This is a genomic window from Streptomyces sp. NPDC014727 (assembly GCF_043083485.1).
Lineage (GTDB): Bacteria > Actinomycetota > Actinomycetes > Streptomycetales > Streptomycetaceae > Streptomyces.
Genome location: NZ_JBIBYR010000043.1, coordinates 1 through 47522 on the forward strand (window position 1 = coordinate 1; position 47522 = coordinate 47522).

Sequence of the window (47522 nt, forward strand, 5' to 3'; positions counted from 1 at the left end):
TCGGTGCTACCGGCCCGGGCGGCACGGCCCGCCCCCCCGCAGCCCCGGCCCGCCTGACACACCCCCCCGTCACCCCCCGGGGCCGGGCCCGCCGTCGGCGGCCAGGACCCGGGTCGTATTGCTGCGCACCGGCCGTCCGGGAATCGACTCGGCGCCGCGTGGCGGAGGGATCTGCGCTCCCCTGCGGGCCTGCCCTCAGCGTCGCCTCACCTTCCCTCGGCCGTCGCCCGCGAGTGGCGTCGACGCTGGTGCGGGCCGCTGTCTCCGCGCTCGGCGAACTGCGGGCCGCCCGCACAGCGTCCGCCGCCGCGCTCCTCCGGGACCCGGTCGGGGCTGCCCCCGGCCGAGACGGGCTGCGGGCTGCGGAACCAGGCGACTGCGGCCCCGGCGGTGTGCCGGGGCCGCAGTCGGCTCGGATTCGGTGCGGCGGGAGCGTCAGTCGCGGGCGGTGAAGGCGTAGAGGTTGCCGTCCCAGGCGCCGATCAGCAGCGTGTTACCGGTGACGGTCGGGGTGGACAGGATGGGAGCGCCGACGTTGAGGTCCTGGAGCTTGGCGCCGGTGGTCTTGTCCAGGCCGTACAGGTGGCCGTCGGTGCCGCCGATCCACAACGTGTCACCGCTGATGGTCGGCGAGCCGACGAAGGCCCTGCCGCTCTGGAAGTCCCAGAGCTTGGTGCCGGTGGCGGCGTCGAAAGCGGCCACGCGGCCGTTGGTGAAGGCGGCGTAGACGGTGTGGCCGTCGACCGCCACGGAGGCACCGGGCTGGGCAGCGTCATCCTTGGAGACACCGTCGCTCTGGTAGCGCCACAGCTCCTTGCCGGTGGTGGCGTCCCGGGCCAGGAGGTTGTTACTCATGTCCGTGGTGAACACGCGTGCGTCGGCCACCACGGGAGTGGAATGGTGGACGCCGCCGACGCCTCCGGCGGAGACGAACTGCTTACCGGTGGCGGCGTCGTAGATGCGCAGACCACCGCGGCTGTCGTGGACGTAGACCTTGCCGTCGACCACGGTGGGGGTGCTGCTGTCCCACCAGCCGCTGTCCACCGGGGAGTTCCACAGCTGCTTGCCGGTGGCGGTGTCCACGGCGACGAGATGGCTGCCCGTGGTCGTGTAGCCGAAGTAATAGACGGTGGAGCTGGAGACCGTCGCGCCACCGTAGGCATAGCCGTCGTAGCGGCCGGTCTCCGAGGATCCGGGGAGGGTGTAGTTCCACTTCTTCGCGCCGGTCGCCGCGTCCAGCGCGGTCAGGGTGCCGCGCATTTCGGTGACGTAGACGGTCCCGTCGTGCACCGCGGGCGTGGACTGGACCAGGCTGTCGGTGGCGAAGTGCCACTTGGTCCGGCCGGTGGCGACGTCGACGGCGTCCACGCCGTTGCCCTTGGACCCGTCGGTGTCCCAGGTGCCGATGTACGCGGTTCCGTTCGCGACCACCGGGGAGGACATGCCGATGGTGGCGCCGGTGCGGTGGGTCCAGGCGTTGGTGAGGCTGCCGGAGCTCAGGCTCCCGGGCTGCACTCCGGTGTGGAGGCCGTCGCCGTGGAACTCGGGCACGTCTGCGCCCGGGCGCACCTGCTCGGCCTTCGGTACGACGGTGAAGCGACTCGTGGTGGACCAGCTCTTGCCCGCGTCGTCGAATGCGGTGACCTTGGCGGTGTGGTCGCCGAGTGCCAGGTGGCGGGTGTCCCACGGTGCCGACCACGAGAACTTGCCGGTGGGGCGCAGATTCGGGATCTTGTGGTCGTCGATGCGCACCTCGACCCGCACCACATGGCTGGAGGTGTTGTAGGCGTCCACCTGGAACTCGGTACGGCCCTGGCCGACCTGGGAGGCGGGCGCAGGCGAGGTGGCCGCGATCGTGTGGTCCTGGTTGTACATCCGGAACTCGGCCTTCAGCTCACCGTCGTGCATGGTGACCTCGCGGAAGCCGATGGGCGAATGGTCGTCGTTGTAGGTTGACGAGGCCGTGTTGTACTCCACCGCACCATCCATCAGGTGGGAGTCGGTGAAGTTGGTGTGCATGTGGCCGTTGAAGAAGGCCTTGACGTCGTACCCCTTGAGAAGTCCGAGCAGGGCGTTGATCTGCCCGGTGGAGCCGCCGGGGTCGGGGGTGTCCAGCGGCTCGTGGAGGCTGACCACGATCTGCTTGCCGGTGCCGTCGGCGTTCTTGCCGTTCAGCTCCAGGTCCTTCTTCAACCAGGCCAACTGCACCGGATCGCCGAGGCCGCCGTTGTTCTCGAGCTGGATGAAGTGGGTGTTGCCGTAGTCGAAGGAGTACCAGGCAGGCCCGAGCAGCGAGCGGTAGTTGCCGACGCCGTCGGTGTCTCCGCCGCCGTGGTCGTGGTTGCCCGTCACCGGCCAGATCGGGAGCTTGGAGTTCGCTGTGCCCTTGAGCCATGCCTGCCAGTGGGAGGGCGCGCCGTCGCCGCTGAGGTCTCCGGTGGCCAGGACGAAGGCCGGCTTGGTCGGCAGTGCGGCGATGTCGTCCAGCTGCTTGGTGAGCTTCCCCGGGGTGACGCCATCAGCGTCCGCGGGCGACTCCGGACCGTCGGGGCTGGTGACGTGGGTGTCGGTGATTTGGGCGAAGGTGAAGTCAGGCCGCTCGCTCGACTTGTCGCGCCGCAGTTCGAAGTTCTGGGTGGGGGTGGCGTCGGCCTGCGGCGAGCCGAGGTCGCGGTAGAAGCGCTGAACCCGGTTGCTGCCGAGGGTGGCCGAGTAGCCGCGCGGCATGGTGATGTCGACGATGGTGTGGTTCCACTGGTTGAGGTCAGCGGAGAGCGTGTAGTGGCCGTTGCTGTCGGTGCGGACGATGGTCGCGCCGTCCGAGACGGACACACCGGCCAGCCCCTCCTCGCCCTTGTCCTGGGTGCCGTCGCCGTTCTTGTCCTCGAAGACGGTGCCCTGGACGGTGGCATGGCGCGGCGGGCGGGGGGTGATGTCGAAGTTCACCGGCGCGGCGAGTGCCTGGTACCCGTCGTTGGCCAACAGGTACGCGGAGTAGGAGCCGGCCGACAGGCCGGAGGTGTCCAGGGTCACGGTGCCGCTGGCGTCCGGGACGTAGACCCAGGTGAGCGAGGCCCCGTCGCCGGGCTTGCGGTTCGCCGGGTAGATGCCGATCCAGTTCGTGGCGCTGGGAGCGTCGGTGGCGTAGCTGAAGCTCAGCTTCTGACCCACCTGAGGCTGCTGGGTGTTCAGGGTGAGAGTGGATGCGCTCACGGCCGACTGGGCACTGCTGGTCGGTGCGGCGAATGAGACCGGCGAGCCGACCACAGCGAGGACAACGGCACAGGATCCGGCCACTACTGCAGACCGGATGCGGGAAGAGGGCACGCTGCACTCCTTGCGATAGGGAGAGTTGTTCGGACAACCCTGCTCACCACAGGAGATCCGCGGCAGGTGTCCGGTAGGTGTTGCAGCGGCGTACCACGCGCGATGATTGCGTGTCTCCGCAAGACGGCTTTTCGAGCTGTGCGCAGCGAGCGGCAGAGTCGGCACGTCCGAACCCGTCCAGCCGGTACACACGATTCCGGGACTGACCTCCCCGCGCTGCTGCCGCACCCTCGACCCGGGTCGCGGCCTCACCCGTCCTCGCATGAATTCCCCGGGACCGTTCGATGAAGATCACCCTTTCTGGGATCCGAAACTTGTCCAGTCAAGCTAGCTTCCTTGCCCATGAGATTCCTACGCAGAGCAGCAGGGCTTGGCCTTGCGCTGCTCTATTCCATCCTGGGCTTCTGTGTGCAGCCCGCCGCGGCGCATGTGTCGCCGCAGCACGGCGAAATCGTCATCTCCACCAAGAACGACGTCACCAGCGGGCGGCTGATCGTCCACCGTGACGTGGTGTCACCGCAGAACGCGGGCGCCTGGGCCTCGCGCCTGCTGAGCACATCGAGCTGCCCTGCAACCGGCTCCGGCATCGCCGGAGACTCCGGCGGCGTACCTGGCGGCGTCGTGGTCGAGCTCGCGTGGAACTGCCACGTCGACAAGCTCGACCTGAGCGCCATGCTCAAGCAGGGCGGGCTGACCCAGGTCGTCGCCGAGTTCGACGGCACCACGGCCAACGCCAACGCGCAGACCCCCGTTGTCGACGCATCGGGTGCCCACGCGCTCCCCACCTTCCCGTGGGCAGTGGTGGCGCTCGGCATCGCGCTGGCCGCCGCGCTGCTGCTCGCGGTGTGGAAGATCCGCACCGGGCGGCTCCAGCTCGCCCAGCTGGCCGCCAAGGTCGGCGCCAACCGCAAGCGGGTCAAGCTGGCCACCATCGGCGCGGTGGCGCTGTCCTGCCTGGCTCCCCAGGTGGCCGCGGCGGCGCCGCTCCTCGAGGGGGCAGCGGCAACCGCGAACACCGTCGCCGTCACCGGCACGGTCTTTGAGGACACCAACGGCAACGGCAAGCGCGACGCGGGCGAGACTCCGATGCCCGGGGTCGATGTCACGGACGGCTCCGCCTGGACGACGACCGGCCCTGACGGCTCGTACAGCCTGCAGATGGACCCGACCCGCCGGGAGACCGACCTCATCAGCATCGTCTCCCCGAACGGCTACACCCCCGCACTGCGTGACGACTACATCCCGCAGTTCTTCCACAAGGTCCCGGAGGAGGGCGGCTCCGGCATCGACTTCGCCCTCGTCAAGGACAAGAACGCTGCAAACCCCACCGAAAAGTGGGTGATGAACTCCGACATCGAGGTCAGCAACACCACGGACGGCGCCGCCGAGAGCGCGTCGAAGTGGTGGCCCAAGCAGGTCGAGGCGATGTCCGAGGTCGACGGCGCCACCATGACGATCACGACCGGTGACAACACCGTGACCGACTACGCAGAGGAGCCGCGGCGTCAGCGCGGCTACGACATCCTGCGCAAGGGCCTGACCGAGGGCAAGCTCGGCATGCCCTTCTACCCCGTGGTCGGCAACCACGACGTCGGCGGCACCGCCACCTCCAAGGGCTATGGCGGCAGCATGGAGTACTACCGCCGCAACCTCGGCCCGGAGTGGTACAGCTTCGACCGCAACGGCCGTCACATCGTCGTCCTTGAGGACAACTACGACTCCAGTGGCCTGAAGCCGCAGTTGGAGTGGCTGCGCGAGGACCTCAAGCGCCACGCCGTCGGCAAGCAGGTGCTGGTCTTCGCACACCGCTCGCTGTTCACCCAGTGGGGTCCGGGGGCCGGCATGCAGCCGACCGTCGACGAACTGTCGAAGTACGACGTGCGGATGTTCGCCGCAGGCCACAACCAGCAGGCCGAGTACCGCCGTGGTGCCTTCGACCGCTCGGTTGAGATCAACAACCAGGGCGAGTACGGCATCGACGGTGCCCGCGCGGACTTCAAGATCCTCGACTTCAAGGGCATCTACGATGACCCGAGCACGAAGCGCAACGAGGACACCGGCTATGTGATGGGCACCCACCGCCAGTTCGACGTCCGCAACGCGGTCGGGCTGGTCAGCCCCGCCCAGGGCAGTGTGCACGGCAACAGCGCCGGAATCCCGATCGAGCTGTACACCGAGGACGCCGGGCGCACCCCGGCCACGGCCTCGTTGACCATTCGCGACTCTCGCGGCCAGATCCGCTGGCACAAGGACCGGATGGAGTTCGGCACCAAGGTCGGCAAGACCGGTATCGAGAACTGCTACACAGCTCCTGGTGGCACCCCCGAGCCCTGCCCGGCCGCCCGGACCTCCGGGACCCGGATCAGCGACAAGCTCCCCGGCATGCAGCCGGACACCTACACGGCCGAGATGACCGCGGTTGACACGCGGGGCAAGGCGTGGCCCACCGTCACCAACACCTTCACGGTGGTGCCCGAGGGCAAGATCGCCGAGCCGAAGGCCGGTCAGGACTGGCTGCGTCAGGGTCGCGACGAGGCGGGTCGCTCCGACAGCGCCGACGACCCGGGCACCGAGCTCGACCTGCAGTGGGCGGCCAACACCGGCGAGCAGTTCAACCTCAACGGTTCGGTCGTCGTGGACGGCAAGGTGATCGTCTCCTCCAGGGCGTTCGACTCGCCGCACCACATGATGCTGGCCTACGACATCAAGTCCGGCCGCGAGATCTGGCGCACCTACCTGGACGGTGACGCCGAGTCGGCGCCGACCTACCACGACGGCAAGGTCTATCTGACCACCGCGGTCGGCCGGATCTATGCTCTGGACGCCGAGGACGGCCATGTCGTCTGGCAGAAGATCGAGGACGAGCAGCAGCACGGCGACACCGTCCGCCGGTACGGCCGGGCCGGTGGTCCGGTCACCGTCTTCGATCTCAACGCCGAGCAGCGCACCGTCGCCGTCTACCAGAACTGGAGCAAGGTCGAGTGCCGTGACGCCAAGACCGGCGACCTGCTGGGCGGCTTTAACGGCGCGACGAGCTGGGGCCAGTTCCACAGCACGGCGGTTCGCCAGGCCGGCTCCGACATCGCCTACCTGCACACCGCTTCCAGTAACACGGTGGTCGCCATGGACCTCGTCGGCTGCCGCCAGCTGTGGGCGAAGGACACCAACGGCGACATCGCCAGCCACTCCTCCCCGGCCCTGACCGACCCGGCCACCGGGGACCCGCAGCTGGTGACGATGACGAACAGCGGCGTCCGCGGCCACAACCTCGGCACCGGTGCGGTGCAGTGGCAGTCCCCGCTGGGCGGCGGCAGCGGCTGCGGCGAGAGCGGCCCCGCCCCGCTGACCAGCCCCGCGATCTGGGGCACCACCGCCTACGTCGCCAGCCGCGACGGCGCCATCCGCGCCTACGACACCACCGCGGCCGACCCGTCCAAGCCGATCTGGGAGACCACGGTCGGCTACCAGCCCGGCAGGAGCCCCGTGGGGTGCACCGGGAACCTCAACTCGCCCGCGATGCACGCCCTGGTCACCAAGGACCTGGTGTACGCGGGCACCCGCGACGGCCGCCTGGTCGTCCTGGACCGCGCCACCGGCAAGCTGCTGACCGAGTACAACCTCGGAGCCGCCGTGACCTCGGCGCTCTCCGTCAGCGGTGACTACGTCTTCGCACTCACCGACGACGGCACGCTCCACGCACTGGCCGCCCGCCACCTGCGCGGTAACGACCACTGATCAACCGTCCGCGAGTTGCCTCCCCCTGCCAGGGGGGAGGCAACTCGCGGCGCTCCACCCCCGACGGGACCACCACTGTGCACACCCTCCGCACCATCCGCACCCACGCCGCCCGTCTCCTGCTGATCGGCCTGGCCGCCGCACTGGCACTGCTCGGCGCCGCAGGCACGGTCGAGGCGCACCCCTTCGGTACACCGCCGGTCGCCCAGGTCAAGGCAGAGGGCCGCACCGTCGAGATCATCTGGTCGGCCCAGCGCAACGACGTGGACGTCCTGCACCAGGCGGCCAGGGGCGACGACGCGGCCTATCTCGGCTCACACATCACTGTGCACCAGGATGGGCGCGAGTGCCGGCTGGGCGCAGTGGACACCCTGCAACTAGCAAGCAAAGGCGCCCTGATCCACTACACCTGCCCCGAACCCGTGGACACGGTCACCCTGACCATCACCGCGCTGACCGACACCGACTCGGCCTATCGCACGATCTCGGTGACGAAGACGGGCGGCGGCGGCCTGCACACGGCGAGCGACCCCACCCGTACCCTCGCCCTCGGCGGAGCCAGCAGCTCCGCCGCCACTGCGACCACAGCGCCGACGACGGTGTGGACCACGGACCTTGCGGCACTGCTGGACCACGGTGTCGTACTGCCACTGGCCCTTCTCGTCGCGGCAGCGGTGGGCGCCTTCCACGCCTGCGCCCCCGGTCACGGGAAGTCGCTCGCGGCCGGGTACCTCGTGGGCGGCCAGGGCAGAGCACGGGACGCGGCGTGGCTCGGCGCCATCGTGGCCATCATGCACACGGCATCGGTCGCCGTACTCGCCGTGGGCTGGTGGCTCGCCGCCCAGCACGCACCGGACGTCGCAGCAGTCACGAACTGGCTGCAGTTGATCGCAGCCCTGGTCGTGGTCGCCGTGGGCATCGGCCTGCTCCGGCGCCACCTGATCAACCGGAAGCACGGCCACAGCCATGGTCACCACCACGGGCATGACCATGATCACCACCACGACCACAGCCACCACATACCGACGTCCACGTCTCTGCTCACCTGGCGCGGCATCCTGCTGCTCGGCACATCCGGCGGCCTGCTCCCCTCCCCATCGGCGTTCCTTGTCCTTCTCAGCGGACTGCTGACCGGCCGGGTCGGCGCGGCATTCGCGATGGTGGCGGCGTTCGGGGCCGGCATGGCGCTGACCCTGACAGGCGTCGGCCTTGCGGTACTTCGTGGTCGCGACGCGTTCCTCGCCCGAGCGACGAACTCGCCCGCGCTGCGCATCTGGAGCACTCGCGTCCCGGTCGTCGCTGCCTGGGCCGTCGTCATCGGCGGCACCGTGGCATCAGCCGTCGCCGCCGGCCGCGTCCTCGCATCGTGACCCAGGACAAGGGTCGCGGCGCTCGCCGACCTGCCCGCATTACCTCCTGCCCGGCACCGCAACGGGCTCCCGGCTGAGCTGTTCCGAGTTGCGTAGCGGCCGGTTTGTGTGGTTTCAGGCGGCGTTCGTGGTCGCCTGAGAGGGCGTTAAGTCCGTTTCTGGTAGCGGCCGCGTCCGGGCTGGGCGAGGAATCCCTGGCGAGCGAGTCGTCCCAGGCGGGAACGGGTGACGTTGATCGAGGGCTCGTCGGTGGGCAGGCCGAGCTGTTTGTGCAGGTCGTGGACGTGGAACACCCCCCCGTTCAGGGACGGCGTCGATGCGGCGCTTGCGCCGCCCGGCAGCGAGCCGTTCGGCCTGGTCGGTGGGCAGGGCCAGGCCGCTCAGGGTGAAGAAGTCCTCCAGCGCGCGGGCGAAGGAGCCCATCGAGCGTCCGGGTCTGCGGGCTCGCTCCAGCAGGGCCTGGGGCGAGTTGGAGTGCTCGTCGTTCAGGAGCCGACCCAGGTCGGTGACGAGGCCGCAGGCCCGGGCGACGCAGAAGCGGGCCGCGACATGCGCGACGAAGTCTTCGAGCCAGGCGGGCGGATCGGCGAGTTGGCCGCGGAGGTGTTCGCCGCGGATGAAGGGGCGGCCTGGGTGCCGTTGCCAGCAGGCCGAGCACAGGCCCAGTCCGGCATGCCGCCGCAGCTGACCGCACTCGCGGCAGATCCGGGGCGGCTTCTTCGCCGGACCCGGACGCGAGCAGGACCCGCACCAGCCAGTGTCCTCCCGCAGATAGCCTGGCTTGCCGCAGCGAGGGCAGGGCTGCTGGGCGGCGAGCCGCTCGGCTTTACTGCGGCAGTCCCGGCAGAGCCGGTTACCAGCCGACCGAACGGGATGGCCGCACTGGTCGCAGACGCGCGAGCAGCTGATGCACCAGCCGGTGTCTTCTTGGAGGACCCGGTCTTTGCCGCAGGACGGACATGTCGCCTTCGTGGCCTGCTCCTGCATTCGGCGCCAGCATCGGCAGCAGTGCTGGCGGTGGCGATAGCCGACGGGTCCGCCGCAGGCGATGCAGTCCCGTTGTCTTTTGCCCACGGTGGTCGCCGCCGGTCACAGGGGAGGCATCGACCGGCCCCGGGCGGAGGCGGCCTGCGGCACCTCCGCGACGGGCCGGGGCGGTGTGATGGGCCGTTCAACGGGTGTGGTGTGGTCGTTGGGGGGTGCACTCCAGCGCCGTGCACAACGCGGCCAGCGTGGTCATCTTCCAGGCCGGCCTTCTCGGCCAGCAGCCGCCGCAGCTCGGTCCCGGTCCACACCTCACTCTGGGCGGCCGCCATCCGCAGCCGCCATTGGATCTTCATGCCGTGGTGTCCTTCCCGGTCAGCTCGGCCAGGGTGCTGGCGACGGCCCGCTGATAGGCATCCTCGATGAACGTTGCGGAGGGCCGGACGTAGCGCATGGTTGAGCTGACCGTCCAGTGACCGAGCATCTGCTGGATCGCCACAAGGTCGACGCCGCGTTCGTAGTTGTGAGTCGCGCATGCCCTGCGCAGGGCATGCGGGCTGAACCTCTCTGCGGGCGGGCGCCCTTCGAGCTCCATGAGATAGCGAAGCCGGTTGCGGATCGTTCCGCGATGCAGGGCGCCGCCGGACTCGTCGGCGAACAGCACAGGAGAATCAGGGAACTTGGACCGCACGTCCTCCAGGAACCACCGCAGCATCAGGTCCAGGCCGTCGAGCATGGGCACCCAGCGCAGCCGCGGCCTGGAGGTGTGGGCACCCTTGCCGAAGCGGACGTGCAGCTTGCCGAACGGGCCGCGGCTGAAGTGCACGTCCGGCTTGTCCAGCAGCGATGCCTCCTCTGAGCGGAGCCCGGCGTGATACTGGGTCCGGAACATCGCATAGTCCCTTGCAGCCGGCCCGTACTTCCGGGCGGTGGCGATCCGCTGCTTCATGAGTCGAAAAACTCCGCCACCCTCTCGGGCGTCGGTGGCGGCACCAGGGCCGGGGAGTCATCGCCGACATGCCGTGAGGCATTGAACTCGTCGACCGGGCAGACCAGCCGGACGCCGAACGCAGCCTCGATCTCGGCCGCCTTGCGGGCCTGCAGGAACCGGTGGAACCCCTTGAAGATCTGCACGTACTCGCGCCGGGTCGACGTCGCACGGCCCTTCACTGCCAGGTCACCCACCACGCGGTCGATGTCCTCCGGAGTCACCTCCCACGCTGGCCGCCCCAGAGCCGTCAGCGTCCGCTCCAGCAGGCCAATGTCGTTGTCGATGGTCACCGGGCTGAACCCGCGGGCTCGCCACGAGGCGACGAACGCGTCAACGCACTCGGTCTGAAACTGCCACGGGTCCGTCGCCCGGGGCTCTCGCGGGACGGCCCCGCCCGCGATGACCTGGAATCTCGCCTCGGCCACCGGCACACCTTCCTCGCACCTGAACGGTCAAGGCAGCACCTGGAAAACCGGGGTGCCACCGCGAGAACCAACGAGGACCGCAGGAACGGGATACGGCCAGGTGGCAGCGGCAACCCTTGTGAGGGAACAAGTGCCAGCCCCAGATGAATGGGGCCAGGTCTTCGGGGACGAAGTCCTCGCCACTGCGATCCTCGAGCGCCTCCTGCACCACTGCGAAGTCGTCGCCACCAATGGTCCCAGCTACCGGCTGAGGAACCGTCTCAAGGCCATCGAACGCGAGACGGAAGTCGCCTGATCCAGGGGCTCAAGCCTGGCCCAGTTCCTCGCCCGGCGGGATGAAAGCATCGGCGCTATCGGCATCGTCAACATGCCCGTGAGCGTCCATCGTGATGGCCGTTGCCCGTCCCTGCGAGGTGATCAGCCACGCGAGCACCTGTTCCGTCAGCGGGGTCTTCCCCGGGCCCTCGTCCTTCCAGCGGGCCCGCCACCCGCCACCCGGCACTGCGGCTGCCACCTGGTCGGCCCTCTCAAGGTGGGAGAAGTCCTCATAGTCCGTGACGGGGCGCATGGCGCCTCGCTTGGGGTCGACGATAAGCGCCGTTCCGGTTGCCGGGTCCCATGCCTCCACTCGCACCATGCGGCCGATCTCAGTTTCGGTGCCGTTGAAGATGGCAGTCCAGCCGGTCTGATTGAAGTAGCGGAGATCCACCGCTCCATCATCTCGCATGGCCATGAGCGCCCTTCGGCGGATGCTTGCTCTGCACGTTCATCCGTACCTACCTCTGCACATACGCGAGTACGCCGACACCATTCATACCGCCATCACGTTCTTCGAGCACGGGCTCGCGAACCGCTCGCGGAAGTAAACGCAGCGGTGTTGCTGACACGCTTGTCCGACGCTCAGCGGCCGTTTGCGAAGAACTGCAATTCGCAGGGATGGATGACGTTTTCGGCACCCGCAGCGTCCATGCGTTGCTCAAGTCTGCCTTGATGGTGGGTGCTTCGTGCACGCGGACTTGCCGACGCCTTGTGATGATTACGTTCCAACCTGCGGCGATGTTCGCGATCGCAAGTGTCTGATGGCCTGGTGGGCTCTGCGATCCGGCCATCGAAAAGGTGCCGGTCGACATATCGAAGGCTGTCGGCGGGGCATCGGCGCGACGGATGCCGGTCGTCTCCCGTTCCGTGATCGTTCAACCAGCTGTTCCTGCCCGCGTTGTGTGCCGTCCCTAAGGTCCTTGAAGGTTTAGGAAGAAGGGGCTCATGGACACACTCCACGCAGTCCGGGCTCGCGGGATCACCAAGCGTTTCGGTGACGTCGTCGCACTCGACGGCATCGATCTGGATGTGACGCAGGGACAGATCCACGGCTTGGTCGGACCGAACGGCGCCGGCAAGACGACATTGCTCGGCCTCCTGCTGGGCCTGGCCGTCGCCGACAGCGGGCGCCTCGAGATCCTCGGTACGCCGGTCGGGCGGGCGCTCGTCGCTCCCGACGGTGTCGCCGGCTTCGTGGATGGGCCTGGTCTCTACCCCTCGCTCACCGCCAGGCAGAACCTCGCCGCGCTGGCCGCTCTCCGCGGCCGCGACGCGCGGACAACGGGGATCGATGACGTGCTCGACCAGGTCGGACTCACCGATGTCGCCGACGACCGCGCCCGCGGCTTTTCCCTGGGCATGCGTCAGCGGCTCGGCCTCGCCGCGGCCCTGCTCACCAAGCCCCGGCTGCTCGTGCTCGACGAACCTTCCAACGGCCTCGACCCGGCCGGCAAGAAACACGTACACGGTGTCCTCGCCCGGCTCGCGAGGGACGGAACCGGCGTCGTGCTCTCGAGCCACCGCATGGATGACCTCGAGGCGCTGTGCTCCGAGGTCACCATCGTCGCCACCGGACGGGTCGCCTTCTCCGGGCCGTTGAGCAAGCTGGCTGCCGAGAACCGTGAACTCGACTACCGGTTGCTCACCTCCGACCCGCAGGCCGCCCGCCGGCTGACTGTCGACACGGCTGGGATCCGCGTGGTCGACGGCGCCGGAGCACGGCACGAGGCCGAGGTGCTCGTCCTGCGCGCGCTGGTGCCCGCCCTCGACGAACTGGTGGTGCGGCTCGTGCACGCGGGCATCGCGGTGCGCGAGCTCGCCCCCGTGGTGTCGCCGCTCGAAGCCGCGTTCCTCGCCCTCACCGAGCAGCAGCAGGAGGCCGGCCGATGACCGCGACCATCGCCGACAACAACGTCGGCAGTGCCCGCCGCGTCTCGGTGGCGCGCGGCTACCGCTTCGAGGTGGTCAAACTGGTCTCGCAATGGCGGATTCGCTTGCTGGTCCTCGCCTGTTGGATCGCGCCGGCGCTCTTCGTCGTCGCGGTGAGCCAGCAGAGCACGCTCCCCGTCGACACCCTTTACGGTCGCTGGATGCACGCCACAGGGTGGGCCGGACCGCTGGTGATGCTCGGTTTCGCGGGCACCTGGGCGCTCCCGCTGCTGACCTCGGTGGTCGCCGGCGACGTGTTCGCCTCCGAGGACCGGCTCGGCACCTGGCGCCACCTGCTCGTGGCGGTCAGGTCGCCTCGACGGATCTTCGCAGCGAAGGCACTGGCCAGCCTCACCGTCATCCTGCTGCTCGTGGCCGGGCTGGCCTGTTCCAGCGCGGCCGGCGGGGTCGTGGCGGTCGGCAACCAGCCGCTGGTCGGCCTCGACGGCCACCTGCTGGCGCAGGTGGACGCCGCCGGCAGGGTCCTGCTCGCCTGGGTCTGCGTACTCGCCCCCACCCTGGCCCTCGCCGGGATCGGACTGCTCGGGTCCGTCGCGCTGGGGCGGTCCCCGATGGGACTGCTGCTGCCCGCGCTCGTCGCGCTCGCGATGCAGGTCGCCCAGATGCTGCCGCTGCCCGTCGCCGTGCGCCTTGCCCTGCCCGGATACGCCTTCATCTCGTGGAACGGTCTGTTCACCAGCCCGGCACAGGCCGGCCCGCTCCTGATAGCCATCGTGGTCAGCCTGGTGTGGGCCGTGCTCGCGACAGCGCTGGCGTACCTGCTTTTCCTCCGGCGCGACTTCACCAACCCGGCCCACGACGGTTCCGGGCGCCGCGCGATCACCACCGGACTCCTGCCGCTCGCCGGACTGGCCGCCCTCACCGTCGCGGTGGTCGCCGTGGCGACCCCGTCGATGGGCTCCGGAATCGAGCAGGACAAGGTCCAGCGGTCGGTCGCCACAGCATTCGCCCACCTCTACCGCATGCAGACCCAGCAGCTCAACCGCCCCGCCGTCACCGAGGCGCAACTGCGGGTCACGGCCGCGTGCAACAAGAGCGGTGGCCAGGTCGCCCCCCAAGGGGCGGGCAACGACTGGCGTTGCGTCGTCACCTGGCATCTCCCCGGCGTCGCGGCCGCAGGGACGGCCATCTACCAGCTTGACGTCGCCTCAGACGGGCGGTTCGTGGCCGATGGCGACGGACCGAAGGAAGTGAACGGCTACTTCCTGGTGCGGACCCCGACCGGAGACGCACCGAACCCTCTTTGGCAGTTCGACGGCAACGTCGAACTGCTCGACACCACCCCGAAGGGATAATTCCATGCAGGTAACACGGCAGCGTCGGATTACCGAGAAGGAACAGATCAGTCTTTTCGGTAGGCGCGTCGGCCGCCGGACCACTCTGGTAACGGCGGGCATCGCTGTCGCCCTCGCCGTCACGGGCACCGCTGTTGCCCAGACGCACCAGTTCGGCACCCAGCAGGTCGGCCAGGTCACCGCTGACGGCCAGGTCGTCTCCGCCGACCAGTACATCGCCCCGTACGGCAGCCGCACCGTCATCAACGACGGCAAGATCATGTCGTCCTCGGCCAGCCCGGACGGCACCCACCTCGCGGCATCGGTCGCCGACGGTGGGCTGGCGCTGGTCGTCATGGACCTCAAGACCGGGCAGGTGAAGCAGCGCGTCGGTACCCCGGCGTCGGCGGACCTGCGCATCAAGAGCAACGCCGTCGGCCAGGAGGGCCCGACGTATTCGCCCGACGGTTCGCAGCTGTGGTTGGGCCAGAGCGACGGCTACACCAAGTTCACCGTGAACCCGGACGGCACCCTCTCCAACCCGACGACCATCTCGATCCCGGCCGACGGCTCCAAGCACGCACTGGTGGGTGCGGCGGTGTTCTCGGCCGACGGCTCCACTGTGTACTCCGCGGTTAACGGCCAGAACCGGGCGGTCGCCATCGACGCGGGGACCGGGACCATCAAGCAGAGCTGGACCGTGGGCAACGCCCCCCGTGGCATGGCCATGGTCGGCAACAAGCTCTACGTCAGCAACGAGGGCGGGCGTCCGGCCAAGGCCGGTGACACCACGATGAACTCCTACGGCACTCAGGTGCCGGCCAACCCGGACACCGGTGCCACCACCACCGGCACGGTCAGCGTCATCGACCTGGCGGACCCGTCCGCCGCCGTCGGGAGCGTCGACGTCGGTCTGCACCCGACCGCGGTGTATGCAAAGAACGGGGCGGTGTTCGTCACCAACACCGCCGACAACAACGTGTCGGTCATCAACACCGCCAACGACAAGGTCGTGCAGACCATCGCCACCCAGCCGTGGCCGAAGGCGTCGATCGGCTACGAGCCCAACGCGGTGACGCTCACCGACGACGGTCGCCTACTGGTGACGCTCGGCCGTGCCAACGCGGTCGCCGTCTACCGGTACACCTCCCCCCAGGAGCCGGCCGGCTACGTCGGCCTGCTCCCGACGGACTACTTCCCCGCGGAGATCACCACCGTCGGCAAGAACGTGGTCGTCTCCAACACCCGTGGTATCGACGCCCGCCGCCCCACCAACAAGGCCGGGCACGGCACCCACGACACAACGTCGAGCCTGACGCAGTTCACGCTTCCGGACGACAGCGTCATCAAGTCCGAGACCGGCAAGGTGTTCACCCAGAACGGCTGGCACGGCGGCTCGGTCACCCAGGGCAAGGGCGACGCGAAGCCGGTGCCGGTCCCGGTGAAGCTCGGCGACCCCTCGACGATCAAGCACGTCTTCCTGCTCGTCAAGGAGAACCGGACCTACGACCAGGTCTTCGGTGACATGCCGCAGGGCAACGGCGACCCGTCGCTTACGCAGTTCGGCGAGAACGTGACGCCAAACCAGCACGCGCTGGCTCGGCAGTTCGGGCTGTACGACAACACGTACGACGTCGGCACGAACTCCGCCGAGGGTCACAACTGGCTGATGCAGGCCGACAACCCGGAGTACACCGAGTCCTCGGCCGGTGAGTACACGCGCAGCTACGACACGGAGGACGACGCTCTCGGCCACCAGAAGTCCGGCTTCATCTGGACCGGTGCGCAGGCGGCTGGGAAGTCCGTCAAGAACTACGGCGAGTTCCAGTCGTTCGAGAGCAAGCCGTCCGGCGCGACGTGGCAGAACCTGTACTGCGACACCAAGAACATGGACGCGACCGGGCAGAAGACCGCCTACCCCATACAAACGGGCTCGGCGATCCCGTCGCTCAACAAGGTGTCGGTGCCCGGCTTCCCGATGTTCGACCTCGACGTCCCGGACGTCTACAAGTACGAGATCTGGAAGCAGGACTTCGAGAAGAACGGTCCGGCGAACCTGAACATGTTCTGGTTCTCCAACGACCACACCGGTGGTCCGACGAACTCGGCCGCCGCGGTCGCGGACAACGACCTCGCGGTGGGCAAGATGGTTGACAAGATCTCGCACAGCAAGTACTGGAAGGACTCGGCGATCTTCGTCGTCGAGGACGACTCCCAGGCCGGCCTCGACCACGTCGACGGCCACCGTGCACCGGTCCAGATCATCAGCCCCTGGGCCAAGCACGGCACCGTCGACAGCCACTACTACTCGCAGATCACGATGATGCGCACCATCGAGCAGATCCTCGGGATCCACCCGATGAACCAGAAGGACAGCGCGGCCACCCCGATGTTCGGGGCGTTCACCCGGAAAGCGGACAACACGCCGTTCACGGCGGTGCCCAACCGGACCTCGCTGACCCTCGGCCTGAGCACCCAGCCCTCCTGCGGCGCGGACACCCCGGCGCCGCAGGATGCCGAGGCGGCGCCCGCGCCGACGTCGGCGAGGGTGCCGGCGGACAAGCAGACGGTCGCGGCGCAGTGGCAGAACTGGAAGTCGCACCAGCGGCTGACCGGGCCCAACGCCGTGCCCGACTTCGCGAACCCCGCGCAGATGAACCACTTCACGTGGTACGAGACGCACCAGTGGACGAAGCCGTACCCCGGCGAGAACAAGATCTTCGCGCCGAAGGACGTGCCGGGCGCCTACATCCCGTCGTCGGAGTCCGACGGCTGACGTAGGCTGATCGCATGAAGGGGCCTCTGGCCGGCGTCACCGCTGGCCAGAGGCCCCTTCTGTCCCCGGTGTGGCACATACAGGATTTGGGCCATCGATGTCTGCCCGAGCGGAGGACTGCCCACCTGAAGCTTCCCCTTGATCGTGGACACCTGGAGACTGGGACGTGTGAGCCCAGAGGTCCGATGAGCAGTTCGTGCAGGTACTCACTCTGACCGGTGACACCCTCAACGCGCTCGCCCAGCATGCCGAATCACAGCATCAGGCCAGCGGGTAGACGGCCTACCACATCCACATCAAGGCAGAAGGCACACCGCAGAGGGTGTGTCAACGCTTGACTCTGTCGGGGAGTGTGTCCTGAACACGATGAGGAGCTCTATTGATCCGAGACGCTTTGGGTTCAGACTTGTTGACGGTGTGTGAATGATCTGGTGGGGATGCGCGGACCTGGTCGCCGGATGCGCAGGAGGCTGTGCGGTTGTTTGCGGTGTCCGCGCTGGTGGAGGGCCGGGACCGTGTAGAGGTCGCCGCTCTGTTCAAGGTGTCGGCCAGGGCAGTGGACAACTGGTGGGCCAAGTGGCCAGCCGGTGGACGGGCCGCTCTGCTGTCCCGCACCCGAGGTCGTCGCGCGGGGGAACACCAGGTCCTGTCCGAGGCCGAGCAGGCCGCCATTCGGCAGGCCGTGCTCGATCACACCCCCTGCGAACTGGGGCTTTCCGGTCAGCTGTGGACACGCGGGCAGGTAGGCGAGCTGATCTTCAAGTTGTACCGGGTCCGCTTCACCGAGCCCGGCGTGGGTAAGTACCTCAAACGCTGGGGCCTGACCTTCCAACGTCCTGACAAACGGGCCGTCGAGCAGGATCCGGAAGCGGTCCGCCTCTGGCACGAGGAGACCTGGCCGGCCATCCGGGCCAGGGCGAGGGCAGAGAACGGTGAAGTCCTCTTCGCCGACCAGGTCGGCATTCGCTCGGACCAGGTCACCGGCCGCACCTGGGGTGCGCAGGGGCGGACGCCGGTCGTCCGCCGCACCGGGAACCGGTTCTCCGTCAACGCGATGTCCGCGATCAGCACCCGCGGCCGGATGCACTTCATGGTCTTCACCGAGTCGTTCGACGCGAAGGTCATGTGCCGCTTCCTCGCCCGGCTCGTCGGACACTTCGACCACAAGGTCCACCTGATCGTCGACCGGCACTCGGCCCACCGCTCGAAAACCGTCCGGGCCTGGCTCGCCGACCACCAGGACGAGATCGAGCTGCACTTCCTGCCCTCGTACTCGCCCGAGCTGAACCCGGACGAGCTGGTCAACGCCGACCTCAAACGCAGCCTGCCCCACACCCACCGGGTCAGGAACCGGGCCGAACTCGCCGCTGAAACCCGCAGGTTCTTCCACCGCCGACAGCGCCAGCCCCACATCGTCACTGGCTACTTCAAAGCCCCGCACGTCCGATACGTCCTCGACGAGTGAGCCCAATGAGTTTCGGGTCTGTACAGCGGACAAGACGTCCTCCGGCCGCTGGCCCGCGCGCCGCTACCGGCGGCGGCCGAACAGGCCGCGGTTCTTCTTCGCCTCCGCTTCGGCCGCCTCCCGGGCTGCGGCTTCCTCCGCCTGGAGCCGCGCGGCCTTCTCCGCCCTCACCTGTTCATGCTGTGCGTTCAGGCACGGCCCGCACAGCTCGTCTCCCTCATGCCAGCGGGACGGCCGGATCGACTGCCAACGCTCATCGGTGAACTTCTCCCCGCAGCGGGCGCACACCGGCCGCTGGGCCTCCCGCTCGGCGGCCTCACGCTCTTGCTGCCGTCGGCGGGCCTCCCTCAACTGCACCGCGTACAGCCGGTCGCCGTCGGGGTTGTCCAGGGCCTCGGACAGGATCTGCCACTCATCGCGCCCGAGCCTGCGCCACACCGGGCCCGCGGCCCCGGCCGGGCCGGCGGTGATGCGCTCCAGCTCGGTGACGACCACGGGCACCGCCTGGTGGTAGTCGACCGCCGTGTAGCTCTCTCCCCGGTGCGGGGTGCCCGCGAAGTAGGCGCGGGCGGCCTGCTCCAGACGCTGCATCCGGCTCTCGCGCTGCGCGGCGGTCTTCCCGGTGAACACGAACGCCACCGGCACGTACCCCTCGCGGCCCGTCGCCGGGTAGATCCGCGACCGCAGCCGGAAGTCGTGCACCGCCGCACCCTGCCGACGGGCTGCCTTCTCCTTGTTCGCGTCGGCCTTCGGCGCCAGGAGCTCGAACCAGTCGGTGTAGCGGCGCAGCTTGTCCACCAGTTCGTCGACGGGCTCGTTGACGCGGTCGACCTCCAGCAGCATCGCGGGGACTCCGGCATCCGGGGCGCGCATCGTCAGGTCGGCGCCCCGTTCTTTACTTGCACCAGCACGCATGGACCGAGGCCCATGTCGCTGCCTTCCGCTACTTCGGGGGCGTCCCGCGCCGGCTGGTCCCGGACAACCTGCGGACCGGGGTCGACAAGCCCGATCTCTATGACCCGAAGATCAACAAGGCGTATGCCGAACTCGCCACCCACTACGGGGCACTGGTGGATCCGGCCCGAGCGGCCAGGCCCAAGGACAAGCCACGGGTCGAGCGGCCGATGCCCTACATCCGGGACTCGTTCTGGCGGGGGCGGGAGTTCACCTCTATCGAGCATATGCAGGCCGAGGCCATCACCTGGAGTCAGAAGGTGGCGGGCCGACGGCAGTGCCGGCCGTTGCAGGGCGCCGCGCCGATGGCGGGATTCGAGGCCGTCGAAGCCGAGACCCTGCTGCCTCTACCGCCCACTCCGTTCGTCCTGGCCCGCTGGTCAACGGCGGTGGTCGGGCCGGACATCCACATCAAGGTCGGCCGCACCCTCTACTCGGTGCCCTGGAAACTGATCGGCCAACGGGTCGACGTCCGCTCCACCGCCACGATGGTGCAGGTCTTCCTCGACGGCGACCTGGTCAAGACCCACGCCGCCCTTGCCCAGGGCAAACGCACCGACAGGAGCGACTACCCGCCGGAGAAGATCGCCTTCCAGATGCGCACGCCGATCTGGTGCCGGACCCAGGCATCCGAGGTCGGGAACGCCTGCCGGACCGTGGTCGACCAACTGCTGGAGGTCAACGCGCTCTACCGGCTCCGCGCCGCCCAGGGGATCGTCGGGCTGAGGAGGAAGTCGCAATCCCCCGCAGCACCTGCCAAGAACCGCCGGACACACTCCGCACGCCCAGACGGCTCCGTGAAAACCAGGACGGCAAAGGAGATACGGCGAACACGACACCGGCCGATACGGCTTCACGGCACTGCAATATTCGAGGAGCTGTCACCATGATCGACCGATCCAACCGCCCTCGAGCAGCGCGAATACACCTACACGACAGTGACACACAACGCCGAACATCCCAGTGACATCACGGCCGAACCTCACACCAGGGCTGACGTACGGGTGACTTTCGTGTTGGGGCTGCTGCGTTTTGGTGGCAGTACTGCCACGGATCTCCGCTATGGTTCTGACGTCACGACGATCAAGGAGGCAGCGACCCCATGAGCTCAGGGCCCCTGGACGGCGGCGCAGCGCCGAAGCTGCCCGATGCGCCGTCCCGTCGCCGGCGTCGCCCGAAGCCGCCGCCCACCGCGTACAACCGGTCCGCCGGCCCCACCCTTGAGCTGCCCGTTGGTCATGCTGCCCAGGTCTTCCCGGTCGGTTCCAGCACGGGTTTCATCGGCCAGGCGTTCTCCATGGACAGCCTGGAGTTCATGCGCTGGGCTGCTGTCCGCTACGACGGCGACCGGTTCGTGCTCGTGGTCCTGTTCCACCTGATGGGCTCCCAGAAGCCCGGCGGGCTGATCGAGGCCACCCACGAGGACGTGTCCGCCGATCTCGGGTACAGCCGGCCTCATATCAGCCGCGTCTTCAACGTCTTGGAGGCCGACGGGGCGCTGCGGAAGGTCCAGCGGGGCGTCTACCAGCTCAATCCGGCCGCCTCGCTGCGGGGCGGGCTCAGGGAGCCGCGCAAGCGCGAGAAGAAGCGCGCCAAGGCGGGTACGGGCGACAGGGTGGAACAGTTGGACCTGCTGCGCGAGATCATGGAGGACCCGGACGCACCCGAAGCGTTCCGGGCAATGGCCGCTCCCGGCGCGAAACTGGAAGTGCGCAAGGAGTCGGATGGGGAAGGGAAGGCCACGTCATGACGTCCGCTGCCGCAGAGGAATGGATGCCGCGCCGCAACGTGCTCTGGGGCAGCTTCAACGGTCTCGCGTATGTGCCGCGCCTGCCTCCCACCGCGTACACGCTGCTGCTGCACATGATGAGCGAGCAGGAGCCGGGCGGCCTGGTCGTCGCCACTCACGACGAATTGGCCACCGGACTCGCGATGGAGCGCGGCGTGATCAGCCGGGCCATGCAGCACCTGGTCGCCGCCCGGCTCGTCACCGTGGTCCGCCGCGGACGCTTCCAGCTCCACCCGGTGATCGCCGCCTTCAACGACCCTCGCGAGCAGCAGCGCGCCGTCAAGGCCCTGCCCCGGGACATGCGACTGGACGTCGGCGACTTCGAGGACGAGTACGAACGCCGCTTCCAGCTCCACCTGGACGAGAAGGCCCGCAAGGCCGAAGCCAGAGCCAAGGGGAACGTCACTTCCATCACCAAGCCGACCCGCCTCAAGCGCGTCCGCTGACCACCGCCAGCCTCGGCGACACGGCGCCACACCCTCGGGTGTGGCGCCCTTCTTGTGCCCGCGGCGGTACCACCAGGTGTTGCGACATCCCGTGAGTACCTGTTTCTGAACTCCCTCTCCGGTGTGGGCCTGTTGGGCTGGCTCTATTCGCGAGCTGGAGGCTCTGGCGCTGATCTTGGGGAGCGGTCGAGGAGGGTAAACGAAGCCGGTCGTCGCATGAAGCGGCGTCGTCGGGTTGTGGACCAAGATGCACCCTGCAAGCCCCGGACAGGGCATGCCACGATGAGCCCATGAGTGATGAGAGCCGCGGTTTTGCTTGGCGTCGCACGTCCATCTTGGTTCGTTCCCAAGACGGCAGGGCAGCCTAGGCGGAGGCTGCGGGAAGAACATCGGCGCAGTGGTGTCGCGCACCCAAATCCGCCGCACGAGAACTGACCACACGTGATGGCCAGGAGATGAGAGACGATGACGAGTTCAACGGCGATGCTGCAGGGCGGCCCGACCCGGAACGGGGTCTACCCCGAGGGGACACTCCCCCAGGATTTCCGACCCTGGCAGTTCCGGGCCGGAAGACACAAGGCCCTTCTGTCGCCGACCGTCTGTGACGGCACGGTGTACGTCTGCTCCCAGGACGGCGTCTGCTACGCACTGTCCGCTGTGACGGGAACCGTGCGCTGGAGCACCGCGACCGGAGAGCGGATGGGCTACACCTCTCCCGTGGTCAGTGACGGCGTTGTCTGTGTCACCGACGAAATAGGGACGCTGTACGCGCTCGGTGCCGAGGACGGTCAGGAGCACTGGCGCTACCGCCGTGGCAGTCCGGTACGACTCGTGGCTGACAACGGTGTGGTGTACGGGGTGGACTCCGCCTGGTTGTACAACCGCGGTGCCAACCCTTCGACTTTGTTCGCGTTGGACCTCGGCAGCGGTGAATTGCTCTGGAGAACCGACGTCTTCGACCGTTCCTTGACCCATCCTGCCCTCGCCGACGGACGGATCTTCCGCACCAGTGAAGTCGGCGACCTGACCGCATTCGACGCCGCCACGGGCGACCGCCTGTGGCGGGTAAAGAGCGGCGGCGATTTGGTGTATGCGTCCAATACCCCGTGCGTCGGGGACGGGGTTGTCTACGCCGCCGTCCAGTCGACGCTGTTCGCGTATGCCGCGGAAGACGGCGAGGTCTTGTGGGCCCGGGCATACGAGGGACTCATTGAGGAAAGTGTCTCGGTTCTGGGCGACACTGTGTACTTCGGCACGAAAAGGCCACCGTACTCCCGGACGCGCAGGGCGTCCTCCTACGCCGTCGACGCGGCCAGCGGCGAAATCCGCTGGCAGTCGACCAACCCCAATGGCGCCTCGGCTGTCGCCCTCAGCGGCACCTCGGGCTGGGTTATCTCCGGCCGGGACATGAATTACCTGTATGCCATCGATCTAGCCACCGGCATCCGGCGTTGGAAGCGACACTTGGGCTCCAGGAGCGGCACCGTCCCCGTCCTTTGGAACGGCATCGCCTTTTTCTCGACCCACCTGGACAGGCTGAACGCCATCGACGCGCGGACCGGACAGATACCGTCCCGGTTCGCACCCTTTTCTCATGTCGTGGGTGGTCGGTGACTGGGGCCGTGACGGCGCCGGATCGAATCCGGCCCGGGGCACTCCCTGCGCCGGTGTACTGACTCCCGCACGATGAATGTCCGTCGCTGGGACCGCATCGTCGAGGCCTGGGCGGCCGACGACCGCCAGGGCCTGGACGACGTCTGGGAGGACGTCATCATCGACCTGGGGTCGCAGTGGGGGCAGTACGAGTACGTCACCAGCATCGGCTTTGCCGCGTAGAGCTGCCCTGTACGGCTCTCTGAGTTCCCCTGAGCCCTGCGGAGCCCTTGTCCCTGTGAACCGGAACGGTCGGTGTCGACAGGGTCGGCGTGGCCGGGGCCCATCACCGTACGGCCGGATCCGTCGCTCACCAAAAGGCTGCTCGGTGTGGGCGTCACGTCCGCGGCCCGGGGACAGCGAAATCAGGCCCTCGCCCAGGGGGCGTCGGGTGCTGCCTTCGACGGATGCGTTTGCCGCCGCACTTTGCCACTGCGCCTCGGTGATGTCCAGGAGCTCGATGCGGGCCCCGGGCCCTGTGAGTGCGATTCCGTCGTTCGTCACGGCAGCAGAGGGCGGCGGCGAGGCCGAGGAAGGCCAGGTAGTTGCGGGGGTGGCGTTCGTAGCGGTGGTTGAGTCTGCGGTAGCCGGTCAGCCACGACATGGTCCGCTCGATGACCCGCCTTCGGCGCCCGAGCCGTTCGCTGGATTCGATGCCTTTGCGGGCGATGCGGACGCCGATACGTTTTCCGCGGAGCCATTTCCGCAGTTCAGGTATGTCGTAGGCCTTGTCGGCGTGGAGTTTGCGGGGCTTGTAGTTTTCGCCGCGGTGGGGTCGTGTCTCGATTGGAGACCGGCCGTCATGGGCTTCAGGCCGTGGCTGTCGTGGGTGTTGGCGGCGGAGACGCCGCCGACGAGGGGCAGTCCGGCCGCGTCCGACAGGACGTGCATCTTGGAACCGGGCTTGCCCCGGTCCACGGGGCTCGGGCCTGTGAGTTCGCCCCTTTCTTTGCCCGTACGTGGGCGGAGTCGAGGACCACGCGTGACAGTTCGAGCAGCCCGCACTCGTGGATGCGATCGATGACGGCCTCGTGCAGCCGGCCCCACAGGCGTCATCCACTCCATCTTGGATGCCCACAACGCGCGCAGACGCACCGGGCACAGCTGCTCGCGAGGCCACCTCCGCTGCCACCATGACGCGGTCACCGCCTGAGCCTGTGCCGTTCGGATACTCATCGTTGCTGGTCAGGATGCGTATCTGTACTCATTGATGACGCCGAGTACTCGGGTCCGTCGGACTCGGTGCACGGTCAGATCGCTCGCGGGCCCCGGGCGCTCCTGGACGAGGGGCGGGAGCTGTCGCCGAGCCTGATGTGGGCGATGCCGGTTGTAGTGCCGGGCATAGGTGTCCAGGATCTGCCGGGCATGGGTCTCGTTCCAGATCAGTAGTGATCGAGGACTTCGCGCCGCAGGGTTCCAATGACTCGTTCGCAGTGCGCATTCATCCGAGGAACCCGCGGAGCGGTCCTCACGACGTCGATGCCGTCGGCCGCGAAGACCGCGTCGAAGGACTCGGTGTACTTTGCGTCCCGGTCGCGAAGGAGGAAGCGAAGCGAGTTGACCCGCACGCCCAGCTCGACGGCGAGGTTTCTCGCCTCCGTCCAGGCCCCGGTCGGATGCGCAGTCACCTCGGCGACATGCAGGCGGCGCGTGCCGTGCTCGAGGAACACCAGCGCGTACACCCGGCGCAGGTCAACCAGGTCGATGTGCACGAAGTCGCAGGCGGTCACGCCCTTGGCCTGCGCGGTCAGGAACTCGCGCCACGTCGGCCCACTGCGGCGCGGGGCCGGCTCGATTCCGGCCGCCGTCAGGATCTCCCAGACCGTCGTGGCGCCGATCGAATGCCCCAGACGAGCGAGTTCACCTTGGATCCGACGACAGCCCCACCGCGGATTCTCTTCGGCCAGCCGCAGCACCAGCGCCTTCACCGCGCCCGCGGTCGGCGGCCTGCCCGGCCGGCGCTTGCTGTAGTTCCACTTGCGGGCGATCAGTCTGCGGTGCCAAGCGAGAAGGGTCGCGGGCGTCACTGGGAACACGTGCGCCCACCGGCATCGCGGGATCAGCGAGGACAGTGCAGCGAACCACAGCCGGTCCGCCGGTTCGTACCGCACCGTTCCCGAGAGCTGCCTGCGCAGCACGTTCTCATGCTGCAGCACCAGCAATTCGGCATCCTTTGCCGCGCGTCGGCGTAGCAGCACCGTCGGGACCGACAGCAGCTTCCGTGCCACCCGATACACCAGTGAGACGAACATCCGGACAGGGTTCCAGACGCCCGCCATCGTGCACCAGACCCACTCTGAGCAGCGGCGATGAGTTTCCGAACGGCACACGGCGACCAAGCCTGCGACGAACTCGTCCGCCGACACCCCGACCTGTATCACCGCATCCGCACTGCCCTCATTCCGTACGAAACCCGATACGGACGCCTCGTACGCCACATCCCACGTGCGGAACTCCGGCGCGAAGTCTTCATCGCCCTCGGCGGCACCCCAGGCTGATCAGCCCACCCCGGGACGTGCCTCTGACGCTGTGCTCCTGCCGACAGGAGCACCGGCCGTGTGGGAAGACGGCCAACCCCTTGTACATTCGGCTTGGTTGGCTGGCTCAGCGGACTGCGGTGCGAGTGTCCGAACCGTGGTGCAGGATGAAGGCACTGTGCTCCACACACCCAGCACCCACAGGGGAGCCAGGGCCGGGGTCTGCTGCATCAATGGGGGCGTTCGTGTTCCAGCGTCATCTTCACCGTCACGATGACGTCAACCTGGTGATGTCCGCGCTGAGGGACGATCCGCAGCGCCTGCCGGTCCTGATCGCATGGGGTGCGGCCCTGCGCCGGGACGTGGCCTCGGCGTTGCGGGAGGTCATCGCGACCGGAGCGTGGCAAGGCGACGTGCGTGTCCGCAGCGCGGCGGCTCACTGGCGTGAGGAGCCCCGCTTCCATGTCTTCCTCGAGCACGGGCTTGAGAAGCGCCGTAACCGTGGCCCCAAGTACGAGCACCTGGATGCCGCTCTGCTGACGTTCCCCGAGACCCGTGCCGCCCTGTACCGGGTGAGTGCGGCGGAATGCCCGCAGCACTGCCGTACGCAGACCGGCACCTTCGCCGAGGACGGGCATGTGGACGACTACCGGCAGGCGCTGTTCGGCTGGTACGCAGCCATCCAGCACGCGCACGCCTGCGTCGTGAGATCGGCACGCTGGTTCGCCGACGCACAACCCTCCGATCCCCGCCAGCCTGAAACCTTCACCGACTGGATGGCCGGAACCCGGCGCCGGCACAGCAACAGTGCCGTTCCCGAGACGGAGCTGGCAATCCAGGAGGCTTTGCGGGAGATCATCCTGATGATGCATGCGTGGAGCCCGCACACCTTCGAAGCCATGGACGTGGCTTTCCAGAAGGCGGAGGGCGAAGACGCATCCTATGCCTGGGGCGCCGGCTTCGAGCCCGCCGGCCGGCACGAAGCCCAAGCGGCCGCGGAGGCACTCGCGCGCGTCCTGTCCCCACAGGAACGCCGCCAGGTCCGGGAAGTGATCGACGGGATCGAGAGCGACGACAAGGACCGCGACATGGACCTCGCAGAGGACAGCACGCTGGCCTGCACCAGCGACCGGCACCGCACCTACGGCACCGACCCCGCCGAGCGCGAGGAATGCGCCACGGCCCGAGGCCGCGTGTTCGAGGAAGCCTCCCGGCCCTGGAGCGAAGGCGCCGACCGCAAGGCCGATGCTGCCCGGCTGGCCCGGTTCCTGCTCGGACCCCGTAACGATCGAATCCAGGCAGCCCTTGCCACGGCCCGGGCCGGTGTCGCCCGGGAGAGCAGCGAGCCGGCGCCGCAGGTCTGGCACGACAACGCCGAACCTCTCCTGGAAGCCCGCGAAGCCGCAGGGCTCGATCTCCACGACGCCGCCGGCCACCTGGGCATCAAGCCCGCCACATTGCAACGCTTCGAACAGGCAACGGGCAAGCTCCCTGGACGGCCGGTCTCCCTCGGCTACCTCCAACTCCTCACCCTGACCTGCACCCAAGCAGGCCGCACCACTCCCGCCTGCATCCCGCAGGCCATTTCCCAGCCGGTGATCTCACTGGCGACCACCCTGCCGTAAGTCACCGCTACACACCTGCCGCCGCTCCACCACTCTGTGAGGAATCTCCGTGTTCGACGAGGTACATCACCGGCCCTGCGGGCGCCCCACCAAGTCCGGCGCTCCCTGCCGCGCGCAGTTCTCCGGTCCGGGATTCGCCTGCAAACTCCACACCACCGACCACGAGAAGGCCCTCGTGGAGGCATACCGGCAGGGCATGGACACCGGCCGGGCGAAGGAAAGAGCGTGGAGACAACGCACAGAGGCCGCCCAGATCGAACACCTTGAGCGTCAGATACGAACCCTGCGGGAAGAACTCGACGCCAAGAACCGCCGCTTCGACGTCGACGGCGACCAGGCCGTCACCGTCGACGGCTACGGATACCGCTGGCGCGGTCCCGGCACGCTCGACGTCGGCGACCGGGTGCTCCTGCCGGAAAACCATGTCAGTGCCCTGCGGCACGGCTCGGGCCCCTTCCCCGGGACCGTGACCGAACTGGGCACCACCTACACCGGGGCCCTCAGCAGGATCATCTCCCGAGTCCCCGCCACCCCACGGCAGACCGGCTGAAACCACCTGTCCACGCCACCGGCATCCGAACCGACCAGCGGAGGTCTTCGCGTGAAACGCGAGCGCGCCACCACGCTCCTGAACGACATGCTCGACCGGCTGGAAAAGGGAGCCTGGCCGCTGGACCTCGTCGACAAGATCCTCGTCTTCGGCTCCTACGCACGCGGCGCACTGAACCCCTCGGACGTCGACCTGGTCGTGGAACACCGCAGGGACGACCGTCTCACCTCCGAGTTCCTTCACGCCCTGTCCTACGGCCGCGACCCCTCCGCCTCGATGAAGCGCGCCCTCAAGGGCAACAGCAGCGGCCTGCAGATCCACTTCGGCGAACGAAAGACCCTCGAAGCGGAAGGATTCGAACTGACGCCGCTGTGGAACCGCGGCGAACCCATCGGCGCCGCCCGCGCCCGGCTCGCCGCAGCGCGCGCCCGCGGCGCGCCCGGCTGATCGCGCCGCGCACTCAGGACACGCCGGCCCCCAGGGCACAACCTTCTCCGCAGTGTGATGAAACTGCGCTGCTGGACCTGCGGCGAACCGCTTTCGAGGCTCCTCCTGCGCCCAGGCAGGCAGCGCCCACCGCAGATGACGCTCCGGAACTCGGCACAGCTGGGACACCCGATCCCGGGCCTGCCGGTTCAGATACACCTCGCTGTCCAGCCGCGTCTGACCGGTGATGTTCGACAGCCCGCCCACCTCAGCGATTGCCGCCAGAAGATCCCTGAGCCCTACGCCATAGCGTGCAGCCACCCGGCTCAGGAACGACTGCGTCATCTCACCTTGCAGCGGTGCCACCCGCCACACCCCACCTGCCAGGAGCATCGGCCCCGCCCCTAACGGCGCCAGCTTCCGATTCCTGCCGCCCGTGCCCTGCCCGGTTCGTTGATCTGCAACTCCGATAACCGCTAGTCGGCCTCACTCGTTATGGGTCACCAGCCACGGCTTGGCGGGGGAGCAAACTCGGGGCTCCTACGCCCACTCCAGGCCCAGCTCCCGCAGTGCGTCCTTCTGACGGTCGACCGTGGAGCCTCAACCATCACTTACGCCATCCGTACGCGTTTGGTACGCGAAACGTGCGCTTCACGCTAGGGTTGCGGGACAGGAGGTTCTGTATGTCCGAGCTGTTCGACGCGGTCGACGCGCTCATCGCGTCCCGCTCCCCGTTGCCGCCCCCGGCGGAACGCAGGCGGCTGCGCCAGGCGCACGGCCTGACGCTGGACGAGGTGGCCGCCGCGCTGCAGGTGCGGCGCGCGACGGTCAGCGGCTGGGAGGCCGGCAAGACCGAGCCGCGGCCGCCAGAGCGCGACGCCTACGCCCGCATGCTCAAGCAACTCGCCCAGCTCTACCCCGCCGACCCCAACGCCGCAGCGCTCGCGACGGACACGGCGGTCCCCGAGACGTCTGCTGTTGCGGCCGCTCCTGCGCCATCGGCAGCCGAACCGGCCCGCACTGGCCCCACAGGCCCGACTGCGGAGCCCGCGAACACCGCACGCCGCCCCGCTGGCCCTGCCGCTGTAGCGCATCCGGCGGCCACGACCACGCCGACGTCGCACCGCCTGGCCCGCTTGGCCGTGAAGATGGCCGCCCCAGCAGGCACCCCGGCGGGCGGCGCCGATCCGCGTTTCGAGAACGGGCCGCTCGCGGTCGTCGACGTCGACGCAGATGGTCAGGTGCTGGCGTACTGCGTCGGTGGCTTGGTCCTGGACGTACCGGCGAAGTCGATTGCGGCCCTGGTGGAGTGGACGCTGCGCGAAGGGCGGCTCGGTCAGCCGAAGTTGTCGGGGCCGGGCAAGGACGGCGACCCGCTGATCGTGCTGACCGAGACCGCGTGCGAGCACTACGGCCTGCCGGTGACGCTCACCAAGGAAGAGCGCCTGGCCGGCCGGATCCCGGAGGGCCACAAGGTCATCAAGCAGCTGAAGCGCGCCGACTGGCAGCTGACCAAGCGCGGGTTCGGGCCGTGGGCGCGGATCTACCGCCCGGCGCAGGGCGCGGAGCGATCCTGCGTGCAGTTGTGCATCCCGTCGTGGGACGCGCTCGACACCCGGCACTGGTCCGAGGCCGCCCAGCTTCCGCCGGCGGACCTCGCCCGGCTGCTGGGCACGTATGCGGCCCGGGTGATGACGCCGCGCGGCTCCACCGCCGTGACCGGCCTGGAGCTGATGACCGCCCTACACCCGCCGACCCGCGCCTCCGAACCGGACGCGACGGGCAAACGGCACTCCGAGCACAACCCCGGCTCGTTGGGCAAGGATTCGGTGGACTGCGCGCCGTGCGAGGCTCCCGACGGGCACCCGCTCCTTGCCGACCTGCCGCGCTTCCACCATCGCACTCCGGCTGAGGTTCTGGTGGAGGAGGCGTATGACTGGGCGCGCCCGCTCACCGACGCTGAATGCCTGCGCCCCCACCTGGTGGGCATCGACGTGAACATGGCCTTCGCCGCCGGCGCGAACGGCCTCACGGTCGGCCTGGGCGCGCCGGCGCACGTCAAGAATCCCGTCTTCGATGCGAAACTGCCCGGCTCCTGGCTGGTTGACCTCTCCCACGTCGACCTGTCTCGCGTGAAGCTCGCCAAGGACAAGTGGGTGGACCTGGACGGCAGTCTGCTGCCCAGCCCATTCACGCCGAAGGGAGAGCGGCCCGAGGGCCCGGCGTGGTACGCGACGCCGACCGTGGCGTACGCGGTGGAGCTGGGCTACGAGGTGCGCCCGATCGAGGCGTGGGTGCGCTACGACAACGGCCGCTACCTGGACGCCTGGTACAACCGGCTGCGCGACGCCTACGTCGCCACGATGGCCGACCTCGGGGTGGACGCAGATCTGTCCCCGGAGGAGTTCCTGAAGGCGATGGACGGCTACCGGCAGCGTGACCCCCAGCTGGCGATCGTGGTGTCCGCGATCAAGGCGACCGTGAAGGGTGGCATCGGCAAGCTGCGCGAGCGCCCGCGTGGCGAGGGCTGGAAGCCCGGGCAGCCGTGGCGGGCCCTTGCCCGGCCCACCTGGCGCCCGGACATCCGCGCCGCGGTCATCTCCCGAACCCGGATCAACATGCACCGCAAGATCGTCAAGCACGCCGCCTTCACCGGGCAGTACCCGGTGGCCGTCCTCTCGGACTGCGCCGTCTACGCCTCCCACGGACCGTCGCCGCTGGACTTCCTGCCCTACCGGGACGGCAAGCCGCTGCCGGGCGGCTTCAAGCTCGGGGTGAACCCGGGCCTGGTGAAGTGGGAGGGCACCCAGAGCGTGCTGTGGGGCGAGGGCGTGCGCGAGCAGTTCAACGCCCCGCAGCTCAATCTCGCCCGGTACATCAAGGACGGCACCGTCACCGACGTCGACAACGGGAAGTAGCAGGCGATGAGTGTGTTCGGGGACGGCCTGGACGCCGCGGTGCAGAAGGCGTTCACTCGCCCGGCGCCCAAGAGCGCGCCCGCGCAGATGCGGTACCTGGTCAAGCAGCTCAAGAGCACCAAGGCGGTCGCACAGATGCTGCGCATCTCCCAGCGCACCGTCGAACGGTACGTCAAAGACCAGATTAAAAAGCCCCGCCCGGACCTCGCCGCCCGCCTGGAGAACGAGGTGAAGAAGCGGTGGCAGCCGCAGATCCGCGCCCAGGCCCGGCGGAAGGCGGCGACCACGGGCGGCATTGTCATCGACACCCGCGCCCGGATCGGTTACACCGCGCCGATCGGGACGACGGACGAGGACCGCCTCCGGCACCTGACCGTCGCGCTGCCGCCCCGCTACGCCGCCCGCCTCTTCGACGCCCAGGATCAGGGCGCCAGCGACCAGCAGCTCCAGCAGATCGCCGCCGAAGCGCTCAAGGAGGTGTACTTCCAGGACAACGGCCGCCGCGCCGGCCAGCTGGAGCAGGTCCGCTTCACCGACATCGAGCACCTGGAGTTCGACCTGTAGCCCCCGAAAAGCGCAATCGTCATCCAGACGGGAACGGCGCTGCAGGCGCAGCTATCAGCCACTACCTCTCGAACAGGCCATGCTGACCGGGAAGTTAGGGCACGGTGGGGACATGGACAACAAAATCTGGGTGTTCACGACGCATGGCGAATGGCGGCAGGCGGATGACCCGCTTGCTTCGCACCGGCATCTGGATGACTGGGAAGCCGAGGTGAAGGCAGCCGGCTACTCGTCTTGGACCAAATTCCCCCAACAGGACACGACACCTATCGCTCTGGAGATCTACCGCAGTGAGAAGGCCGGGTCTGAGCTGGAGTTCATCGTCAACGTTTCCACCAGCTCTTACTACGAGACGGTGTATGCCGAGAGTGTCCCGGCGCTGATGGAGCTCTTGGCGCGTTGGACACCGGTCGTTCAGGGTGCGGCCCTTGGCGCATTGGCCGGACAGCTCGATGATAAAGGTGTAGTCCCCTCACTAGCCCGACGCCTCAAGTAGCAGCCCCGCCCCAGGCGCAGCCGGAAGCGTGACGCTTCCGCTCTCTGCTATGAGGGCGCCGAAGACCTCATGCCCAGTCGATGCCGAGTTCCCGGAGCGCGGCCAGCTGGTCCTGGGTGAGCTTGTCCCGCCTCGCGCGAGTGTTCGATGTCCATACGCCCAGTTTCACGATCACCGGGTCCGTCTCGCCGTCGATCACGATGTCCTCAGCGTGGCCGCGCGGTACAGGTCGTGCGCCTTCCCGCTCAACCCACTGCGCGAGCGCCGCCAGGCCTCGCTGGAACGCCTGCTGAGCCTTGCCCTGGCCCTTCGTCGCACCCGGGGCGGCAAACGGCGCCTCAAGCGGCTTCACGCCCAGCACGGTCAGCCGCTCCTACTGCTCGGTCAGGAGCCGCGCCCAGGTGCCCGGCTGCTTCTGCTGCTGGAGCCACTTGCCGATGTCGTCGCCGTCCATCAGCACGCCGGGTGCGATGTCGGGCAGCTGGCCGTCGGCGTCGACCAGGTCTGCCAGGACGCGGTAGTGGCGTTGCCAGTCCAGTGGCCATGGGCAGTTCCAGTCGGGGTCGATCTCGGTGAGCTGCGCCGCGCGTGCGGCGGCCCGTTCCGGGTCCTTGCCCAGGCCGTTCTTTGCGCCCTTGCGCCGGAGGTTGGCCATGTGCTGCCCGATGGGCACCATCGCCTCGCCCTCGCCCCACACCGCGTCCTGACGCGGCGCGAGGTGCCCGGTGGCCCGCCGGTAGGACCGGAGCGCGGCGAGCTTGGCCTCCCACGCTTCCTCGCCGGGCTCCCAGACCATTCCGGCCTCCGGCGCGTCCAGGAGGACCTTGCGCCGCTCCTCCAGCCCCCCGGCTCGCAGGGCCCTTCGCTGTTGGTGGACCCATCGCCCAAGCGGAAATGCCTTCGTCGCCCCGACTTCGACCTCAACGTCGTAGGGCACGGCGTACACACCGGTGATCTCGTTGTCCGCCCGCCAGCGGATGAGGGCCTGGTAGCCCTCCAGCCACACCAGCGACTCCGGCCGGTAGACCCGGGTGCGCAGGAACGCGGCGATCGTCGCCGCGTCGCGGGGAGAGGAGAAGTGCAGCAGGGCGGACTCGGCTGCGGCGTCGGTGTTGTCCTGCTCCTGGTCCTCGCCGTCGGCCTCTCCGCCGGTCCCGACGATCCGTCCGTCCTCATCGCGCTGGAGGTGGGCCTTGCGCTTGCCGCTGGTGAGCAGCGCGGGAGGCGAGCTGCTCGACCAGGCGCTCATCGTGGCTGCGCAGGCCCTTTATCTAGAGGTGGTTCGGGTGTGAGGGATGTTTGTTTGGGTTGTCACCTGCGGGAATGATGTCGGGTGAACTGCGGGGTGAGGGTGGGGGAGTGGTGGTTACGTTCGGCACGTGGAACGGATCTACGTAGGTGAGCGGGCGGTCTCTCCGGCAACGGGCGTGAACCGGTGGGTCGTGGTCGATTCCCGGACTTACGGTCTGCAGACCGAGGCGGTGGCCTATCTTGCTTCGCTGCGGGCCCGGGACTGCTCGCCGAACACCGAGCGGGTCTACGCCGGCAGAGTCGCCCTGTACCTGAACTACTGCCTGATGCGGCGACTGGACTGGGTGACGCCAGGCTTTCTCGGGCTTGCCGGGCTGCAGCAGTGGCTCATCGATGCGCCTTTGCCGTCCCGCAGCAGTGAGGCCCGGCCGGGGCCAGCCCGGTTCCGTTCCCGGGCGACGGCGAACGCGGTGATGACAGCGGTGGCGGAGTTCCTCCGCTTCGGTGCTACGCACGGCTGGGTGCCGGCCTCCACGACCGCCCTGCTGTCGGAGCCGAAGCTGCTGCGTTTCACTCCACCCGGCTACGACACGGGCGAGTTCGGCCAGCGGCGCGAGGTGGAGGCGGCCTCGTTCCGGTTCAGGATCGCTGAGCCGGGCTATGAGGACCTCAGCGACGAGCAGATCCGCCACATGATCGCCATCGCCTTGAGAGCGCGGGACCGCTTCCTGATCGCGCTGCTGGCATGTACTGGTCTGCGGATCGGCGAAGCGCTCGGTCTGCACCGCGGCGATATGCACCTGCTGGCCTCCTCGCGCGCGGTGGGCTGCGGGATCGAGGGCCCGCACGTGCATGTCCTCCGCCGCACCGACAACCCCAACCGGGCCCTGGCGAAGTCCCGCTTCTCCCGCATGGTGCCGGTCACCGCCGACCTGGTCGCGCTGTACACGGACTACCAGTTCGAGCGGGACCGGGTGGACCAGGCCGCGGAGTCGGAGATGGTCTTCGTGAACCTGTTCCGCCCGCCGCTGGGCGGTGCCATGTCGTACCCGAACACCAAAGAGATGTTCGACCGCCTGGCCCGTACCGCGGGGCATGCGTGCCGCCCGCACATGCTGCGTCACTCGGCAGCGACGCGATGGCTGCGCGACGGAGTCGACCGGGATGTCGTGCAGCGGCTGCTGGGCCACGCCTCACCGCTGTCGATGGAGCGCTACCGCCATGTCGACGACGCCGAAGCACGCGCCGCCGTCGAGCACGTCGACTCCCTCAAGGAACGCCCGTGAGCCTCCCCACCGTGACCGCACTGGTACCCGCACCACGCGCCGCCGCCCCGCCGGACTCCCACGCGTCAGGATGGGAGTCGTGGCTGACGGCCCGCATGGACCCCGTCTGGCGGCCTACTGAGTGGCGGACGGACTGCTGGCTATTCACCGGCAGCGTCCATGAGCCGCGGAGCTCGGTGTCGCTGTGTCGTACGAACGTATGCGACACCGTGGTCTCCCCGGCAGGGATCTTCTGCCCCTTCTGCAAGGAACAACAGAAGACGTCGCCCCAGCCGGCCGAGGAGTTCGCCCGCACCTTCGTGCCCGAACGCAACCGGGTGCCCTTCGGCGGGGTACCGGACCAGTGCGGCTTCAGTAAGGACGGGCAGCGCTGTGTCCGCCCACGCCACTGCAGGCAGTTGTGCCTCACGCACTACACCCAGTGGAAGACCCACGCCCGCCGGAAGCACCCCGGCCGGTGGGAAGACACCACAGCCCCCTACACCGATACCCCCGCATGCCCGGCGCCCGCCTGCCCGCTGCCGGCCCTCTACGGCCGGGGCCTGTGCCGCCACCATGCGAAGCGCTTCCGCGAACACCGCCGCTCCCACCCCGACGCCCCGGTAGCCCCATGGGCGGCGCAGCAGCCTCCGTACCTTGCCCCGCACCAGTTCAGCCTTCTCCCTCTGCCCGAGCAGCTGCGCCTTGAGGTCCTCTACGGCCTGCAGCAGGCAGAACCCTGGCTGCGGATCTTCGAGCCTTCTCAGGTCCGCCGCATGGTCCGCGGCCTTGCCGGCACCGCCACACTCGTCAGTGCCGTCACCGACGAGCAGATGTGCCCGCGTTCCGACGTCGCCGTCCTCAGGCTCCTCACCCGCGTCCGCACCGCGGTCCAGGCCGCCCATGCCGAATACACAGGAACAGCGCCGGCCAAGGACGACATCCTGGACCTGCGCGCGCTGGGCCAGCGGTCCCGCACACCGGCAGGCATCAGAACCCCCAAGACCGTCGACCTGCGCACCATCAAGCAACGCTGGCTGCGCGACCTGCTGCGGACCTGGACGATCCAGCAGCGCCCCGGAGCGGACGAGTTCGGCCGCACGCTGCGCGGGGTGGAGCTCGCTTCCCGGGTCCTCGCGCCCCGCCCGGGCACCGACGACCCCGCACGGCTGCGCTACGACGACGTCACCGCTGTGGTCGAGGCGTTCCGCACCGCGCTCAAACTGAACGGCGAACCCGCCGGCTGGAACTACCGGATGTCCATCGCGAGCCACTTCTTCGCCCTGATCGACTACAGCCGGCGCTCCGGTACCACCGAAAACCTCTCAGCCGCCTTCGTCCGCGACCCCGCCACCCACCGGATTGCACAAGAGGAAACCAACGAGGACGAGATCGGCAAAGCCATCCCCGAGCCGGTGATCCGCCAGCTCGACGCCCACCTCGACCTCCTCGGACAGGGCAAGGCCCGAGGCCAGCGCACCCTCGCCCCCGCAGACCTGCAACTGATGTACCGCACCCTGTACATCCTGCTCAGGGACACCGGGCGACGACCCCTGGAAGTCCTCTCCCTGCCCCTGGACTGCCTTGAGACCCGTAACGACCAGATCTCCCTGATCTGGAACAACCACAAGACCCGCCGTCACCGCCGGCGCCTGCCCATCACCACATCCACCGCCGACGCCATCCGTACCTGGAGAGCTCGCCGCGACCAACTGCAGCCCACCCTCCCGCCAGCCGGTACAGCCTTCCTCTTCCCCGCCCTGACCCACCTCGCCACCCGCCCCTACCTGCACACCAGCTACCTCGGAGAGACCCTGCGCCACTGGGTCGACTCCATCCCCCACCTCCACAGCGAAGGCGCCGACCCGCACGGTAACCCACTGCCCTTCGACCGGGCCCTCATCTACGCCTACGCCTTCCGCCACTCCTACGCACAACGCCACGCAGACGCCGGAACCCCCCTCGACGTCCTGCGCGAACTGATGGACCACAAGTCCGTCAGCACCACCCAGCGCTACTACACCGTCTCCCTCAAACGAAAACGCGACGCCGTCACCAAACTCTCCGCACACGTCGTCGACAACCACGGCCGACCCAGCCCCTGCTCCGAATCCGCATACGAACTGCGCTCGGTCGCCGTCCCCTACGGCGGCTGCACCGAACCCAGCAACGTCAAAGCCGGCGGCAGCTCCTGCCCCATCCGCTTCCAATGCGCGGGCTGCGGCTACTACCGCCCCGACCCCTCCTACCTCACAGCGATCGAACAGCACATCAACGAACTGCGCGCCGACCGCGAAACCGCCCAGGCCATGGACGCCGCCGAATTCGTCACCACCGCCCTCACCGCCCAGATCAGCGCCTTCGAGCAGGTCACCGACCGCATGCGCCGCCAACTCGCCTCCCTCCCCGACGCCGAACGCCAGGAGATCGAGGAAGCCAGCGCCATCCTGCGCAAAGCCCGCGCAGGCACCCACACCCTCCTGCCCCTCACCGTGATCACGAGGACGGATACGGTATGAACCCCCGCGGCAACGCGCACACCCTCGTCCAGGCTCGCCGCCGCGACAGCCTCGACAAACGCCAGCGCGCCCTCACCGCCCTCACCACTCTGGAACAACAGGGCAAAAAGATCACTCACGCCGCGGTCGCCCGCACCGCCGGCGTCTCCACCTGGCTCACCTACACCGAAGGCATCCGCGAACACATCGAAGCCGCCCAGCAGCGCCAGCAGCCCAAGGCCCCCCGACCCGCAGACACTCGAACCCCCAATGCGACGCTGCGCACGGAACTCGAGCTGGCCAGGCAGGAGGTCCGAGACCTCCGCGAAGAGAAGGAGCGGATGCGGCAAGCCCTCCGGCACCAGCTCGGACAACAGCTCGACGCCCTCGGCACCAAGGACCTGACCGAACGCGTCGACCACCTCGCCCGAGACAACCAGCGACTCCAGGACGCGCTCCGCCAGGCAACCGAAGACAATCACGCGCTCCACAGCCAGGTGACGAGCCTCGAGGCAGACCTGGGCGCGGCACGCACCAGCCTCCGGCGCATGATCCGAGAAGAGAACAGAAGTCCTTGAAAGACCGGGTACCTCGCGCCATGGACGGTCCGCCCTGTGGGATTGCAGTGGCACTCCATGGGGCGCCCCAGTCGATGCTCACAACAGTGTGCACGTTCGAATACCTGCAGCCTGTTTCGAGGAAGGGCGAGCGAGGAGGGCGGGCCCCGATCGATTCGAGGGCCCGCTCGTATCCGATCCGGCCAGTCAGACCTTCAGGATCAGTGCTTCCACCTGTTCGAGCGTTGTCACGCTGGCCTGAGCCGCGGCTCGGGCCTTCGTCAGCTTCTCCATCCACTCGATCCGCTGTTCGGCCGGGAGCGGGTCCTCCCCGAGCTGGACTCGCAGGCGGTGAGCCTCCTCGAAATCCGTCATCAGGGTGTAGGCGGCGTCCACCGCCTTCTGGTAGCTCCCCTCGACGAGTTCGACCCGTGCGGGCAGCTCCCGGCGCAGGGCGGCCAGGCGGTCGCGCGGGTCGGCAGCCGCCTCGCCGTGCGCGGTGGTCGGGGCACCGGCGTCCGCCGTGTTCCCGGCGGCCGCGGAGGCGTTGATGGAGGTTACGGATGTGGTCGGCGCTGGGGCACCGAGGTCCACGGGGAACAGCTCGTCGAACCACGCCTTGTCGGCGACGTAATGGGTGGGCCGGCCCTCGGTGTCCGGAACGACCACCATCCCCTCGGTGATCGCCGTCCGGTCCGCCTCGGCCCAGTGCTGCTCGCCATAGCAGATCAGGGTCGTACCGTCGTCCGCCTTAGGAGGCCGGGGCGCGTCCGGGTGCTCCAGAACGGCCTTTGCGAACGCGAGCAGCAGGGCCCGGCTGACGCCCGGCGCGCCCCTCGTGTAGGCCAGTGTCAGAGCGGCGAGAGCGCTCTTGGGGGTGCGGCGCACACCCTTGCGGCCGGTGCCCGCCTCGCTGCCCTGCCCCGCGGTGATGAACGGCTGCGGAGCGTGGATCAGGGCCGGTGCCATCCGCTGAACCAGGGCGGACCAGGCGGCTGCGTCACCGGCCTCCGCTCCGAGGAGCAGCTCTGTGAGCGGCCTCGGATCCTGTCCGGCACCATCCTTGGTCTCCGCGGTGCCGAAGAGACCGAGGGCGGAGAGGATGTTGCCCCGGTGTACGAACAACTGCGCGACGGCGGCGGACCACAGGCGCGTACGCGCCTCGGCCGTCTTTGCCCGGATCTGGCTCCACGCCGGCTCCTGCAGCGTCCCTCGGGCCAGAACCGCCCGGTGTCGCGGACGGTGCGCCCGTTCGTCTTCTGCGGAGTCTCGGGCGGGATACCGGGAAACACCAGCGCGGTGATGGCACGCACCGCGACGTCGCGCAGCACGGCCGGGGAGATGTCGGCGCCCGCGGGCACGAGCGGCTCCAGCGGATCGAGCGGCCCGTTGACCGTCAGCGCGTCGCGTACCCCCGTCAGATCGAGGAGGTCCGCGGCGCGCGCGTCGGGGAACGCATCGGCGAGCGAGTCCGCGAGGATCGACTCCCTGGCGTAGGCGTCGACGAGCGTTGCGAACAGGGCGACCAGCCGCGCGTCCTCGTCGTAGGGCTGAATGCCGCGCAGGTGATCGTCGACGTTCAAGGCCCGCAGGACATGCTCCAGGGCGTCGGGCTTGGTGCAGCCGATCACGATCTCCGCGGATACCGTGGCGATCTTCGCCGCCCTGAGCGACGGGTCGGTCGCCTCGGTTTCCGGCTTCGCACCATCCCTGTTGAGCCGGGCGGAGAGTCGGTTCAGGACCTCCCGCTGACTCAGCAGCAGCGGCTCGGGGCCGTCCTTCTTGTCCTTCGGCATGGGCACGAGGGACTGGGGCATCCCGGTGACCAGGTGCTCCGGCCGCACCCGGAAGACACTGAGACGGGCCAGCGCACGGTTGTTCCCGGTCACGGCGACCATCCGCCACAGCTTCGACACCGTGCCGTCGGCGTGGGCGATCTGCCACTGCTGCAGGACATTCATGCCCTTGGAGAGCTGGCCTCCGGCCACGAGGGACTCAGCCAGGTCGTACCCGCGGGTCTTCCCGGCGCGCTCCAGGTTGTCGGCGGCGTACCGCTGCATGTGGACTGCCACTGCGTAGGGCTGCTCGGCGAGGGTGAGCGCCGCCATCGGATGCCCGTCCTCCTGGGCGGCGCGGACCACCGGGCGCGGCCGCCGGTGGCCAAGAGCGGAAAGGAGCGCATGCCGTTTGGATTCGAGCTCGTGCACGCGGCGGATAGCGTCCTGATGCTTCTGCGTAGCGGCCGCCAGCGCCTGCGGCGCGTACGTGTCGTCCCCCGGCGCCCGGCGCAGCGCCTCTCGCTCTTTCTCGGCGGACTTCGCGCTCTTCGTGGCGTCCTGGAGCGCCAGCTCGGCGGCGACGAGGTCCTTGACGCGCCGGCTGGCCTTCGGGGCGGGCGACGACCAGTAGACGGCGGTGCGGTCGTTGAGATCCCACGGGACCACCGCGGCCCCGTGTACGTCGCAGGTCAACAGGAGCACCTGCTCGTCGCCGGCCTTCGCGGGCCTGCAGACGGTGGGCTTGAGAACCCTCCTGCCGCGCTGGGTGGCAATCAGGGCTTTGATCTCGGTGTCTGGCAGCGCGGCGGCCAGTCCCTCGAGGATCGCCTCCCGCGGCGGCGGCACGACACCGTGATCCGCGCAGGTGTTCTCGATTGCGTCCGCGAGGCGATCACCCCAAGCGGTGGTGCCGATCTGCGGGTAGATGTCGTCGGACCGATTTACGGCCATGGTGTCGTCCTTCCACCCGGGGCGTCCCGGGCGAGCACAGAAACTCCCGACCGTCGGGAGCGTGTCACGCGCCCGAGTGCAGAAGCCTCGTGCCAGCGAGGAGTCGGGCCGACACCATGAGGGTGTGCGGCGGTCCTCGCTCCGTACGGTCCACCGGCCAGCGTCCGAAGAACGATCAGCCCCAACAGCGCCTCAGTGGCGCCTGGACCGCTCGCAGCTTGCTCCTGCTCCGCCGGAGGCGGCATGAGGCGAACGCCGGTGATGAGCCACCGACGTGCACCACGGAATCTGCCACCGTCCGTGAAGCAACCGCCATACAGAGCAGGCTGAGTTCACCGGATCAGGTGAACTAACATCTCAATCGCACCGTCAGGCAAGCGAGTTGAGGTATTGGCGCGGCGACGCGTGCCCGGGGTAACTGGTTCTGGTTCGGGGCGGCGCGGCGGGCTCTACGGTGCACCGGTGAGGCCTCCCGACGCACCGACGCCTCTCTCTTCCGCTGAGACATCGGCGAAGGGGAAGGAGTCCGCTCCCACGGCCGGCAAGATACGGGCCGATGCGCTGCGGATGCTGAGGGGCGTGCGGATAGCCGCCGCCCGGCAGATGGCTCAGGCGATCATGGCGGAGGATGCGGACGGTCGGTCGTAAGTGCGCAGGGCGATAAACAAGCTGGCGGAGACGTACGGCAAGGCCGGACGGCACTCGATCCGGAACCTGCCCCCGGCGGAACAGAAGGCCCTGGCCGACGGCAACGAGCTACCTCCCCGACCAAAGGCAGGCGCCGGAGTGAAAGAGGTGAAGGCCGGGCTCGGTCCGCACGGTGTCGCGGTGACGGACACGATCCTCGCCTTCGGCGGCCGGGACCACCTGACCGACTGGCAGGTGGAGGTCAACCACGCCATCAAGGAGACCGGCCGCAGCTTCAACGCCGACGCCGTTCTCGCCGTGCCGACCAAGACCAGCGAGGTGCGCCTCTTCGAGCTCCCAGGCCCACCTCGCCAAGGAGGTCTGGTACTACGAGCGTTACGCCGGGCACCGCGTCCAGGAAGGAGCCCGCGGCACAATCGGCAGCACGCTCCCGTTCTGGCAAAACTACACGCGCTCCCAAACCTCCCTGCGGCTGCATGTCGTTCTGGCGGGCAAGGCGGAGCACCTGCTCGACAACCGCCTCCAGGCGCTCGCCGCCGACGTGAAGAGCATCGCCGTCGCGGTGTGGGTGAACACCCTGCCCCGGCTCCAGCGGAGCGAGCCCTGGTACGAGATCGGCGTCGACGACCCAGGCCGCCGCCAGCGCTACCCCGAGCCCGCCGGCCGCTGACATCCGAGCTGGGCAAGCCCTTCCACGCGGCGGGTTTGCCCGGGGCCGACGACCCGGTACGCCATGGCGACGGCCACGACGTCCGACGCCGCGCAGACCGGCTCACCGGCTTCGTCCTGCGCGAAGCGGAAGATCGGCTGTCCGCGACGCTGGAGGGCACCGTGCGCTGCGTCCGCCGCGCCCGTCTCGTACCGCTGACAACTACGCGAAGAACATCAAACGCCGCTACGTCTTCGAGATTCTCTACGGCATTCACGACCCCGAATCCACCGGACTTCGGGAACGGCTTCGCGAAGTCTCCACGGAGCTCAAGGCCCTCACCGCAGACTCCGTCACCCTGGAACGACTCCTGGCCGAGACAGCCTTCGGCTCACAAGCCCAGCTGGAGGTGCAGCGCACGGCAACCGAGGCCAAGCTCCGCGCGGCACGCACCGCGGACCAGCATCTGACGAGTGAGCTCACCGACCCTTCCACCGTGACCCTGCGCTCTCGGATCGCTGACGCTGAAGCCGAACTCGCACGCGTCGACATGGCTACCGCCGCGGAATCCGCAGCGGTAGCCAACCTGCGCGAGCTGCACGACCAGCTCATCGCCCAAAGCCGTCGCCTTACCCGCGCCCTCGTCGCGGAGCGGCTCCTCAACGACTTCGAGTTCCACACCTGCCCCCGATGCGGATCCGGCGTACCAGAACGCGGGGACGAGGACACCTGCCGCCTGTGCCTGCAGACCCCTCCGCAGACCGCGGCACCGTCATCCCTCGCCAGTGAGCAGGACCGGGTCATCGAGCAGGTTTCGGAAACCAAGCAGCTCATCGAACGCAGCACGAAAAGGATCGAAGAACTCCAAGCCGCACGCGCAGGCCACGCCCGACTCCGCAACGACCTCGGAGCACAGCTGGACCAAGCCACGTCAGCCTTCGTCAGCGATCAGACCGACCGTATCCGCGCCACAGCCGCCGAACAGGCCCGGCTTGAAGAACGCCTGGTCAGCCTGGAACAAGCTCTATCGCTATACGAGCGCTCCCAGAAGCAAGCACGCCGCATTGCCGAACTAGAGCAGGAACAGGAATCTCTCAACGCGAGCATCGACGCTTCACGGCACAGCAACCCTGCCGTCCAGGAACGGTTGCGGCAACTCGACGAAGCCTTCGAGACGATTCTCCGTGCCTTCGACACCCCCCGGTTCGAAGAACCGTCAGGCACATCCCATCGTCGACGGCCGACCCTTCGCAGACCTCGGGTCTCAAGGAGTGGAAGTCCTCGTCAACGTGGCGCACGTCCTCGCACACCAACTCGTCGCTCTCGGCGGCAACAGCATTCCGCTACCGAACATCCTGGTCATCGACGGCATCAGTAACAACGTCGGCCACGAAGGCGTCGACCTCGAACGGCTACACCACCCTGCTCACCGCTGCCCGCGAGCACATCGACGACCTGCAGATCATCGTGGCGGACAACGATCCCCCACCCATCTCCGGAGTTCACCGCGCGCTTGAACTGTCGGACACCGATCGCCTCGTCCCAGGAGTGACCGCCACCCACGAGGCCCCGGACGCAGAGACTGATCAGGATGGCGACAGCAGCTGAGACACCAGTCATGCTTACAGCACGAAGTCCCGGGGCTCGTGCTCCCGGGACTTCGTGCTCTTCGCTGTCCGGCTGGTTCAGCGACGGGCCGGTGGCGGTATCATGCCCATTCGATGCCGAGCTGCCGCAGTGCGGCGAGCTGCTCCAGGTCGAGTTTGTCTCGCCTCGCGCGGGTGTTGGAGACCCATACGCCCAGCTTCACGAGCACCGGCTCCGCCTCGTCATCGACCGCGATCTCCTCACTGTGCCCGCGCGGGACCGGCCGGTCTACGCCTTCCCGTTCCACCCATTGCGTGAGGGCCGCGAGGCCGCGCTGGAATGCCTGCTGCGCCTTGCCCGATCCCTTCGTCGACCGCGCAGCCGCTGGGGCGGGAGACGGTGCTTCAGTGGGCTGCACGCCCAGCGACGTTGTCAGTCGTTCCTGCTGTTCGGCGGAGAGTTGTTTCCAGGTGCCGGGCTGTTTCTGCCGCGTGAGCCATCGTCCGATGTCGTCGCCCTCGAAGAGCACGCCGGGCTGGATGTCGGGCAGGTGGCCGTCGGCGTCGACGAGGTCGGCGAGGACGCGGTAGTGGCGTTGCCAGTCGAGCGGCCAGGGGCAGTTCCAGTCCGGGTCGATCGTCGTCAGCTGCGCGGCACGCACCGCTGCTCGTTCCGGGTCCTTGCCCAGACCGTTCTTCTGCCCCTTCCGCCGGAGGTTCGCCAGGTGCTGCCCGATGGGCACCATTGCCTGGCCCTCGCCCCAGACGGCGTCTTGCCGGGGTGCGAGGTGTCCGGTGGCTCGCCGGTAGGACCGGAACGCGGCGAGTTTGTTCTCCCACGCCTCTTCGCCCGGCTCCCAGACCATGCCGGCCTCCGGGGCGTCCAGCAGGGTCTTGCGCCGCTCCTCCAGCTCACCCGCCCGCAGCGCTTTCCTCTGCTGGTGGACCCAGCGGCCGAGGGGGTAGTCCTTCGTGACGCCGACGGTGGTTTCGGTGTCGTACGGCACTGCGTGCAGGCCGGTGATCTCGTTTTCGGCGCGCCAGCGGATCAGGGCCTGGTAGCCCTCCAGCCAGACCAGGGACTCGGGCCGGATGACACGGCAGCGGGTCAGGGCGGCGATGTCGGCGGCGTCGCGGGGGGAGGCGAAGTTGACCACGACCGAGGTGACGCGGTCGACCTCCCGCTGCGCCTCGGCACTCGCCTCTTGGTCGTCCCCGTTCTCCGACCCGGTCGCGGCGGCGGGGCGGACGTGGGTGCGTCGGCGTTCCTCACTGCGGGTCAGGGCGCGGGAGGCGAGCTGGTCGACCATGCGTTCCGAGTGCGAGCGCAGGGCTTGGAGGATGTCGACCAGGGGCTGGTAGCTGGCCGAGGCGATCATGTCCTTGGGGTCCTCGCCGGGCTGGAGGAAGACGGGGATGATGATCCGTGCGGTCTTGGTCGTGCCGTCTGGGTTGGGGCGCAGGGCGCGTCCGATGTTCTGGACGACGTCGACCTGGGAGCTGCGCGAGCCTACGATGCACACGGCCTCGACCCCGCGCAGTCCGGTGATGTCCACCCCGACACCGAGTGCCCGCACCGAGGACAGGAACGCCCGGTGCACCCGCCGGTTCTGGGCGTCGATGCCATTGGCGAACCGGTGGATCACCGCACGCCGGTGCGCGATGGGATGGTCCCCGCACAGCCAGTCCGCCCACACCCGGTCGGCAGGCATGTGACGGCCCTCCTCCAGCTCGTACAGCTCGGCGTCGATCGACGACACGGGCAGCTCGCCCGCACCTGCCAGCGCCGCCGTAGAGGCCTCGGCGGTGTACAGCTCGGCGGCCGTGCGCGGCATCTGCTCGGCGAACGCGGCCGCCTCCTCCACCCGCTGGTGGAACACCATGGTGGTGTGCAGATTCATCTGCGCCGCATGCTCCAGCAGCGCCGCCTGGAGCAGGGCCATGCGCCGGCCACGCAGCGCGTCCTCCGACAGGCCCAGGATCGGGTCCGGGTCGCGGATCTCCAGCACGTCGATCTCGAACCCTGAGAGGATCGACCGCTCCACCGCCTCCGCCAGCCCAAGGTCGAAAATCCGGGTGCCGTAGGTGCTGGAGTCATCCTCCATCGACGCGATTACCACCTCCCGCCCGTCCCGGCCCCGCTGCGGCCGGGGCGCGGCGAGGATCCGCGGAGTCGCGGTCAGATAGAGCCGGAAGTCGACGGGAATCCGGCTGTTGTCGTGGATCGCCGCCCACGGCCGCCCCATGTCCCCCGCGGTCATGTGCCCCTCGTCCAGAATGGCCAGGTCGAACGGAGCCATCCGCTGCCCGTACAGCCGCTCCCCGCCCGCCAGAGCCGATTCCAACGGCCCAGGCACAGTCCGGCGACCAGTGACATCGGCGGGGTCCTCGCGGTCCACGAGAGAGGCGTACGTGGCGAACACGACCACCGGCCCGGTCCCGGCCCACAGGGCGAGCTGGATCGGGTTGGTGGTGGTGCGCACCCCGAGCTGCTCCAGCACCTCGTCCTTGTCCACCGAGCAGACCGCCACCATCGGCGCCCGGTGCCCCACCCGCCGCCAGGACTGAGCACTCTGCACGACCAGGTCCAGCGTGGGCACCATGACGAGGATCCGCCCGTCCGGGAAGAACTCCAGAGCGCACGCAGCGGTGGTAATCGTCTTCCCGGACCCGGTCGCGGACACCCCCATGGCACGCGCCCCCTCCGGAGGCACAAAAGATCTTGCAGGAAATCCGACCCAGTTACGAAAGCTCAACTTCTGGTCGACCTGGTGTTCCTTGAGCGGAACCAAAAGCATTTCTAAGCCCTCCCCGATTCCTATTCCTGTGGTCTTTCAGATGGCCGCGTGCGGAGTGCAGGCCGCGCCCAAGTTTCCAGATCGACGCATCCGCCTTGTGCCAGCCGCCGGGCTTTCCGTCCTTGAAGGGCGGCCTGCCGTCCGGGGCGTAGTGCCCGGCACTGAGGGTGCAGACGACGTAGTCCCCGCGCGGTACTCACGCTGCCTCACGTCCGTGAGATGTACGGCCAGTTCAGCGGCCCCGGCCGACCGACCGCCGCGCCGGGACCAGTCCCGGTCCGCGATGCCCACCAGGGCCTCACTCACGGCCGTCACGCCGTCGTCCCAGCCGTCCGCGAACTGCTCGCCCCGAGAGGCCGGCGCCATGCCGTCCAGCTCGACTACCTCGCTCTGCGCCCCGGCGACCGCTTCGGTCTCCAGCGCTGCCACTAGGCCGTCCGCCTCGCTCGCGGGCACGCCCTGCGCCTCCAGGAGCGCGAACAGCCTCAACCGGGCGTTGACGCCCGCCGCCTGATACTGACTCACCCGGCGCGCAGAATGCTACTCAGCGCGGGATCAGGTCCGGTAGATTCGTGGTGACCGGTCATCTGCGGTCGCTCCTCTCGAAATTCCGGGAAAGTTCCCGGGCGGTTGGGGTGTGTCCCATGTTTCCGCCAACGGTACATACTGCATCAAGCTGATGCAGCTACTACACGAGAACCCGACACGAGCGACCCCTCCCCTCGTAGTCAGCTTGAGCCCGCGTCAGCGGGCTCTTGTCCTGGAGGCGTAGCCGGAGGGACTGTCAGGCGAGGGAGCGCAGCGGACCCGCCCTCCCGGGTTGAAGCGAAGCGGAAGCCCGGGAGCGGGACACAGTCCCGCCGCTCCGGGAGCGCAGCGGACGGAGCGTCAACCCGACTGTGCAGCAGTCGGGTTGAGCGGGAGGCGCAGCCTCCCGCTCCGCTCACGCGGAGCGGGAGCGCAACACCCGTGCGCAGCACGGGTGTTCGCTTGCACATCGCGCAGCGATGTGGTACCCGCTCCGCGGG

At 68.6% G+C, this 47522-nt stretch carries 30 protein-coding genes and 5 pseudogenes; 24 read left to right on the plus strand and 11 right to left on the minus strand.

Annotated elements, in window-relative coordinates:
• Positions 1-435: 435 nt before the first annotated feature.
• Positions 436-3213 (minus strand): PQQ-binding-like beta-propeller repeat protein, encoded by a 2778-nt coding sequence (locus tag ACF1B9_RS35600; protein WP_391746660.1) that lies wholly within the window; start codon positions 3211-3213, stop codon positions 436-438.
• Between the two features lie 456 nt (positions 3214-3669).
• Here ACF1B9_RS35600 and ACF1B9_RS35605 point away from each other — a divergent pair, with 456 nt between their 5' ends.
• On the plus strand, positions 3670-7062 hold the full coding sequence (locus tag ACF1B9_RS35605) for a PQQ-binding-like beta-propeller repeat protein (RefSeq protein WP_391746659.1): 3393 nt from the start codon (positions 3670-3672) through the stop codon (positions 7060-7062).
• A 77-nt stretch (positions 7063-7139) separates the two neighbouring features.
• Positions 7140-8432 (plus strand): hypothetical protein, encoded by a 1293-nt coding sequence (locus tag ACF1B9_RS35610; RefSeq protein ID WP_391746658.1) that lies wholly within the window; start codon positions 7140-7142, stop codon positions 8430-8432.
• 1336 nt (positions 8433-9768) lie between these two features.
• On the opposite strand, the gene ACF1B9_RS35615 is transcribed toward ACF1B9_RS35610, so the two are convergent.
• Positions 9769-10365 carry a tyrosine-type recombinase/integrase gene (locus ACF1B9_RS35615; RefSeq protein ID WP_391746657.1) on the minus strand — a complete coding sequence of 199 codons (597 nt, stop codon included), beginning with the start codon at positions 10363-10365 and terminating at the stop codon, positions 9769-9771.
• Positions 10362-10697: a hypothetical protein gene (locus ACF1B9_RS35620; protein WP_391746656.1), complete on the minus strand. Its 336-nt coding sequence runs from the start codon at positions 10695-10697 to the stop codon at positions 10362-10364. The genes ACF1B9_RS35615 and ACF1B9_RS35620 overlap by 4 nt, the downstream gene beginning before the upstream one ends.
• Before the next feature lie 280 nt (positions 10698-10977).
• On the opposite strand from ACF1B9_RS35620, the pseudogene ACF1B9_RS35625 reads away from it, so the two are divergent.
• A pseudogene (locus ACF1B9_RS35625) lies at positions 10978-11127 on the plus strand (ATP-binding protein); the annotation flags it as partial.
• Positions 11128-11136: 9 nt separating this feature from the next.
• On the opposite strand, the gene ACF1B9_RS35630 reads toward ACF1B9_RS35625, so the two are convergent.
• Positions 11137-11541 (minus strand): hypothetical protein, encoded by a 405-nt coding sequence (locus ACF1B9_RS35630; RefSeq protein WP_391746655.1) that lies wholly within the window; start codon positions 11539-11541, stop codon positions 11137-11139.
• Positions 11542-12095: 554 nt separating this feature from the next.
• Between ACF1B9_RS35630 and ACF1B9_RS35635 the strand changes: the two genes are divergently transcribed.
• The 4 genes from ACF1B9_RS35635 to ACF1B9_RS35650 all read left to right on the plus strand — a co-directional run bounded on the left by ACF1B9_RS35635 (position 12096) and on the right by ACF1B9_RS35650 (position 18615).
• Positions 12096-13040 carry an ABC transporter ATP-binding protein gene (locus ACF1B9_RS35635; RefSeq protein WP_391746654.1) on the plus strand — a complete coding sequence of 315 codons (945 nt, stop codon included), beginning with the start codon at positions 12096-12098 and terminating at the stop codon, positions 13038-13040.
• Complete coding sequence (locus tag ACF1B9_RS35640; protein ID WP_391746653.1) at positions 13037-14395, plus strand: ABC transporter permease; 1359 nt, start codon at positions 13037-13039, stop codon at positions 14393-14395. Before ACF1B9_RS35635 ends, ACF1B9_RS35640 begins: the two co-directional genes overlap by 4 nt.
• Before the next feature lie 4 nt (positions 14396-14399).
• The gene (locus ACF1B9_RS35645; RefSeq protein WP_391746652.1) at positions 14400-17150 is read left to right on the plus strand and encodes an alkaline phosphatase family protein; all 2751 of its coding nucleotides are present in this window, start codon (positions 14400-14402) and stop codon (positions 17148-17150) included.
• 472 nt (positions 17151-17622) lie between these two features.
• A complete protein-coding gene (locus ACF1B9_RS35650) occupies positions 17623-18615 on the plus strand; it encodes an IS630 family transposase (RefSeq protein WP_391746651.1) in 993 nt (330 codons plus the stop codon).
• A 63-nt stretch (positions 18616-18678) separates the two neighbouring features.
• Here the strand turns inward: ACF1B9_RS35650 and ACF1B9_RS35655 are convergent, their stop codons facing one another.
• Positions 18679-19530, minus strand: coding sequence for a hypothetical protein (locus tag ACF1B9_RS35655; protein ID WP_391746650.1), 852 nt, complete (start codon positions 19528-19530; stop codon positions 18679-18681).
• On the opposite strand from ACF1B9_RS35655, the gene ACF1B9_RS35660 reads away from it, so the two are divergent.
• The 5 genes and pseudogenes from ACF1B9_RS35660 to ACF1B9_RS35680 form a co-directional block, all read left to right on the plus strand.
• Positions 19515-20459, plus strand: a complete 945-nt coding sequence (locus tag ACF1B9_RS35660) for a hypothetical protein (RefSeq protein WP_391746649.1) — start codon at positions 19515-19517, stop codon at positions 20457-20459. The two genes, ACF1B9_RS35655 and ACF1B9_RS35660, sit on opposite strands and share 16 nt — an antisense overlap.
• Positions 20460-20671: 212 nt before the next feature.
• Positions 20672-21319, plus strand: a complete 648-nt coding sequence (locus tag ACF1B9_RS35665; protein WP_391746648.1) for a helix-turn-helix domain-containing protein — start codon at positions 20672-20674, stop codon at positions 21317-21319.
• Positions 21316-21804 (plus strand): hypothetical protein, encoded by a 489-nt coding sequence (locus tag ACF1B9_RS35670; protein WP_391746647.1) that lies wholly within the window; start codon positions 21316-21318, stop codon positions 21802-21804. The genes ACF1B9_RS35665 and ACF1B9_RS35670 overlap by 4 nt, the downstream gene beginning before the upstream one ends.
• Positions 21805-22287: 483 nt before the next feature.
• Positions 22288-23418 (plus strand): PQQ-binding-like beta-propeller repeat protein, encoded by a 1131-nt coding sequence (locus tag ACF1B9_RS35675; RefSeq protein ID WP_391746646.1) that lies wholly within the window; start codon positions 22288-22290, stop codon positions 23416-23418.
• Positions 23419-23484: 66 nt separating this feature from the next.
• Positions 23485-23640, plus strand: a pseudogene (locus ACF1B9_RS35680) (transcriptional regulator); the annotation flags it as partial.
• 322 nt (positions 23641-23962) lie between these two features.
• Here the strand turns inward: ACF1B9_RS35680 and ACF1B9_RS35685 are convergent.
• Positions 23963-24506, minus strand: a pseudogene (locus ACF1B9_RS35685) (IS5 family transposase); the annotation flags it as partial.
• A 136-nt stretch (positions 24507-24642) separates the two neighbouring features.
• Positions 24643-25709, minus strand: a pseudogene (locus ACF1B9_RS35690) (integrase core domain-containing protein).
• 371 nt (positions 25710-26080) lie between these two features.
• Here ACF1B9_RS35690 and ACF1B9_RS35695 point away from each other — a divergent pair.
• The 6 genes from ACF1B9_RS35695 (at position 26081) to ACF1B9_RS35720 (ending at position 32513) form a co-directional block, all read left to right on the plus strand.
• Positions 26081-27559, plus strand: a complete 1479-nt coding sequence (locus ACF1B9_RS35695; RefSeq protein WP_391795971.1) for a helix-turn-helix domain-containing protein — start codon at positions 26081-26083, stop codon at positions 27557-27559.
• Between the two features lie 49 nt (positions 27560-27608).
• Positions 27609-28109, plus strand: coding sequence for a hypothetical protein (locus ACF1B9_RS35700; RefSeq protein WP_391746781.1), 501 nt, complete (start codon positions 27609-27611; stop codon positions 28107-28109).
• Between the two features lie 51 nt (positions 28110-28160).
• Positions 28161-28556, plus strand: a complete 396-nt coding sequence (locus tag ACF1B9_RS35705; RefSeq protein WP_391746780.1) for a nucleotidyltransferase domain-containing protein — start codon at positions 28161-28163, stop codon at positions 28554-28556.
• A gap of 662 nt (positions 28557-29218) precedes the next feature.
• Complete coding sequence (gene tap / locus ACF1B9_RS35710) at positions 29219-31453, plus strand: telomere-associated protein Tap (RefSeq protein ID WP_391746779.1); 2235 nt, start codon at positions 29219-29221, stop codon at positions 31451-31453.
• Between the two features lie 6 nt (positions 31454-31459).
• Entirely contained in the window at positions 31460-32017 is a 558-nt protein-coding gene (gene tpg, locus ACF1B9_RS35715) for a telomere-protecting terminal protein Tpg (RefSeq protein ID WP_391746778.1), read from the plus strand.
• Between the two features lie 112 nt (positions 32018-32129).
• Positions 32130-32513, plus strand: a complete 384-nt coding sequence (locus ACF1B9_RS35720; RefSeq protein WP_391746777.1) for a hypothetical protein — start codon at positions 32130-32132, stop codon at positions 32511-32513.
• A 67-nt stretch (positions 32514-32580) separates the two neighbouring features.
• Here ACF1B9_RS35720 and ACF1B9_RS35725 read toward each other — a convergent pair.
• Positions 32581-33784: pseudogene (locus tag ACF1B9_RS35725) on the minus strand (helicase associated domain-containing protein); the annotation flags it as partial.
• Between the two features lie 108 nt (positions 33785-33892).
• On the opposite strand from ACF1B9_RS35725, the gene ACF1B9_RS35730 reads away from it, so the two are divergent.
• The 3 genes from ACF1B9_RS35730 to ACF1B9_RS35740 are packed head-to-tail and all read left to right on the plus strand — an operon-like array spanning position 33893 to position 38105.
• Entirely contained in the window at positions 33893-35050 is a 1158-nt protein-coding gene (locus tag ACF1B9_RS35730; RefSeq protein WP_391746776.1) for a tyrosine-type recombinase/integrase, read from the plus strand.
• Positions 35047-37548, plus strand: a complete 2502-nt coding sequence (locus ACF1B9_RS35735; protein ID WP_391746775.1) for a tyrosine-type recombinase/integrase — start codon at positions 35047-35049, stop codon at positions 37546-37548. Before ACF1B9_RS35730 ends, ACF1B9_RS35735 begins: the two co-directional genes overlap by 4 nt.
• On the plus strand, positions 37545-38105 hold the full coding sequence (locus ACF1B9_RS35740) for a DUF6262 family protein (protein WP_391746774.1): 561 nt from the start codon (positions 37545-37547) through the stop codon (positions 38103-38105). The genes ACF1B9_RS35735 and ACF1B9_RS35740 overlap by 4 nt, the downstream gene beginning before the upstream one ends.
• A 186-nt stretch (positions 38106-38291) precedes the next feature.
• Here ACF1B9_RS35740 and ACF1B9_RS35745 read toward each other — a convergent pair whose 3' ends face one another.
• Together ACF1B9_RS35745 and ACF1B9_RS35750 are read right to left on the minus strand one after the other, a co-directional pair.
• Complete coding sequence (locus tag ACF1B9_RS35745) at positions 38292-39053, minus strand: hypothetical protein (RefSeq protein ID WP_391746773.1); 762 nt, start codon at positions 39051-39053, stop codon at positions 38292-38294.
• Positions 39038-40813 (minus strand): hypothetical protein, encoded by a 1776-nt coding sequence (locus ACF1B9_RS35750; RefSeq protein WP_391746772.1) that lies wholly within the window; start codon positions 40811-40813, stop codon positions 39038-39040. Before ACF1B9_RS35750 ends, ACF1B9_RS35745 begins: the two co-directional genes overlap by 16 nt.
• A 1189-nt stretch (positions 40814-42002) precedes the next feature.
• Between ACF1B9_RS35750 and ACF1B9_RS35755 the strand changes: the two genes are divergently transcribed.
• A complete protein-coding gene (locus ACF1B9_RS35755; RefSeq protein WP_391746771.1) occupies positions 42003-42131 on the plus strand; it encodes a hypothetical protein in 129 nt (42 codons plus the stop codon).
• 388 nt (positions 42132-42519) lie between these two features.
• On the plus strand, positions 42520-43488 hold the full coding sequence (locus tag ACF1B9_RS35760) for a hypothetical protein (RefSeq protein WP_391746770.1): 969 nt from the start codon (positions 42520-42522) through the stop codon (positions 43486-43488).
• 330 nt (positions 43489-43818) lie between these two features.
• Here the strand turns inward: ACF1B9_RS35760 and ACF1B9_RS35765 are convergent, their stop codons facing one another.
• Positions 43819-46494, minus strand: coding sequence for a Helicase associated domain protein (locus ACF1B9_RS35765; RefSeq protein ID WP_391746769.1), 2676 nt, complete (start codon positions 46492-46494; stop codon positions 43819-43821).
• Between the two features lie 219 nt (positions 46495-46713).
• Between ACF1B9_RS35765 and ACF1B9_RS35770 the strand changes: the two genes are divergently transcribed.
• Entirely contained in the window at positions 46714-46926 is a 213-nt protein-coding gene (locus ACF1B9_RS35770; RefSeq protein ID WP_391746768.1) for a hypothetical protein, read from the plus strand.
• Positions 46927-47522: the final 596 nt, after the last annotated feature.

Bases quoted from the DNA above. Each gene is read 5' to 3' on its own strand.
- ACF1B9_RS35605 (WP_391746659.1), top strand. From the start codon at position 3,670: ATGAGATTCCTACGCAGAGCAGCAGGGCTTGGCCTTGCGCTGCTCTAT.
- ACF1B9_RS35615 (WP_391746657.1), bottom strand. From the start codon at position 10,365: ATGAAGCAGCGGATCGCCACCGCCCGGAAGTACGGGCCGGCTGCAAGG.
- ACF1B9_RS35635 (WP_391746654.1), top strand. From the start codon at position 12,096: ATGGACACACTCCACGCAGTCCGGGCTCGCGGGATCACCAAGCGTTTC.
- ACF1B9_RS35640 (WP_391746653.1), top strand. From the start codon at position 13,037: ATGACCGCGACCATCGCCGACAACAACGTCGGCAGTGCCCGCCGCGTC.
- ACF1B9_RS35645 (WP_391746652.1), top strand. From the start codon at position 14,400: ATGCAGGTAACACGGCAGCGTCGGATTACCGAGAAGGAACAGATCAGT.
- ACF1B9_RS35655 (WP_391746650.1), bottom strand. From the start codon at position 19,530: ATGCGTGCTGGTGCAAGTAAAGAACGGGGCGCCGACCTGACGATGCGC.
- ACF1B9_RS35665 (WP_391746648.1), top strand. From the start codon at position 20,672: ATGAGCTCAGGGCCCCTGGACGGCGGCGCAGCGCCGAAGCTGCCCGAT.
- ACF1B9_RS35670 (WP_391746647.1), top strand. From the start codon at position 21,316: ATGACGTCCGCTGCCGCAGAGGAATGGATGCCGCGCCGCAACGTGCTC.
- ACF1B9_RS35675 (WP_391746646.1), top strand. From the start codon at position 22,288: ATGCTGCAGGGCGGCCCGACCCGGAACGGGGTCTACCCCGAGGGGACA.
- tap (WP_391746779.1), top strand. From the start codon at position 29,219: ATGTCCGAGCTGTTCGACGCGGTCGACGCGCTCATCGCGTCCCGCTCC.
- tpg (WP_391746778.1), top strand. From the start codon at position 31,460: ATGAGTGTGTTCGGGGACGGCCTGGACGCCGCGGTGCAGAAGGCGTTC.
- ACF1B9_RS35720 (WP_391746777.1), top strand. From the start codon at position 32,130: ATGGACAACAAAATCTGGGTGTTCACGACGCATGGCGAATGGCGGCAG.
- ACF1B9_RS35740 (WP_391746774.1), top strand. From the start codon at position 37,545: ATGAACCCCCGCGGCAACGCGCACACCCTCGTCCAGGCTCGCCGCCGC.
- ACF1B9_RS35745 (WP_391746773.1), bottom strand. From the start codon at position 39,053: ATGGCACCGGCCCTGATCCACGCTCCGCAGCCGTTCATCACCGCGGGG.
- ACF1B9_RS35750 (WP_391746772.1), bottom strand. From the start codon at position 40,813: ATGGCCGTAAATCGGTCCGACGACATCTACCCGCAGATCGGCACCACC.
- ACF1B9_RS35765 (WP_391746769.1), bottom strand. From the start codon at position 46,494: ATGCTTTTGGTTCCGCTCAAGGAACACCAGGTCGACCAGAAGTTGAGC.
- ACF1B9_RS35770 (WP_391746768.1), top strand. From the start codon at position 46,714: ATGTACGGCCAGTTCAGCGGCCCCGGCCGACCGACCGCCGCGCCGGGA.